Annotated in this window: 50 protein-coding genes and 1 pseudogene (2 of these 51 only partly in view); 23 read left to right on the top strand and 28 right to left on the bottom strand. The window is 73.7% G+C overall.

What is annotated here, in order from left to right:
- Both CNQ36_RS32315 and CNQ36_RS32320 read right to left on the bottom strand, forming a co-directional pair.
- Positions 1-1,213, bottom strand: the 5' portion of a protein-coding gene (locus CNQ36_RS32315) for a SpoIIE family protein phosphatase (protein WP_121549197.1). It extends 1,202 nt beyond the left edge of the window; 1,213 of the gene's 2,415 nt are visible here — the first part of the coding sequence; its start codon is at positions 1,211-1,213; the stop codon falls past the left edge of the window.
- A complete protein-coding gene (locus CNQ36_RS32320; protein WP_121549199.1) occupies positions 1,210-5,214 on the bottom strand; it encodes a HAMP domain-containing protein in 4,005 nt (1,334 codons plus the stop codon). Before CNQ36_RS32320 ends, CNQ36_RS32315 begins: the two co-directional genes overlap by 4 nt.
- 318 nt (positions 5,215-5,532) lie before the next feature.
- On the opposite strand from CNQ36_RS32320, the gene CNQ36_RS32325 reads away from it, so the two are divergent.
- Positions 5,533-5,904 (top strand): hypothetical protein, encoded by a 372-nt coding sequence (locus CNQ36_RS32325; protein WP_004921837.1) that lies wholly within the window; start codon positions 5,533-5,535, stop codon positions 5,902-5,904.
- Positions 5,901-6,332: an ATP-binding protein gene (locus tag CNQ36_RS32330; protein ID WP_121549201.1), complete on the top strand. Its 432-nt coding sequence runs from the start codon at positions 5,901-5,903 to the stop codon at positions 6,330-6,332. Before CNQ36_RS32325 ends, CNQ36_RS32330 begins: the two co-directional genes overlap by 4 nt.
- Positions 6,333-6,334: 2 nt before the next feature.
- On the opposite strand, the gene CNQ36_RS32335 is transcribed toward CNQ36_RS32330, so the two are convergent.
- Together CNQ36_RS32335 and CNQ36_RS32340 are read right to left on the bottom strand one after the other, a co-directional pair.
- Positions 6,335-6,769: an ATP-binding protein gene (locus CNQ36_RS32335; protein ID WP_121549203.1), complete on the bottom strand. Its 435-nt coding sequence runs from the start codon at positions 6,767-6,769 to the stop codon at positions 6,335-6,337.
- A gap of 174 nt (positions 6,770-6,943) precedes the next feature.
- Positions 6,944-8,848 (bottom strand): AMP-dependent synthetase/ligase, encoded by a 1,905-nt coding sequence (locus CNQ36_RS32340; RefSeq protein WP_121549204.1) that lies wholly within the window; start codon positions 8,846-8,848, stop codon positions 6,944-6,946.
- A gap of 154 nt (positions 8,849-9,002) precedes the next feature.
- On the opposite strand from CNQ36_RS32340, the gene CNQ36_RS32345 reads away from it, so the two are divergent.
- On the top strand, positions 9,003-9,236 hold the full coding sequence (locus CNQ36_RS32345) for a DUF6480 family protein (protein ID WP_121549643.1): 234 nt from the start codon (positions 9,003-9,005) through the stop codon (positions 9,234-9,236).
- 27 nt (positions 9,237-9,263) lie between these two features.
- On the opposite strand, the gene CNQ36_RS32350 is transcribed toward CNQ36_RS32345, so the two are convergent.
- The 6 genes from CNQ36_RS32350 to CNQ36_RS32375 all read right to left on the bottom strand — a co-directional run bounded on the left by CNQ36_RS32350 (position 9,264) and on the right by CNQ36_RS32375 (position 18,167).
- Positions 9,264-10,352, bottom strand: a complete 1,089-nt coding sequence (locus CNQ36_RS32350; protein ID WP_004921826.1) for a glutamate--cysteine ligase 2 — start codon at positions 10,350-10,352, stop codon at positions 9,264-9,266.
- A gap of 108 nt (positions 10,353-10,460) precedes the next feature.
- Entirely contained in the window at positions 10,461-12,686 is a 2,226-nt protein-coding gene (gene glgB / locus CNQ36_RS32355; protein ID WP_121549206.1) for a 1,4-alpha-glucan branching enzyme, read from the bottom strand.
- Positions 12,687-12,688: 2 nt separating this feature from the next.
- Complete coding sequence (locus tag CNQ36_RS32360) at positions 12,689-14,047, bottom strand: maltokinase N-terminal cap-like domain-containing protein (protein WP_121549208.1); 1,359 nt, start codon at positions 14,045-14,047, stop codon at positions 12,689-12,691.
- A gap of 28 nt (positions 14,048-14,075) precedes the next feature.
- Positions 14,076-15,794 (bottom strand): maltose alpha-D-glucosyltransferase, encoded by a 1,719-nt coding sequence (gene treS / locus CNQ36_RS32365; protein ID WP_121549210.1) that lies wholly within the window; start codon positions 15,792-15,794, stop codon positions 14,076-14,078.
- A complete protein-coding gene (locus CNQ36_RS32370; protein ID WP_121549212.1) occupies positions 15,791-17,791 on the bottom strand; it encodes an alpha-1,4-glucan--maltose-1-phosphate maltosyltransferase in 2,001 nt (666 codons plus the stop codon). Before CNQ36_RS32370 ends, treS begins: the two co-directional genes overlap by 4 nt.
- Before the next feature lie 73 nt (positions 17,792-17,864).
- The gene (locus tag CNQ36_RS32375; RefSeq protein WP_121549644.1) at positions 17,865-18,167 is read right to left on the bottom strand and encodes a DUF5133 domain-containing protein; all 303 of its coding nucleotides are present in this window, start codon (positions 18,165-18,167) and stop codon (positions 17,865-17,867) included.
- A gap of 355 nt (positions 18,168-18,522) precedes the next feature.
- On the opposite strand from CNQ36_RS32375, the gene CNQ36_RS32380 reads away from it, so the two are divergent.
- Both CNQ36_RS32380 and glgX read left to right on the top strand, forming a co-directional pair.
- Positions 18,523-19,035 (top strand): pep a2, encoded by a 513-nt coding sequence (locus CNQ36_RS32380; RefSeq protein ID WP_121549214.1) that lies wholly within the window; start codon positions 18,523-18,525, stop codon positions 19,033-19,035.
- The gene (gene glgX / locus CNQ36_RS32385) at positions 19,032-21,176 is read left to right on the top strand and encodes a glycogen debranching protein GlgX (protein ID WP_121549216.1); all 2,145 of its coding nucleotides are present in this window, start codon (positions 19,032-19,034) and stop codon (positions 21,174-21,176) included. Before CNQ36_RS32380 ends, glgX begins: the two co-directional genes overlap by 4 nt.
- 20 nt (positions 21,177-21,196) lie before the next feature.
- Here glgX and CNQ36_RS32390 read toward each other — a convergent pair whose 3' ends face one another.
- Positions 21,197-21,988, bottom strand: coding sequence for a VOC family protein (locus CNQ36_RS32390; protein WP_121549645.1), 792 nt, complete (start codon positions 21,986-21,988; stop codon positions 21,197-21,199).
- A 258-nt stretch (positions 21,989-22,246) separates the two neighbouring features.
- On the opposite strand from CNQ36_RS32390, the gene CNQ36_RS32395 reads away from it, so the two are divergent.
- Positions 22,247-22,579, top strand: coding sequence for an ANTAR domain-containing protein (locus tag CNQ36_RS32395; RefSeq protein ID WP_121549218.1), 333 nt, complete (start codon positions 22,247-22,249; stop codon positions 22,577-22,579).
- A 24-nt stretch (positions 22,580-22,603) separates the two neighbouring features.
- Here the strand turns inward: CNQ36_RS32395 and CNQ36_RS32400 are convergent, their stop codons facing one another.
- The gene (locus tag CNQ36_RS32400) at positions 22,604-23,395 is read right to left on the bottom strand and encodes an RNA polymerase sigma factor SigF (RefSeq protein WP_004921802.1); all 792 of its coding nucleotides are present in this window, start codon (positions 23,393-23,395) and stop codon (positions 22,604-22,606) included.
- Positions 23,396-23,894: 499 nt separating this feature from the next.
- Here CNQ36_RS32400 and CNQ36_RS32405 point away from each other — a divergent pair, with 499 nt between their 5' ends.
- Positions 23,895-24,416, top strand: a complete 522-nt coding sequence (locus CNQ36_RS32405) for a hypothetical protein (RefSeq protein ID WP_004921800.1) — start codon at positions 23,895-23,897, stop codon at positions 24,414-24,416.
- Positions 24,417-24,425: 9 nt separating this feature from the next.
- Here CNQ36_RS32405 and hemC read toward each other — a convergent pair whose 3' ends face one another.
- The 3 genes from hemC to CNQ36_RS32420 form a co-directional block, all read right to left on the bottom strand.
- Positions 24,426-25,361 (bottom strand): hydroxymethylbilane synthase, encoded by a 936-nt coding sequence (gene hemC / locus CNQ36_RS32410; RefSeq protein ID WP_121549220.1) that lies wholly within the window; start codon positions 25,359-25,361, stop codon positions 24,426-24,428.
- An 80-nt stretch (positions 25,362-25,441) separates the two neighbouring features.
- On the bottom strand, positions 25,442-26,218 hold the full coding sequence (locus CNQ36_RS32415) for an NPP1 family protein (RefSeq protein WP_004921793.1): 777 nt from the start codon (positions 26,216-26,218) through the stop codon (positions 25,442-25,444).
- A 142-nt stretch (positions 26,219-26,360) separates the two neighbouring features.
- Complete coding sequence (locus CNQ36_RS32420; RefSeq protein WP_121549646.1) at positions 26,361-27,341, bottom strand: ATP-dependent DNA ligase; 981 nt, start codon at positions 27,339-27,341, stop codon at positions 26,361-26,363.
- Positions 27,342-27,459: 118 nt separating this feature from the next.
- On the opposite strand from CNQ36_RS32420, the gene CNQ36_RS32425 reads away from it, so the two are divergent.
- From CNQ36_RS32425 to CNQ36_RS32440, 4 genes are all read left to right on the top strand, one after another.
- Positions 27,460-27,966 (top strand): MarR family winged helix-turn-helix transcriptional regulator, encoded by a 507-nt coding sequence (locus CNQ36_RS32425; protein WP_004921788.1) that lies wholly within the window; start codon positions 27,460-27,462, stop codon positions 27,964-27,966.
- A gap of 122 nt (positions 27,967-28,088) precedes the next feature.
- Positions 28,089-28,469 carry a DoxX family protein gene (locus CNQ36_RS32430; RefSeq protein WP_004921784.1) on the top strand — a complete coding sequence of 127 codons (381 nt, stop codon included), beginning with the start codon at positions 28,089-28,091 and terminating at the stop codon, positions 28,467-28,469.
- Positions 28,466-28,933, top strand: coding sequence for a peroxiredoxin (locus CNQ36_RS32435; RefSeq protein ID WP_121549222.1), 468 nt, complete (start codon positions 28,466-28,468; stop codon positions 28,931-28,933). The genes CNQ36_RS32430 and CNQ36_RS32435 overlap by 4 nt, the downstream gene beginning before the upstream one ends.
- A gap of 58 nt (positions 28,934-28,991) precedes the next feature.
- A complete protein-coding gene (locus CNQ36_RS32440) occupies positions 28,992-31,331 on the top strand; it encodes a SpoIIE family protein phosphatase (RefSeq protein ID WP_121549224.1) in 2,340 nt (779 codons plus the stop codon).
- 6 nt (positions 31,332-31,337) lie between these two features.
- Here CNQ36_RS32440 and CNQ36_RS32445 read toward each other — a convergent pair whose 3' ends face one another.
- A complete protein-coding gene (locus CNQ36_RS32445; RefSeq protein ID WP_121549226.1) occupies positions 31,338-31,946 on the bottom strand; it encodes a DNA polymerase ligase N-terminal domain-containing protein in 609 nt (202 codons plus the stop codon).
- Positions 31,947-31,998: 52 nt separating this feature from the next.
- Positions 31,999-32,829 carry an aldo/keto reductase gene (locus tag CNQ36_RS32450; RefSeq protein WP_121549228.1) on the bottom strand — a complete coding sequence of 277 codons (831 nt, stop codon included), beginning with the start codon at positions 32,827-32,829 and terminating at the stop codon, positions 31,999-32,001.
- A 111-nt stretch (positions 32,830-32,940) separates the two neighbouring features.
- On the opposite strand from CNQ36_RS32450, the gene CNQ36_RS32455 reads away from it, so the two are divergent.
- Entirely contained in the window at positions 32,941-33,906 is a 966-nt protein-coding gene (locus tag CNQ36_RS32455) for a TauD/TfdA dioxygenase family protein (RefSeq protein ID WP_004921772.1), read from the top strand.
- Between the two features lie 11 nt (positions 33,907-33,917).
- On the opposite strand, the gene CNQ36_RS32460 is transcribed toward CNQ36_RS32455, so the two are convergent.
- The 3 genes from CNQ36_RS32460 to CNQ36_RS32470 all read right to left on the bottom strand — a co-directional run bounded on the left by CNQ36_RS32460 (position 33,918) and on the right by CNQ36_RS32470 (position 36,960).
- The gene (locus CNQ36_RS32460; protein WP_121549230.1) at positions 33,918-35,423 is read right to left on the bottom strand and encodes a metallophosphoesterase family protein; all 1,506 of its coding nucleotides are present in this window, start codon (positions 35,421-35,423) and stop codon (positions 33,918-33,920) included.
- A 79-nt stretch (positions 35,424-35,502) separates the two neighbouring features.
- The gene (locus CNQ36_RS32465) at positions 35,503-36,261 is read right to left on the bottom strand and encodes a dienelactone hydrolase family protein (protein WP_121549232.1); all 759 of its coding nucleotides are present in this window, start codon (positions 36,259-36,261) and stop codon (positions 35,503-35,505) included.
- A gap of 78 nt (positions 36,262-36,339) precedes the next feature.
- A complete protein-coding gene (locus tag CNQ36_RS32470; protein ID WP_040905376.1) occupies positions 36,340-36,960 on the bottom strand; it encodes an L-threonylcarbamoyladenylate synthase in 621 nt (206 codons plus the stop codon).
- A gap of 147 nt (positions 36,961-37,107) precedes the next feature.
- Between CNQ36_RS32470 and CNQ36_RS32475 the strand changes: the two genes are divergently transcribed.
- The 3 genes from CNQ36_RS32475 (at position 37,108) to CNQ36_RS32485 (ending at position 41,373) form a co-directional block, all read left to right on the top strand.
- Positions 37,108-38,598, top strand: a complete 1,491-nt coding sequence (locus tag CNQ36_RS32475) for a helix-turn-helix domain-containing protein (RefSeq protein WP_121549234.1) — start codon at positions 37,108-37,110, stop codon at positions 38,596-38,598.
- A gap of 232 nt (positions 38,599-38,830) precedes the next feature.
- Positions 38,831-39,619, top strand: a complete 789-nt coding sequence (locus CNQ36_RS32480) for an alpha/beta fold hydrolase (protein ID WP_121549235.1) — start codon at positions 38,831-38,833, stop codon at positions 39,617-39,619.
- A gap of 98 nt (positions 39,620-39,717) precedes the next feature.
- Positions 39,718-41,373, top strand: a complete 1,656-nt coding sequence (locus CNQ36_RS32485) for a catalase (protein ID WP_121549237.1) — start codon at positions 39,718-39,720, stop codon at positions 41,371-41,373.
- Position 41,374: 1 nt separating this feature from the next.
- On the opposite strand, the gene CNQ36_RS32490 is transcribed toward CNQ36_RS32485, so the two are convergent.
- The gene (locus CNQ36_RS32490; RefSeq protein WP_121549239.1) at positions 41,375-42,256 is read right to left on the bottom strand and encodes a fructosamine kinase family protein; all 882 of its coding nucleotides are present in this window, start codon (positions 42,254-42,256) and stop codon (positions 41,375-41,377) included.
- A 164-nt stretch (positions 42,257-42,420) separates the two neighbouring features.
- Between CNQ36_RS32490 and CNQ36_RS32495 the strand changes: the two genes are divergently transcribed.
- From CNQ36_RS32495 to CNQ36_RS32505, 3 genes are all read left to right on the top strand, one after another.
- Positions 42,421-42,744 carry a hypothetical protein gene (locus tag CNQ36_RS32495; protein ID WP_121549241.1) on the top strand — a complete coding sequence of 108 codons (324 nt, stop codon included), beginning with the start codon at positions 42,421-42,423 and terminating at the stop codon, positions 42,742-42,744.
- 73 nt (positions 42,745-42,817) lie between these two features.
- Positions 42,818-43,351 (top strand): DoxX family protein, encoded by a 534-nt coding sequence (locus CNQ36_RS32500; RefSeq protein WP_121549243.1) that lies wholly within the window; start codon positions 42,818-42,820, stop codon positions 43,349-43,351.
- Between the two features lie 367 nt (positions 43,352-43,718).
- A complete protein-coding gene (locus tag CNQ36_RS32505) occupies positions 43,719-44,954 on the top strand; it encodes an MFS transporter (RefSeq protein ID WP_240659574.1) in 1,236 nt (411 codons plus the stop codon).
- 18 nt (positions 44,955-44,972) lie between these two features.
- Here the strand turns inward: CNQ36_RS32505 and rfaE2 are convergent, their stop codons facing one another.
- The 7 genes and pseudogenes from rfaE2 to CNQ36_RS35890 all read right to left on the bottom strand — a co-directional run.
- On the bottom strand, positions 44,973-46,397 hold the full coding sequence (rfaE2, locus tag CNQ36_RS32510; RefSeq protein ID WP_121549245.1) for a D-glycero-beta-D-manno-heptose 1-phosphate adenylyltransferase: 1,425 nt from the start codon (positions 46,395-46,397) through the stop codon (positions 44,973-44,975).
- Positions 46,394-47,029: a D-sedoheptulose-7-phosphate isomerase gene (locus CNQ36_RS32515; protein ID WP_121549247.1), complete on the bottom strand. Its 636-nt coding sequence runs from the start codon at positions 47,027-47,029 to the stop codon at positions 46,394-46,396. Before CNQ36_RS32515 ends, rfaE2 begins: the two co-directional genes overlap by 4 nt.
- 91 nt (positions 47,030-47,120) lie before the next feature.
- Complete coding sequence (locus CNQ36_RS32520; RefSeq protein ID WP_121549249.1) at positions 47,121-48,368, bottom strand: glycosyltransferase; 1,248 nt, start codon at positions 48,366-48,368, stop codon at positions 47,121-47,123.
- An 82-nt stretch (positions 48,369-48,450) separates the two neighbouring features.
- Entirely contained in the window at positions 48,451-49,515 is a 1,065-nt protein-coding gene (locus CNQ36_RS32525; RefSeq protein ID WP_121549251.1) for a glycosyltransferase family 2 protein, read from the bottom strand.
- The gene (locus tag CNQ36_RS32530; RefSeq protein ID WP_121549253.1) at positions 49,512-51,179 is read right to left on the bottom strand and encodes a carbamoyltransferase family protein; all 1,668 of its coding nucleotides are present in this window, start codon (positions 51,177-51,179) and stop codon (positions 49,512-49,514) included. The genes CNQ36_RS32525 and CNQ36_RS32530 overlap by 4 nt, the downstream gene beginning before the upstream one ends.
- A 19-nt stretch (positions 51,180-51,198) precedes the next feature.
- Positions 51,199-52,161: an NAD-dependent epimerase/dehydratase family protein gene (locus tag CNQ36_RS32535; protein ID WP_121549648.1), complete on the bottom strand. Its 963-nt coding sequence runs from the start codon at positions 52,159-52,161 to the stop codon at positions 51,199-51,201.
- A gap of 86 nt (positions 52,162-52,247) precedes the next feature.
- Positions 52,248-52,439, bottom strand: a pseudogene (locus CNQ36_RS35890) (hypothetical protein); the annotation flags it as partial.
- Positions 52,440-52,612: 173 nt separating this feature from the next.
- Between CNQ36_RS35890 and CNQ36_RS32545 the strand changes: the two are divergent.
- From CNQ36_RS32545 to CNQ36_RS32565, 5 genes are all read left to right on the top strand, one after another.
- Entirely contained in the window at positions 52,613-53,872 is a 1,260-nt protein-coding gene (locus tag CNQ36_RS32545) for a cytochrome P450 (protein ID WP_121549257.1), read from the top strand.
- A 122-nt stretch (positions 53,873-53,994) separates the two neighbouring features.
- Positions 53,995-54,183: a hypothetical protein gene (locus tag CNQ36_RS32550; protein WP_040905375.1), complete on the top strand. Its 189-nt coding sequence runs from the start codon at positions 53,995-53,997 to the stop codon at positions 54,181-54,183.
- Between the two features lie 4 nt (positions 54,184-54,187).
- Entirely contained in the window at positions 54,188-54,883 is a 696-nt protein-coding gene (locus CNQ36_RS32555; protein ID WP_121549259.1) for a hypothetical protein, read from the top strand.
- A complete protein-coding gene (locus CNQ36_RS32560) occupies positions 54,880-55,851 on the top strand; it encodes a DUF6895 family protein (protein WP_121549261.1) in 972 nt (323 codons plus the stop codon). Before CNQ36_RS32555 ends, CNQ36_RS32560 begins: the two co-directional genes overlap by 4 nt.
- Positions 55,848-56,277, top strand: the 5' portion of a protein-coding gene (locus CNQ36_RS32565; RefSeq protein ID WP_121549263.1) for a DUF6895 family protein. The gene runs 488 nt beyond the window's last position; the window shows 430 of its 918 coding nt (coding positions 1-430); the start codon lies at positions 55,848-55,850; its stop codon lies off the right edge, out of view. Before CNQ36_RS32560 ends, CNQ36_RS32565 begins: the two co-directional genes overlap by 4 nt.

Genomic DNA, 56,277 nt, shown 5'->3' on the forward strand with positions numbered 1-56,277 from the left:
CGACCGACGACAGCGGCACCTGGTCGACCAGGGCGGTCAGGTTCATCCGCCGGGCCCGGAACGGCTCACCCGTGGCGTACACCCGCTCGATCCGCTGGAACAGCTCGCTGTCCCCGGCGGCCATCGGGTAGGCCTCCAGCAGCAGCGCACCGCTGACCATGGCACGCGGCCGGCCCGCCGGGTCGAGGAAGCGGCCGTTGACGTGCTGGATGCGGAAGTCCAGCAGGTTCCCGTGGGCGTCCAGATGGGGCACCAGGACGAGGGCCGGGTCGTACAGCCCGTCGGCCAGGTCCATCAGCTCCGCGGCGTCCGCCGGCTCCTGCTGCCGCCCGGCCGGGCCGTCCGGCACCGCACCGGTCTCCAGGGTGTGGGCGCACAGCTCGGCCAGGGCCTCCACCTGGCGGACTATCTGCGGTGGCTGCGGGGGCAGCGGATCGGGCCAGACGATCTCCAGCACGCCGTGCACACGGCCCCCGGTGCCGGCGGGCACCGCCGCCCTGCCGCCGTCCGGGTGATGGTGCCGGCCGACGCTGGGCAGGCCCCGCTCGGCGAGCGACGTGATCCACAGGCCGTCGGGCTCCGCGAGGCCGCACCGGGCGACCGTCGCCACGTCCGGCGGCACGTAGCACCAGCGCGCCGCCTCGGCGGGGGAGAACCCGGCGCTGCCCGCCAGGGTCAGCGACCCGTCGGCGCCGGCCGCCCAGATCGCCACGGCCACCGCGCCCAGCGGGCGCAGCGCCTGCGCGAGCAGGGACTCGGCCACGGCCTGGGTGTCGTCCGCCGCCAGCGCCGCGCTCTCGGCCGCGCGCAACCGTACGGCGGCCGGCTCCGGACCCGCCTCCTCGGCGGCCCGGGTGGCGGCCAGGAAGGCGTCCGTCACCTCCGACATGCGGTCCCGGGCGGCCTGGTTGATGACCTCGACCGCGAACTCCAGCTGAGTCGTCCCGGCCTGCTCGGTCAGCTCGGCGAGCTGGCGGGCGGCCTGCGAGGGGCCGCATCCCAGACGCTCGACCAGGATGCCCTTGGCGAGCTCGATCAGCGCCCGCCCCTCCGCCTCGGCCTGCGCCGCGCGAACCTCCCGGCTGAGCCGGTCCACGGTCGCCGCGAGCCTGCCCGCGGGCGAGTCCGCGGACACCCCGCCGGGTCCGGCCGGCGGCGGCTCGAGCCGGGTCTCGCCACCGTGCGGCCCCTCCGGCCGCTCCCCGGCGCTCATGCGGGCAGCCAGCGGCGGACGCAGGCGATCAGGTCCTGGGTGTCGACCGGTTTGGTGACGTAGTCGCTGGCCCCGGAGGCGATGCTCTTCTCCCGGTCCCCGGGCATCGCCTTGGCCGTGACGGCGACGATGGGCAGGTCGGCGTACTGCGGCATGGAGCGGATCTCGGCCGTGGCGGCGTAGCCGTCCAGCTCGGGCATCATCACGTCCATCAGGACGAGCGCCACCTCGGGGTTGTCCACCAGTCTCTCGATGCCCTTGCGGCCGTTCTCCGCGTGCAGCACCCGGAAGCCGTGCAGCTCCAGGATCCCGCTGAGCGCGAAGAGGTTGCGCGCGTCGTCGTCCACGACGAGGACGGTACGGCCGGAGAACGAGCCGTCCACCACGGTCTGCGGCGCCGGGCGCTGCTGCTCGTCGGGCCTGACCAGCGACAGCACGTCGCCGGGCTCCTCGGCGGAGAGGTGCAGGGCGATGCGTTCACGCAGCTCGTCGAGGCTGGAGAGGAACTCCAGCGCCGTCCCCCGGGCACGGGACCGCAGGTCCTCCTCCACCGCCGTGTCCGCCCGGTGGCCGCTGTGCACCAGCACCGGCACGCTCGCCAGCGCGGAGTCGCCCCGCAGGGCCTCCAGGAACCGGGCGACCTCCTCCTCGGCCATGCCCAGCTCCAGCACCACGCAGTGGCACGACTCGGTGGCCAGCGCACCGGCCGCCTCCTGCGCGCCGACCGCGGTGATGATGTCGACCGAGGGCCGCGGGGCGGCGTCGCCCCGGCCCTGCGCGACGTCCTGGACCACGCTCTCCGCGACCAGGGTGAGCAGGCCCCGCGGCCGCTCCTCGACCACGAGCAGCCGCCGGGGACGCCGGCCGGACGCCGGTCCCGTCTCGAGCGCCGGCAGCTGACGTGCGGGCGCCTCCGGCAGGGCCTCGCCCCGCTCCCCGTCCGTGACCGCGGGGGGCCGCAGCAGCTCCTCGAAGTCCGGCCGGGCCACCGGCAGGAACAGGGTGAACGTGCTGCCCTGGCCCGCGACGCTGTCCACCGTCACCGCGCCGCCCAGCAGATGGGCGATCTCGCGGGTGATGGACAGACCGAGCCCCGTGCCGCCGTACTTGCGGCTCGTGGTCCCGTCGGCCTGCTGGAAGGCGCCGAAGATCGCCTCCAGGTGCTGCTCGGGGATGCCGACGCCGGTGTCCTGCACCCGGAAGGCCACCACGGGCCCGCCCCGCAGCACACCGCTGGGCACCTCGTCGTCCGGCGCGGGTTCGATCCGCAGCCGCACTTCGCCCCGTTCGGTGAACTTGACCGCGTTGGACAGCAGATTGCGCAGCACCTGCCGCAGCCGGGAGTCGTCGGTGAGCAGGTCGGCCGGCGCGCCCGGGGCCGTCGTCACGGTGAAGTCCAGGCTCTTCTGCATCGTCATGGGCCGGAAGGTGGCCTCGACGTACTCGATGAGCCGGCGCAGCTCCACCCGCTCGGGGCTGACGTCCATCTTCCCGGCCTCGACCTTCGACAGGTCGAGGATGTCGTTGATCAGCTGGAGCAGGTCGGAGCCGGCCGAGTGGATGATCTGCGCGTACTCGACCTGCTTCGGGCTGAGGTTGCGCGAGGGGTTCTGGGCGAGCAACTGGGCCAGGATCAGCAGGCTGTTGAGCGGGGTGCGCAGCTCGTGGCTCATGTTCGCCAGGAACTCCGACTTGTACTTCGAGGCCAGCGACAGCTGCTGCGCCCGCGCCTCCAGCTCCTGGCGGGCCTGCTCGATCTGCAGGTTCTTCGCCTCGATGTCCCGGTTCTGCGCCGCCAGCAGCGCGGCCTTGTCCTCCAGCTCCGCGTTGGAGTGCTGGAGTTCCTCCTGCTGGGTCTGCAACTCCGCCGAGCGCTCCTGCAGTTCGACGGTGAGCCGCTGCGACTCGACCAGCAGCTCGTCGGTGCGGGCGTTGGCGACGATGGTGTTGACGTTGACGCCGATGGTCTCCATCAGCTGGGCCAGGAAGTCCTGGTGGATCTGGGTGAACGGGGTCACCGACGCCAGCTCGATCACGCCGAGCACCTGGCCCTCCACCACGATGGGCAGCAGTACCAGCGCGGTCGGCACCACGTGGCCGAGCCCGGAGGAGATGGTGACGTAGTCCGGCGGCAGCTCGTCCACCGTGATGGTGCGCCGGCTGCGGGCGGCCTGGCCCACGAGCGTGCGGCCGAAGGCGATCCGGGTGGGCCGGACGTCGTCGTCGGGGTAGCCGTAGGAGCCGACCAGCCGCAGCTCGGGGCCGCCGTCGCCGTCCTCGGCGAGGTAGAAGGCGCCGTACTGGGCCGACACCAGCGGCACCAGCTCGTCCATGATCAGCTCGGCGACCACGGGCAGGTCGCGGTGCCCCTGCATCAGGCCCGACACCCGGGCGAGGTTGGTCTTGAGCCAGTCCTGCTCCTGGTTGGCCCGGGTGGTCTCGCGCAGGGACTCCACCATCGCGTTGATGTTGTCCTTGAGCTCGGCGACCTCGCCGGACGCCTCCACGTTCACGGAGCGGGTCAGATCGCCCTCGGCGACCGCGCTCGTCACCTCGGCGATCGCCCGGACCTGCCGGGTCAGGTTGCCCGCCAGCTCGTTGACGTTTTCCGTGAGCCGCTTCCAGGTGCCGGAGACGCCCTCGACCTCCGCCTGTCCGCCGAGCCGTCCCTCGGTGCCGACCTCGCGGGCGACGCGGGTGACCTCGTCGGCGAAGGCGGAGAGCTGGTCGACCATCGTGTTGATGGTCGTCTTCAGCTCCAGGATCTCGCCCCGCGCGTCGACGTCGATCTTCTTCGACAGGTCGCCCCGGGCCACCGCGGTCGTCACCAGCGCGATGTTGCGCACCTGGCCGGTGAGGTTGTTGGCCATGGAGTTGACGTTGTCGGTGAGGTCCTTCCAGGTGCCCGCGACATGCGGCACGTGCGCCTGTCCGCCGAGGCGTCCCTCGGTGCCGACCTCGCGGGCGACGCGGGTGACCTCGTCGGCGAAGGCGGACAGCGTGTCCACCATCGTGTTGATGACGTCGGCCAGCGCCCCGACCTCGCCGGCCGCCTCGACCCTGATCCGCTGCGACAGGTCGCCCCGGCCCACCGCGGAGGCGACCTGGGCGATGGAGCGGACCTGGCCGGTCAGGTTGGACGCCATCACGTTGACGTTGTCCGTGAGGTCCTTCCAGGTGCCCGAGACTCCCCGCACCTGGGCCTGTCCGCCGAGGCGTCCCTCGGTGCCGACCTCGCGGGCGACGCGGGTGACCTCGTCGGCGAAGGCGGAGAGTTGGTCGACCATGGTGTTGATGGTGTTCTTGAGTTCGAGGATCTCGCCGCGGGCGTCCACGGTGATCTTCTGCGAGAGGTCGCCCTTGGCGACCGCCGTCGCCACCAGGGCGATGTTGCGGACCTGGCCGGTCAGGTTGCCGGCCATGAAGTTCACCGAGTGGGTGAGGTCGCGCCAGGTGCCCTTGACTCCCTGCACATCGGCCTGTCCGCCGAGGCGTCCCTCGGTGCCGACCTCGCGGGCGACGCGGGTGACCTCGTCGGCGAAGGCGGAGAGTTGGTCGACCATGGTGTTGATGGTGTTCTTGAGTTCGAGGATCTCGCCGCGGGCGTCCACGGTGATCTTCTGCGAGAGGTCGCCCTTGGCGACCGCCGTCGTCACCTGGGCGACGTTGCGGACCTGCGCGGTGAGATTGCCCGCCATGGCGTTCACCGAGTCCGTCAGGTCCGCCCAGGTGCCCGAGACCCCCGGCACCTGCGCCTGGCCGCCCAGCGCCCCCTCGGTGCCGACCTCGCGGGCCACCCGGGTGACCTCGGAGGTGAACACCGACAGCTGGTCCACCATCCCGTTGAAGACCTTGGCGATGTCCCCCATGAGACCGTCGGCGTCGTCCGGCAGCCGGGTGCCGAAGTCCCCGTCCCGTACCGCCGTCAGCCCCGCCAGGAGCCGCGTCAGCTCCTGGTCCCCCGGCACCGTGTCGGTCCCCTCGGTGCTCTTGCTGGTCATGCACAGCCTCGTTCCGGCAGAGTCAGAGTGCATTTCCGCAGTTCACGGATTTGCGCGATGAGAAAATACGCCGAAGGCTAACCCACGTCGCGGGTGTGGAACAAAGCGTGCCGCCCCCCTGTGAAAACCGCGCCCCGCGTGCATACTCCGGCGCCGGGCGGGTACTCGGCCGCGTTTTCTCCGGGCGCGTGACTTCTGGTCACCGGCGCGCGGTTTTGGTACGCGCCGCTCGAATGCGCGCGTCCCTGACGGGTATTGGCTGCTGTGGAGCCGGACGTCGCCAGTCCGGCCGATCCATGAACCGGGGAGGCAGGGGCAGTGCCCATCGAAAGCATCTGGTCGTACGCGCCGGACCTGGGAGACGTGCAGGGCCGGGACCTCACGGGCTACACCGTCGTCGCGAGTGACGGGACCATCGGCCATGTGGACCGGCAGGCCGACCACCACGGCATGCGGCACCTCGTCGTCGACACGGGGGTGTGGGTGTTCGGCCGCAGCCTCCTGGTGCCGGTCGGCGTCGTCGCGGCGCTCGAGGCGGGGGAGCGGAGGCTGACGGTGTCCTGCACCAGGGCCGAGGTGAAGGCGGCGCCCAGGTTCCGCACCGACAGCGAGACCATGGACCCCGACTACCTGACCGCGGTCGGTGACTACTACTACCGGCTGCCGCCGCACGAGAGTCCCACCGGGTGAGCGCCGCACCGGAGACGCGCGCGGCCGACGGCTCGGGGGTGGCGAGCGCGGCGGGCGCGCGGTCGCACGCCGAGGCGGCCGTGCGCGCCCACTGGGAGGCCCAGGGCCGCACCCCGCACCACCAGGACATGATCGACCTCTCGCTCGTGGTGTCGGAGCTGGTCACCAACGCCATCCGGCACGGCGCCGGACTGGCCGGCTTCGACGCCCTGACGACGGCGGACGGCGTACGGATCTCCGTCCACGACCACAGCGACGTCGTCCCCGAGGCCGCCGGCGGCACCGGCGAGCTGCCCGCCGGGCACCGGGCGAGCGGCTACGGCTGGCCGCTGGTGATCCGGCTGGCGCGGGAGATCGAGATACGCAGGCGCCCCGGCGGCGGAAAGACCGTCAGCGTGCTGGTCCCCCTGCGCGACGCCCCGCAGTAGCCTCACCAGGGCAGGAAGACGTGGATGTCCTTGCCCCGGGTGTCGCTCACGACGCTGACCTGATCGCACAGCGTGTGTATCAGGTGCCAGCCGATCCCGCCCCCGCCGCTGCGTGGATGGAAGGGCCGCGGGGCCGGCTCCGTGGAGCTTGTGTCGTGCATCACCACGTGCACCCCGTCGAACGTCCGGCGCAGCCGTAGCTGGAAGGGGCCCGGTGCGTACTGGACCGCGTTGGCGGCCAGTTCCGTGACCACCAGGAGTATGTCGTCCCAGTGCTCGGGAGCCGACGGAGCCGCCACACGTGCCAGGTCGAAGAGGAACTCCTCCGCGACCAGGCGTGCGTCGGTCACATCGTGCAGCTCCCCCGGGAAGCTGGCGATGCGGCTCGTGATGTCCTCGGCAGCCAGTGTCCTGTCCCTATGCGGCTCGCGTGCCATCTCGCCTTCCAGGCCCCGGCGTCGCGGGGCGGTCGCTTGTTCCTGTGCGCCCCCTCGAACTGTGGGTTCCCGTGCCGGCGGAGCCTACGCGCCCGCATGCCCGTGCCCGGTGGGTGACAAACCCGTCACCTACCGGCAGCGTCTCCCCGGGCCGGTGCCGGCCCTCCCGGACGGTCAGCGGAACACGTTGTCGGCGTCGTCCCAGCCGGACGGCTCGTCCGCGGCCGGGGCGCGCTCCGGACGGCTGCGCGACTGGTACATCGCGTCGATCTCCAGCGCGTAGTGCCGCACGATCGCGTCCCGGCGCAGCTTCATCGACGGCGTGAGCAGCCCGTTGGCCACGTCGAACGGCTGGGGCAGCACCCGGAACACCCGGATCGACTCCGACCGCGACACGCTGCTGTTGGCGGCGGCGACCGCCCGCGCGATCTCCTCCCGGAGCGCGTTCTCCTCCCGCGCCTCCCGGGCCGTCGCGTCGCCCGGCAGGGACAGCGCGGCCCGCCAGTCGGTCAGGAAGTCCGGGTCCAGCGTGATCAAGGCCCCCACGCACGGCCGGTTGTCGCCCACGACGACGGCCTGGTGGACGAGCGGGTGCATCCGCAGCCGCTGCTCCAGGGCGGCCGGAGCGACGCTCTTGCCGCTGGAGGTGATGATGATGTCCTTCTTGCGGCCGGTGATCGTGAGATAGCCCTCGGAGTCCAGCCGTCCGAGATCCCCGGTGGCCAGCCAGCCGTCGCGCAGCACGGCCCGCGTGGCGGCCGCGTCGCCCACGTACCCCTGGAACACCGACGGCCCGCGCACCAGGATCTCCCCGTCGGCCGCCACCTGGATCTCGGTGCCCGGCAGCGCCTGTCCCACGGTCCCGGACTTCTCGCGGCCGAGCGGCTGCATCGTCGTGCCGCCGCTGGTCTCGGTGAGCCCGTAGCCGTCGTGGACGTAGACGCCGATGCCTTCGTAGAACAGACAGAGTTCGCGGCTGAGCGGCGAACCCCCCGAGGTGGCCCGCAGCACCCGGCCGCCCAGCGCGGCCCGCAGCCTGCGGTAGACCGTGCGCTCGTACAGGGCGTGCTGCAGTCGCAGGTCGAAGCCCGGCCCGGAGCCCCGGCCCAGCCGCTGCCGCTCCAGCGCGGCGGCGAAGTCCCGTGCCGTGCCCGCGGCCCGCTCGAAGACGGCGCCGCGGCCCGACTGCTGCGCCGCGTGCAGGAAGTTCTTGTAGATCTTCTCCAGCAGCGACGGGACGGCGTACAGATAGGTGGGCCGGAAGCCGCGCAGGGCCGACGACAGGGAGTCCCCGCCGAAGTCGGGCTCGTGCCCCATCAGCAGCCCGCCGCGCACGCACAGGACCTGGATCATCAGGCCGTAGACGTGGGAGAAGGGGAGGAACGCCAGAACGGAGGCCTGCTCGCCGGCCGGCGCGGCGGTGTGGCCCCAGCCCGCCAGCAGGGTGTCGCACATGAAGGCCAGGCCGCGGTGGCTCAGCGCACAGCCCATGGCGTGGCCGGACGTGCCGGAGGTGTAGGCGACGACGGCCGTGGAGTCCGGCAGGACGATGCGGCGCATGGAGTCGACCGTGGCCTGCGGGATGTACTCGCCCCGCGCCGCCAGCTGGTCGAGCGCGCCCGCGTCCAGCTGCCACACGTGCCGCAGCCGCGGCAGCGCGGCGCACACCGGCCCGACGGTCATCACGCCCTGCTCGTCCTCCACCAGCACGGCCACACAGGCGGCGTCCCTGAGGATCCACTCCACCTGCTCGCGGGAGGAGGTCGGGTAGACCGGCACGACCTCGGCGCCCACCGTCCACAGCGCGTGGCCCAGGAGGGTCCACTCGTGGCGGGTGCGCGCCATGATCGCCACACGGTTGCCCGGCGAGATCCCGGACGCGACCAGGCCCTTGGCCAGGGCGACGACCCGGTCCCGGAAACCGACGGCGGTGATCTCCTCCCAGGTCGCGGAGGCCGGGCCGGTCCGGTGCGCGAGCATCGGCAGGGTGGGGCTCGCGGCCGCCCTCTCGAACAGACTGTCGGCGAGGCCGCCGGTCATCGGCGGGGTGGACGGGGGAGCGAGAGCGAGGTCGCGCATGCGCTGCTCCTGACATGTACGGGGTGTGACCCGGCCGACGGGCACCCTCATCGGCGGTGCCTGGAATGTAGCCGAGCCGGAGCACCCCCGCGCCGCGATCGCGACAAGTGTGTCCGCACTGATGACCTCGCCGGTTTCGGGGGACCCGGACCGCATGACCTACGTCAATCCAGATCCCGAACCGGAACGCAGCACCGGCCTCGAACCGGGCGGCGGCGTCCCTCCGGGCGAGACCCCGCCCGCGGAGAGCAGCATGCCCGAGGCGGGTCCCCGGGAGACGCACAACCCGGCCAAGGGCTGGGCCAAGGGACCCCTGGCCGCGATCCTCCTCGTCGTGGTGCTGGTCGCGGCGTTCTTCCTGGTCTACGCCATCATCCTGATCCTCTGACCCCATCCGCCCGCGAGGCGGGAACCGCTACTCCTGGGTGTGCCGCACGCACCGCGTGACGACGTCCCGCAGGCTCCCCGTGCGCGCCAGCAGGGCGCGCTGCACCTGTGCCCCGTTGCCGTCGCGCAGCAGCCGGGCGCAGCCTTCGCGGGCCCGCTCCAGGTCTCCGGTGTCCTCCAGGGCCCCGGCGACATGGTCGAGCAGGGCCCGTACGACCGTCTCGGCCGGCATGCGGCGCAGGGTCTCCGGGTGGAGCAGTTCACCGGTCAGCCCGGACCGGGCCGCCTGCCAGGCGGCCAGCCGGAGCAGGCTGACACCGGGGTCGCGGGTCTCCCGCCCCTCCCGCCACTCGCGTGCCGCGGTCTCCACCAGCCCGCGGGCCAGGGTGGCGATCAGCCCCGCCGTCTCCGCGTGCAGGCACACGTCCGAGACGCGGATCTCCACCGTCGGATACCGCTGGGACAGTCGCGCGTCGAAGTAGACCATCCCCTCGTCGAGGACGGTGCCGGTCGCCACCATGTCGGCGACCAGCCGGTGGTACCGCTCGGCCGAACCGAACGGCTCGGCCGGACCGGCCGACGGCCAGCGCTGCCAGACCCGGCTGCGATAGCTGCTGTACCCGGTGTCCCCGCCCTGCCAGAACGGCGAGTTCGTGCTCAGCGCGGCCAGCACCGGCAGCCAGGGCCGCAGCCGGTCCAGGACCCCGACGCCCTCCTCGTCGGACTCCACGGACACATGGACGTGGCAGCCCATGACGAGCTGTTCCCGGGTGGCGATGCCGTACTGCTCCTCCATCCACCGGTACCGCCGGTTCATGCTGATGGACGGGCTCACCGGCAGCGGTGAGGTGGCGAGGGCGGCGACGGCGCAGCCCATCTTCCCGGCGTGCCCGGCGGCCTCCTCCCGGCAGCGGACGATCTCCGCGTGCAGGCGCTCCATCGAGGACTGCGGATGCGTGGCGAACTCCAGCATCTCCTCGTGCAGTTCCTTCTCGAAGACGTCCTGTTCCGCGTCGTCCCGGGCGGCACGGGCGAGTACGGCCGCGGACATCGCCCGTGGTTCGCCGGTCTCCGGATCGACCAGGAGGAGTTCCTCCTCCACCCCGACGGTACGCACCTGCTGCCGCCCTTCCGTTCCCTGCCGCGACGACGCCGAGCAGTCCTCGGCCGTACGCTCCCGGATGCCCCGGCGGGGGCGCGGGACACCTGACGGCGTCGCCGGGCCTCAGGGAGCGACAGGTGTCAGCCAGACCGTCGCGAGCGGGGGCAGGGTGAGCCGGAGGCTGCCGTCCTCGGGTTTGACCGGATCCGGGTGGGTGACGCCGCTGCCGCCGTAGCGCGCGGCGTCGGTGTTGAGGATCTCCTGCCAGGCGATCACCTCGTCGCCGACGCCGAGCGGGTAGTCGTGCCGGACCACGGGGGAGAAGTTCGACACCGCGAGCAGCGGCCGGCCCCCGGTGTCGTACCGCAGGAACGCGAAGACGTTGTCGTCGGCGGCGTCGACCGCGACCCAGCGGAAGCCGGACGGATCCGTGTCGCGCTGCCACAGTGCCCCGGTCGCCCGGTAGCGGGCGTTGAGGTCGCGGACCAGGTCCCGCACCCCGCGGTGGTCGCCCGCGGAGTGATAGTCGTCGTCGAGCAGCCACCACTCCGGCCCGGTCTTCTCGGACCACTCGGCGCCCTGGGCGAACTCCTGCCCCATGAAGAGCAGTTGCTTGCCGGGATGGGCCCACATGAAGCCGAGGTAGGCGCGGACGTTGGCGCGCCGCTGCCACCAGTCGCCCGGCATCTTCGACACCAGCGCCTGCTTGCCGTGCACCACCTCGTCGTGCGAGATCGGCAGACAGTAGTTCTCGCTGTAGGCGTACACCATCGCGAACGTCATCTCGTGGTGGTGGTACTTGCGGTGCACCGGTTCGTGGGAGACGTACTCCAGCGAGTCGTGCATCCAGCCCATGTTCCACTTCAGCCCGAACCCGAGGCCGCCGGTGTCGGTGGGCCGGGTGACGCCGCCCCACGCCGTGGACTCCTCCGCGATGGTCACCACGCCGGGGCAGCGCCGGTAGACGGTGGCGTTCATCTCCTGCAGGAACGCCATCGCCGCCAGGTCTTCCCGGCCGCCGTACGCGTTCGGCTCCCAGCCGCCGTCCTCGCGCGAGTAGTCCAGGTAGAGCATGGAGGCGACCGCGTCCACCCGCAGTCCGTCGATGTGGAACTCCTGGCACCAGTACACCGCGTTCGCGACCAGGAAGTTGCGCACCTCGGTGCGGGCGAAGTCGAAGGTGTACGTGCCCCAGTCGGGGTGCTCGGCGCGCCGGGAGTCCCCGGGCTCGTAGAGCGGGTCCCCGTCGAACCGGGCCAGTGCCCAGTCGTCCTTCGGGAAGTGGGCCGGCACCCAGTCCATGATCACGCCGACACCGGCCCGGTGCAGGGCGTCGACCAGGTACCGGAAGTCGTCGGGGGTGCCCAGCCGTGCGGTCGGCGCGTAGAACCCGGTGACCTGGTAGCCCCAGGACGGCCCGAAGGGGTGCTCGGCGACCGGCATCAGCTCGACGTGGGTGAAGCCGAGGTCCTTGACGTACGCCGGGAGGTGGTCGGCGAGCTCGCGGTAGGTCAGGCCGGGCCGCCAGGACGGGAGGTGCACCTCGTACACCGAGAACGGGGCCTCGTGCACGGGCACCTCGGCCCGGCGCGCGAACCAGTCGGCGTCGCCCCACTCGTAGTGCGAGGCCGTCACCACGGACGCCGTGTGGGGCGGGGCCTCCGTGCGGCGGGCCATGGGGTCGGCCTTGAGGAACCGGTGGCCGTACCGCGAGTGGATCTCGAACTTGTAGCAGGTGCCCTCGCCGACGCCCGGCAGGAACAGCTCCCACACCCCGGACGAGCCGAGCGAGCGCATCGGGAACGCCGTGCCGTCCCAGTGGGTGAAGTCCGCGGCGACCCTGACCCCCTGCGCGTTCGGCGCCCACACCGTGAAGCGGGTGCCGGTGACGCCCTGGTGGGTCATGGGGTGCGCGCCGAGCGCCGTCCACAGCTCCTCGTGCCGGCCCTCGGCGATCAGATGCAGGTCGAACTCGCCGAGCGCGGGCAGGAAGCGGTACGGATCGTGCGTCTCGGCGGCCTCGTCGTCGCCGTAGGCCACCGCCAGCGTGTACGCGGGGATCGCGTCCAGCGGCAGTACGGCGGAGAACAGGCCGTCGCCCTCCGGGACGAGCGGGGTGCGCTCGCCGCCGACGAGCACGCTCACCTCACGGGCGAAGGGCCGCAGCGCCCGGAAGGCGATCCCGCCGGGCACCGGATGGGCGCCGAGCAGCGCGTGCGGGTCGTGGTGGGCGCCCGCCAGCAGGCGCCCCCGGTCGGCCGGGTCGAGGGCGGGTGCCGTTCCGTACGCCGCGGGGGCGGACGGAACGGGTCCGGCCGACTCGGGCAGCGGAGTGTCTCGCAGGGCCACGTTCAGTCTCCTCTCACGGCGAGGCGCTCGATCGCCGCCATGGGTACGGGCAGCCAGTCGGGTCGGTGCCGGGCCTCGTACAGCACCTCGTACACGGCACGGTCCGTCTCGTAGGCGCGGAGCAGACCGTGCTTCTTGCGCGGGTCCCAGCCGGCGCGGGCCGCGTAGCCCGCGCAGTAGGCCTCGCGGCAGCGGCGCGCCCACTCCGGCCGCCAGGGGCGGCGCTGGCGGGCTGCGTAGTCGAAGGAGCGGAGCATCCCGGCGATGTCCCGCACCGGGGAGTGGGCGCTGCGCCGTTCGGAGAGCGGCCGGGACGGCTCGCCCTCGAAGTCGATGACGAACCACTCGCGCCCCGCCCGCAGCACCTGTCCCAGGTGCAGGTCGCCGTGGATGCGCTGGGCGGGCGGCCCGGCGTCGCAGGTGGCGAGGGCGGCGAAGGCGGCCCGCAGCCCCGGCACGAACGGCTGGAGCGCGGGAACGGCGTGCGCGGCGGCGGTCAGCCGCTCGGTCATCGCCGCCGCCGTCCGCCCGTTCTCCCCGGGCGCGCCGATGGGGAAGGCCGAGGACAGCGCCAGGTGCACGTCCGCCGTGGCGCGGCCCAGGGCGTGCGACTGGGCGGTGAAGTCGTCACCGGCGGCGAGCGCGTCCAGGGCCAGGGTCCAGCCGTCGGAGGCGTTGCGCAGATACGGCTGCAGCACGCCGAGGGTCGCCCTGAACGGATGCGTGGTGCGGAACCAGGCCACCGGGGCGGGGACGCGGTCGCAGCCCTGCCGGGCCAGCGCGCCCGGCACCTCCAGATCCGGGTTGACGCCGGGCTGGACGCGGCGGAACAGCTTGAGGATGTACTCGTCGCCGTACACCAGCGAGGAGTTGGACTGCTCGGCGGTCATCAGGCGCGGCACCAGACCGGCGGGCACCTGCTGGGACCCGTCGCACTCGAACCGCAGCGGGCCCGCCGTGCCGGGGCGGCGCAGCCGCTCCAGGAGCAGCTGGGCGGCGCGCGGGTCGTGGAGGGCGTCGTAGACGGTCAGTCCGGCCAGCCGCCCGTCCGGCACCCGGCCGATGAGCGCCTTGCCGAGCCGCGGCGAGGGGTGCTCCCGCACACCGAGCAGTAGCTGGTAGCAGTCGCCGGCCGGAGTGGCGCCCCCGGGGGCGGGCACACCGCCGTGGGCCGCGTGCACCAGGACGTGCAGACAGCCCGGGAACAGCTCCGTCGTCGACAGCACGGCGAGGTCGGTGACGGGCCGGTCCTTGCCGGCGAACCAGCGCTGCAGCGGCAGCCAGTCGCGCAGCAGCCCGGTGAGCGGCTCCATGGGCTCTGCGGGTGCGCTCCGCGGGCGCAGGAATGCGGTCTTCGTCATGGTGACGCCTCCTCTCGCCGGCACGCGCTCACAGTCGTCGGCCGGTGCGGGATGCGACTCGGGTGAGCCGGAACCAGTAGAAGCCGTGGCCCCCGAGGGTCAGCAGATACGGCAGCTCGCCGATGGCGGGGAAGCGCACTCCGCCGAACAGCTCGACGGGATGGCGTCCGTCGAACTCGCGCAGGTCCAGTTCGGTGGGCTGTGCGAAGCGTGAGAAGTTGTTGACGCAGAGCACCAGGTCGTCCTCGTACTCGCGGAGGAAGGCGAGGACCGCGGGGTTGGAGGAGGGCAGTTCGGTGTAGGTGCCGAGGCCGAACGCCGGGTTCTGCTTGCGGATCTCGATCATCCGGCGGGTCCAGTGCAGCAGGGAGGACGGGGAGGCCATGGACGCCTCGACGTTGGTGACCTGGTAGCCGTAGACCGGGTCCATGATGGTGGGCAGGAAGAGCCGGCCGGGGTCGGAGGAGGAGAAGCCGGCGTTGCGGTCGGGGGTCCACTGCATGGGGGTGCGGACGGCGTCGCGGTCGCCGAGCCAGATGTTGTCGCCCATGCCGATCTCGTCGCCGTAGTACATGACCGGAGAACCGGGCAGGGCGAGGAGCAGGGCGGTGAAGAGCTCGATCTGGTTGCGGTCGTTGTCGAGCAGGGGGGCGAGGCGGCGGCGGATGCCGATGTTGGCGCGCATGCGGGGGTCCTTGGCGTACTCCGCCCACATGTAGTCGCGTTCCTCGTCGGTGACCATCTCCAGGGTGAGCTCGTCGTGGTTGCGCAGGAAGATGCCCCACTGGCAGCCGGACGGGATGGCGGGGGTCTTGGCGAGGATCTCGGAGACGGGGTAGCGGGACTCGCGGCGGACCGCCATGAAGATGCGGGGCATGACGGGGAAGTGGAAGGCCATGTGGCATTCGTCGCCGCCGGCGGCGTAGTCGCCGAAGTAGTCGACGACGTCCTCCGGCCACTGGTTCGCCTCCGCCAGCAGCACCGTGTCCGGGTACTGGGTGTCGATCTCCTTGCGGACCCGCTTCAGGAACGCGTGCGAGGCGGGCAGGTTCTCGCAGTTGGTGCCCTCCGCCGCGTACAGGTACGGCACCGCGTCCAGCCGGAACCCGTCGATGCCCAGGTCCAGCCAGAACTTCAGCGCGGCCAGGATCTCCTCCTGCACCCGCGGGTTCTCGTAGTTGAGGTCCGGCTGGTGGGAGAAGAAGCGGTGGAAGTAGTACTGCCCCCGCACCGGGTCGTACGTCCAGTTGGAGGCCTCGGTGTCGACGAAGATGATCCGGGCGTCCTGGAACTGCTTGTCGTCGTCGGCCCAGACGTAGTAGTCGCCGTAGGGCCCGTCGGGGTCCTTGCGGGACTCCTGGAACCACGGGTGTTCGTCGCTGGTGTGGTTCATGACGAAGTCGATGATCACGCGCATGCCGCGCTGGTGCGCCGCGTCCGCGAACTCGACGAAGTCGGCGAGGTCGCCGAAGTCGGGCAGCACGGCGGTGTAGTCGGCGACGTCGTAACCGCCGTCGCGCAGGGGGGACTTGAAGAAGGGCGGCAGCCAGAGGCAGTCGACGCCCAGCCATTGCAGATAGTCGAGTTTGGCGGTCAGACCCTTCAGGTCGCCGATGCCGTCACCGTTGCTGTCCTGGAAGGAGCGGACGAGCACCTCGTAGAAGACGGCTCGCTTGAACCACTCCGGGTCCCGGTCCCTGGCCGGTGTGTCCTCGAAGGTGTCCGGCACTGGCTCGTTCACGGTCATGACGCTTCTGGCCCTCCGTGTCGCGGTGCGGCGGGCGGTCGCTGGACGTGCAGGACGTGCGCGGGAGCCCGGCCCGGCTCCAGCCGCACGTAGTTGACGCCGCCCCAGTGGTAGGTCTCGCCGGTGAGCTCGTCGCGCACCGGCACCGACTCGTGCGGGTGCAGGCCGAGTTGCTCCATGTCCAGGGAGACGGTGGCCTCCTGGGCGTGGTGGGGGTCGAGGTTGGCGACCACGAGCACGGCGTCGGAGCCGCTGCGCTTGCTGTACGCGATGACGGAGGCGTTGTCCGTCCGGTGGAAGCGGAGGTTCCTGAGCCGGTGGAGCGCGGGGTGTGCGCGCCGGATGGTGTTGAGGCGGGTGATGAGGGGGGCGAGGGTGCGGCCCTCGCGGGTGGCGGTGTCCCAGTCGCGGTGTCTGAGCTGGTATTTCTCGCTGTCGAGGTATTCCTCGCTGCCGTCGCGCAGGGGGGTGTTCTCGCAGAGTTCGTAGCCGCTGTAGATGCCCCAGGTGGGGGAGAGGGTGGCGGCGAGGACGGCGCGGACCTCGAAGGCGGGCCGGCCGCCGTGCTGGAGGTAGGCGTGCAGGATGTCGGGGGTGTTGGCGAAGAAGTTGGGCCGCATGTAGGAGGCGGCGTCCCCGGAGAGTTCGGTGAGGTACTCCGTCAGTTCCCGCTTGGTGTTGCGCCAGGTGAAGTAGGTGTAGGACTGCTGGAAGCCGATCTGGGCCAGGGTGTGCATCATCGCGGGGCGGGTGAACGCCTCGGCGAGGAAGATCACGTCGGGGTCGGTGCGGTTGACCTCGCCGATCACGCGTTCCCAGAAGAGCACGGGTTTGGTGTGGGGGTTGTCGACGCGGAAGATCCGCACGCCGGCGCCCATCCAGTGCCGCAGGACCCGGACGGTCTCGGCGACCAGGCCGTCGAGGTCGGCGTCGAAGGCGACGGGGTAGATGTCCTGGTACTTCTTGGGCGGGTTCTCGGCGTGGGCGATGGAGCCGTCGGGGCGGTGGTGGAACCACTCGGGGTGCTTGTGCACCCAGGGGTGGTCCGGGGAGCACTGCAGGGCGAAGTCCAGGGCCACCTCCAGGCCGAGTTCGCCGGCCCGGCGCACGAAGCGGGTGAAGTCCTCCAGGGTGCCCAGCCGGGGGTGGACGGCGTCGTGGCCGCCCTCGGGGGAGCCGATCGCCCAGGGCACGCCGACGTCGTCGGGGCCGGCGTCGAGGGTGTTGTTGGGTCCCTTGCGGAAGGTGGTGCCGATGGGGTGGATCGGCGGGAGGTAGACCACGTCGAAGCCCATCGCGGCGATCGCGGGCAGGCGGCGGGCGGCGGTGTCGAAGGTGCCGTGGGGCTGGGTGGGGGTGCCCTCGGAGCGGGGGAAGAACTCGTACCAGGCGCCGTACAGGGCGCGCTCGCGTTCCACCAGCAGCGGCAGCGGGTCACTGCTGGTGACCAGCTCCCGCAGCGGATGCCGGGCCAGCACCGCGTCCACCTCCGGCGTCAACGCCCCCGCCAGCCGGGTGGCGCAGGGCAGGGAGTCGTCCCGCAGGGTCCCGGCCGCGGCGAGCAGCACGGCCTTGCCGTCGCCCCGCGGGACCCCGGCGGCCGCACGCTCGTAGAGGTCGGCGCCCTCCTCCAGCACCAGCCCCGTGTCGATGCCCGCCGGCACCTTGACGGTGGCGACACCGCGCCAGGTGGCCACGGGGTCGCCCCAGGCCTCGACGCGGAACGTCCACCGCCCCGGGCCGCCGGCCGCCACCACCTCCGCGCCCCACCGGTCCGTGCCCGGCGCCAGTTCCCGCATCGGGGTGTACGGACCCGGGCGTCCCTCCGGATCCTTCAGCACCACATTGGCGGCCACCGCGTCGTGCCCCTCCCGGAAGAGGGTGGCCGTGACCTCGAAGGCCTCGCCCACGACGGCCTTCGCTGGCCGCCTGCCGCAGTCGACGGACGGCCGGACGTCCCGTACCGGGATACGACCGATGGTCCGGGTCGTCTTCATGGGGCTGTGCACCTCCGCCGTGCTCGACGCCCGGGCGGACGCCCGGGCGTGGGACCAGACAACGGCGGGAAGGTCATTGCCTTCCCGCCGGGTAGCGCCGCTCGACGGCCGGCGGACCGCGCCTGACCGCGGCGGCCGGACGCGGCCTGTCGTTCTGCTCCTGCAGGTAGTCGAGGTGAGTGGTGCGCAGATACCGTTCGGCGGCGTCCGCCGCCTCCCGTGCGCAGCGCTTGCCCATCAGGACACAGAGGGTGTAGCCGGAGTCCTCGAAGGTGGACCGCACCGTGAGATCGGTGGGAACCGCCAGCATCACGCGTTCCCAGGCCCGGTACCGACGCAACTGCCGGGCAACTTCAGCTTTGGCGGGTAGCAGCATGGCGCCGTTCACCTTTCCGGGGCTCGATGGGGGCGCGTTGTCCCGGCGGTCGGGCGGCGGCCGTGCGCGCTGGTGCACGGACCCGTAACGGCGATCGAGGTCTTCACACATGGTGCACGGGTGATGACTCAACGTCTTGTTGGGTTTTCAACCGATATGTCCGCTCAAGCGGGACGGGTGGCGCTCAGTTGTCGCCCCATGCGCCTCGGCCGTGCGCTCGTGTTGCACGAACGGACCAACCCGGTCACTCTGAATGTGACTCAGAAGCGACATTCGCTCACATTCCGTGTTCGGGGGCTTGCCCCGCAGGGGTGAGGCGGGACGAGAGCCGGCCTCGCGTGAGGAGCCAACGACGATGAAGACCGCAGTGCCCTGCTACTACCACCTCGACGTGGAAGTCTGCCCCGAGAGGGTGGGACAGGTCAGCCGCATACTGGCCGCCCACCTCCGGTTCTGGGACCTGGAGAACCTGATGGAGCCCGTCTGCGGCGGCGCCGAGATGCTGCTGCGCGCCATCGACGAGCACGCCACCGACAAGAACACGTCGATCGAGATGTGGTGGAACGGCCAGCACCTCATCACGGCCATCGGGGACAACGACCGCGCCCTCCGCCCCGACCAGCACCTGCGCGGCTGCCTCGAGCGCATCGCGGCGAGCAGCGACGGCTGGGGGTGCTGCGCCACCGGGAACGGCAGCAAGGTCATCTGGTTCTCGCAGCGCGCCCGCGCCGGTGAACGCGTCCCGCTCGTGCCCACCGCGCCCGACCCGCGGGAGAGCGAGGGGCTCGACCTGCCCCGCGAGCTCAGCGTCACCACGGTCACCGGCCGGGTCCGAACACCGGGCGGCCTCCTGGAGGAGGTCCGGTGACCCGGCGACAGAGCCGGAAAGGGGCGCCCGCCTGGAGCGGGCGCCCCTACCCGCTGGGTGCCTCCTACGACGGCGAGGGCACCAACTTCGCCCTCTTCAGCGAGGTCGCCGAACGCGTCGACCTGGTCCTGGCCGACGACGACGGACGGCACCGCACCGTGCCGCTCACCGAGGCCGACGGATTCGTCCGGCACGCCTACCTTCCCGGCGTCGGCCCCGGACAGCGCTACGGTTACCGGGTCCACGGCCCCTGGGCCCCGGCCGCCGGCGACCGCTGCAACCCGGCGAAACTGCTCCTCGACCCCTACGCCACCGCGGTGGACGGGCAGATCGACAACCACCCCTCGCTCTACGAGCGCGACCCGCACGGCCCCGACCGCGCCGACAGCGCCGGACACACCATGCTCGGCGTGGTCACCGACCCGGCCTTCGACTGGGGCGACGACACCCGCCCCTGCCGCCCCTACTCCGACACCGTGATCTACGAAGCCCACGTCAAGGGCCTGACCCGCACCCACCCGGACGTCCCCGCGGAACTCCGGGGCACCTACGCAGGGCTGGCGCACCCCTCCGTGATCGGGCACCTGACCTCGCTGGGCGTCACCGCCGTCGAGCTGATGCCGGTCCACCAGTTCGTCCAGGACGGCGTGCTGCAGGGCCGCGGCCTGGCCAACTACTGGGGTTACAACACCATCGGCTTCTTCGCCCCGCACAACGCCTACGCCGCCCACGGAACCCGGGGCCAACAGGTCACCGAGTTCAAGGAGATGGTGAAGGCCCTGCACGCGGCGGGGCTCGAGGTGATCCTCGACGTCGTCTACAACCACACCGCCGAGGGCAACGAGAAGGGGCCCACGCTCTCCTTCCGGGGCCTCGACAACTCCTCGTACTACCGCCTGGTGGACGGCGACTGGCGCCACTACTACGACACCACCGGCACCGGCAACAGCCTGCTGATGCGCCACCCCTACGTGCTCCAGCTGATCATGGACTCGCTGCGGTACTGGGTCACCGAGATGCACGTCGACGGCTTCCGCTTCGACCTCGCGGCCACCCTGGCCCGGCAGTTCCACGAGGTGGACCGGCTGTCGGCGTTCTTCGACCTGATCCAGCAGGACCCGGTGATCAGCCGGGTCAAACTCATCGCCGAGCCCTGGGACCTCGGCGAGGGCGGCTACCAGGTGGGCAACTTCCCGCAGCTGTGGTCGGAGTGGAACGGCCTGTACCGGGACGCCGTACGGGACTTCTGGCGCGGCGAGGACCACACCCTCGGCGACTTCGCCTCCCGCCTCACCGGCTCCTCCGACCTGTACGCGCACAGCAGACGCCACCCCCGCGCCAGCGTCAACTTCGTCACCGCGCACGACGGTTTCACCCTGCGCGACCTCGTCTCGTACAACGACAAGCACAACGAGGCCAACGGCGAGGGCAACCGGGACGGCGAGAGCGCCAACCGGTCCTGGAACTGCGGCGCGGAGGGCGCCACCCGCGACCCGGCCGTGCTCGAACTGCGCGCCCGCCAGCAGCGCAACTTCCTCGCCACCCTGCTGCTGTCGCAGGGCATCCCGATGCTCTCCCACGGCGACGAACTGGGCCGCACCCAGCACGGCAACAACAACGCCTACTGCCAGGACAACGAGATCAGCTGGATGGACTGGCGGCTCACCGGCGAGCAGCGCGAGCTGCTGGACTTCACGCGCGCACTCGTCTCCCTGCGCCTCGCCCACCCGGTGCTGCGCCGCCGCCGCTTCTTCCGCGGCCAGACCGTGCGCCACCCCGGCCAGCCGCTGCCCGACCTGGTGTGGCTGCTGCCCGACGCCCATGAGATGACCGACGAGGACTGGCGGCGCTCCGACGCCCACTCGGTGGGGGTGTTCCTCAACGGCGACGCCATCGCCGAACCCGGCCCGCGCGGCCGGCGCCTCGTCGACGACTCCTTCCTGCTGCTGCTCAACAGCCACTGGGAGCCGGTCGACTTCCGCCTCCCGCACGCGGCCTACGGCGAGCGCTGGACGGCCCTCATCGACACCACCGACCCGGAGGGCACCCCCGACGAGGCCGAGCACAAGGCCGGCACCACGCGCACCGTGGGTCCCCGCAGCCTGGTCCTGCTGTCCCGTCCGTCCCGCACGCCGTCATGACCGGCGGCACACCGCCCGGGTCAGCGCTCGCGGCGTGACGTCACCGTGAACTGGGCGCCCTCGTTGTCGCGGAGCACGGCCTCGTCGGCGCCCAGGGACAGCACACTGCCGCCGTGCTGCTCGGCGGCGCGGGCGCAGGCGGCCACGTCCTTCACCGCGAAGTGGACCTGCCAGTGCGGCCGGACAGTCGGGTCGGGCGCCGACTCCGCCGCCCCCGACTCGATCCGCGCCACCACGTCCCCGCCGCTGCGCAGCACCACTTCCTCGCCCTCGTACTGCACCTCGACGCAACCGGGCCGGCCGGACGCCCAGTCGAAGACCCCGCCGTAGAAGATCGCCGCGTCGAAGGCGTCACGGGTGTGCAGCCGGATGAACGCGAGCTGCGCGCGGCGCCAGGTGCGCCAGTCGGTGAACAGCTCGCCCTCCCAGACCCCGAACGTCGCCCCGTCCCGGTCGGCCAGCAGCGCCGCGCGGCCGGGCGGCAGGGAGATCGGGCCGACCGCCGTGGTGCCGCCCCGCTCCTGCACCCGCCCCGCCGCCTCGTCGGCGCTGCGCACCGCGAAGTACGGCGTCCACGCCACCGCCATCTGCCACATGCCGGCGACCGCGGCGATCCCGGCCACCGGCAGGCCCTCGGCCAGGGCGATGCGGAACCGGTCGCCGAGACGCACCGGACGCCACTCCCAGCCCAGCACGGCCCCGTAGAACTCCTCGGTGGTCTTCACGTCACGGCTGGTGAGGCTCACCCAGCAGGGAGCCCCGAACACGGAGTGCGTCGAGAAGACGTCCGTCGCGCCGGCGGGGGAGGTCATGTCGTGGTTCTTCACAGTCGCGTCCTGATCTCGTCGGCCTGGCAGCCACCCGGTGGCACCAGTGTCCGCCCGGCCCCCCTCCGGGCGCCTGCCGAGTACCCCGGCCGGGGCGCCGAAACGGTGACCGGACGCCCCGGACCACCCCGGTGGCGCAAGGGAGTCCGAGTGGCGACGATGGAGGAGCCGCACACCGGACGAAGGCACTCGAGCACTGTGCGAAGGCACCGCCACGGCGGCGCACCGGACCCGGAGGTGACCATGACCACCGACACGGACACGGACGGGGGCGCGGACCGCATCCTCCGGCTGGAGGAGGAGGTCCAGCAGCTGAAGGACGCGGTCGTCTCGCACGCGGTGGTGGACCAGGCGATCGGCATGGTCGTCGCGCTCGGCCGGGTCTCGCCCGACCAGGGCTGGACGGTGCTGAGGGAGGTCTCCCAGCGCACCAACATCAAGCTCCGCAGCGTGGCCGACATGATCCTGGTCTGGGGTCGCACCGGGCGGCTGCCCGCGGAGGTGCGGACGGTGCTGGAGGAGGTCCTGGACCGGCTCGGCCCCACCCAGATCCCGGGCGCGCCCCCGCAGGGCTGACGCCCCGCCGCCGCGCGGGCCCGCTCAGCCGGCCTCCGCCAGCAGCTCCTCGCGCAGCCGGGCGAAACAGCCGCTGAGCAGCCGGGAGACATGCATCTGGGAGATGCCGAGCTGCTCGGCGATGCCGCTCTGCGTCATCCCCCGGAAGAAGCGCAGATAGAGGATGAGCCGCTCGCGCTCCGGCAGCGCCTCCAGACAGGGCCGCACCGCCACCCGGTCCACGACGGTGTCGTACCCCGGGTCCGGACCGCCGAGCGCGTCCCCGAGGGCGTAGCCGTCGGTGCCCGGCATCTCCGCGTCCAGCGACAGCGCGGTGAAGCACTCCAGCGCCTCCATGCCGGTGCGCACCTCGTCCTCGGTCAGCCGGGCGTGCGCGGCGATCTCGGCGACGGTGGGGGCCCGGCCCGGGGTGGTCTGCGCCAGCTCCTTCGCCGACTGGCGTACGCGGTTGCGCAGATCCTGCACCCGGCGGGGCACGTGCAGCGTCCACATGTGGTCGCGGAAGTGGCGCTTGATCTCGCCCGTGACGGTCGGCACGGCGTACGCCTCGAAGGCGTTGCCGCGCGCCGGGTCGTAGTGGTCGACGGCCTTGACCAGGCCGAGGGCCGCCACCTGGTACAGATCCTCGAGGGCCTCGCCGCGGCCGCGGAAGCGGACGGCGATGCGCTCGGCCATGGGCAGCCAGGCGGTGACCAGCTCGTCGCGCAGCATCCTGCGTTCGGGCCCTTCGGGCAGCCGGGCCAGACGCGCGAAATTCCCGGCCGAGTCGGGGGCGTCGTCGTGGGAGTGCTGCTTCCTGGGACTGACGGTACGCATCACGCGCACCTCCCTGAGGGGTGCCGGATGGACTGACCCCGCGGGAAACGGCGGCTCGGACCAGAACGGGCCCGGGACCGGCCGACCGGTTCCCACGGACGTGCCTCCTGGTCCGAAGCACTGCGAATTCATTCCCCGTCGTCCGGCATTTCAAAACGGTTCCCGGATATTCAATGGGCGCACATTTCCGAAAGGCTCACGATCTGAAATCGGGGGAATTCATGGAGTGAAATGCGGCGCTCGCGGTCGGCCGTCCGCGCCCGCCCCCGGCCCCGGTCGCGCCGACCGCGCCCGGGGAGCGGCGGTGATCACCGCGCCGGACGTGATGTGCGGCACGCCGCCGGCGCGGGCCGGACGGCCGGCCGGGAGATTCCTCCAGCGCAGCGCTTGATCACCGACCGGAGGGTGCGAACAGCCCGAGCACCGCGCATTCCGCTCATTTGACAGTGCGCAGAGGCCACAGATAGGAAACAGCGGACAGAAGTCGAGAGGGTGCACTGTGTACGAGCCGAACGTGGTCGGGGACTGGCAGGAGTACGACGAGCATGCCGGTCTGCGGGTCCGCGTCCACCGTCTGGAGCGGGGCGAGCCGCCGCGCGGACGGGACGACGCAGCCGAGGGGCTGACGTACTTCAGTGTCCGCGTGACCGTCGAGAATCGCGGGGAGCGGCCGTTCTGCGTTCATCTCGAGGACGGCCAGATCGACGTGCGGACCGGACCCGACGGCGAGAGCGCGTTCATCGACTGGCGCAACTCGCAGTTCATCGAGGGATTCGACGTCTATCCGCTGCGCCGCGCCACCGCCGTGATCCACGCGGCCGGTCCCGAGGCGTCCCTGAGCCATGTCGACGTCCAGGTCCAGCTGCGCGCCGACGAGGAGTGGGCCGGGCGCCGGCTGTGGGCGGGCGGTGTCGGGGTGCACGAAGGGGCCTCCGGGGCGCCCGCGGGCGCCTGCCGGGACGGTCTCGCCCAGCAGGTGAGCGTCTTCCTGCAGGAACAGGCGGAGGAAGGCACCGCCTGAGGCCCCGCGTCAGTGCGGGATGCCGTCGATGATCTCGCGGGCGCCCTGACGCAGCAGGGCCACGGCGACCGAGGTGCCGAGCGTCGCCGGATCGAGCCGCCCCGCCCACTCGTGCGCGTTCAGCCGGGTCTTGCCGTCCGCGGTGAAGACACAGGCCCGCAGGGACAGTTCACCGCTCCGGTCGACTTGCGCGTACCCGGCGATCGGGCTGTTGCAGTGCCCCTGCAGCACATGCAGGAACATGCGCTCGGCGGTGGCCTCGCGGTGGGTGTCCGGATGGCCGAGGGCGCTGACCGCCTCGATGAGGGCGGTGTCGCCCTCGCGGCACTGCAGGGCCAGGATGCCCGCGCCGATGGGCGGCATCATGGCCTCGGGGGAGAGCACCTCGCTGATCACGTCCGCGCGGCCGATGCGTTCCAGGCCGGAGACCGCGAGCAGCAGTGCGTCCGCCTCACCGGCGGCGAGCTTCTCCATCCGCAGGTTGGCGTTGCCGCGCAGCGGCACGCACGTCAGATGCGGGTGGCTGACGGCCAGTTGGGCGACCCGGCGCACCGACGAGGTGCCGATCCGGCTGCCGGGCGCGAGCTCGTCCAGGGTGAGTCCGTCCGGGTGCACGAGGGCGTCGCGGACGTCGTCCCGCTTCAGGAACGCGGCGAACACCGTGCCGGCCGGGAGCGGCCGGTCGGCGGGCACGTCCTTGACGCAGTGCACGGCGACGTCCGCCCGGCCGGCCAGCAGCGCGGCGTCCACCTCCTTGGTGAAGGCGCCCTTGCCCTCCACCGCCGACAGATCGCCGAGCCACTTGTCCCCGGTCGTCTTCACCGGTACGACCTCGGTGCGCACACCGGGCCTGGCGGCGGCCAGCTCGGCCCGGACGCGCTCCACCTGGGCGAGCGCCATGGGCGAGTCGCGGGAGACGATACGGATCAGTTCGGGAACCGACATGCCGACACCTTAGACCCTGGGGACGTCCCCTCCGTGCCGGGACGCCGAACGGCGCCCCGGCGCCAATGGCGCGGTCCCGCTCAGGCGTTCGGGTCGAACGGGATGCCGGACGGCTTGGCCGACGCGAGGTGGGAGGCGAAGCTCCCGTCCTTCAGCCCGAAGTGCGCGCTGCCGAAGTCGTACGCGCTGAGCCTGTCGCGCAGCCCCGCCGGATAGCCGTTCCAGCCGACCAGCGCCGGGTACTGCCAGCTGCCCCGGTGGTTCTCCGGCGGCTCGTCGCCCGAGCCCGCCAGCCGGAAGCAGTGGGTGCCGATGCCGTCCTTGTGGTAGACGACCTTCGGATGCGTCCCGTCGAATCGGACCGCCGAGCGGGCGTGCACCGTGAACGAGCCGTGGTTGGACGTCGAGACGTACTGGACGGTGTCGTTCTGCACCCACACCACGACGTGCTCCCAGTCGTGGCGGTGCCCCCCGAGACTGGTGCCCGGCAACGCCTGGTCCTTCTCGAAGTACAGGCCGTAGACGACGGCGCACCAGCCGTTGTTGCACTTGGCCCGGGAGTAGCTGTTGGTGTTCTCCAGGTCCGAGGCGTCACGGCAGTTGCCGTTGAGGGCGCCGGTCGGGTTGAGGCCGGTGTTGACGGCCCCGTCCGGGCCGATGGCCGGGGAGGGGTAGCAGCCGTCGGTGTCGTAGTCGAAGGCGGGCTGGTACGTCCGGTCCAGCGCGTCCGCGCCGGCCGGCAGGGCGGGAGGCGGTGCGGCGAAGGCGGTGGCGGGGAAGGCGATCACCAGGGCGGCCGCGCCGGCCAGACCGGTCAGCCATCTCCTGCGGTGCGTGCGGAACGTGCTCGACGACACTGCGTCCTCCTCTTGGTACGGGCGCAGCCCAACGGGTGTGGGGGGCTGGGGAGTTCAGCATCCCGGCTGGGCGTATACATGCCAAGAGGGTGCAGGCGTACCGCTGGTGAAGCGCGGCCCAACACCCGCCGCCGGTCGTGGATCACACGGGGTCGTCCGGGAGGTCGGCCGCCGACTCCTCCGGCGCCAGGTCGGGCCTCAGGCGCAGCCAGGACGGCTGGCGCAGCATCCCCTCCCGGGTGCGGGTGCTGTACCGGACCTCGCCGACCAGCCGGGGCACCACCCAGCGCGCCTCCGGCAGCGCCGGCGCGGGGTCGAAGGGGCACACGTCGGTGGCCGCCGCCCGCAACAGCGCGGCCAGCTCCGCGCGTTCGGTCTCGCTCCAGCCGGTGCCGACGCCGCCGACGTAGCGCAGCCGGCCCGCCGCGCGCTGCCCGACCAGTACGGCGCCCGGCAGCCCGGTCAGCCGTCCCCTGCCGGGGAGCCAGCCGCCGACGAGGACGTCCTCGCTGCGCATGTTGCGGATCTTGATCCAGTTGCGGGAGCGGACCCCCGGTTCGTACACCGAGTCCAGCCGCTTGCAGACCAGGCCCTCGAGGCCGTGCTCCCGGGTGGCGCGCAGCGCCTCGCGGCCGTGGCCGACGATCGCGGCGGGGGTGGACCAGGCCGGCCCGTCCAGCGCGAGGCCGAGCAGCGCCTCGCGGCGTCCGGAGTAGGGCACCCGGACCAGTGACCGTCCGTCGAGATGCATGACGTCGAACAGCACCAGCCGGACGGGGACGGCCGCCGCCCGCCGGGCCGCCCTGCCGGGGGAGCCGGCCAGTCCCATCCGGGACTGCAGCAGCTGGAAGCTGGCCCGGCCCTCCTCGTCGAGGGCGAGCACCTCGCCGTCCAGTACCGCGGGCCTCGCGCCGAGGGCGGTGGCCAGCGGCCCGAGCTCGGGGTACGCGCCGGTGATCTCCTGCCCGGACCGGGCGCGCAGCACGAGGGTGCCGTCACCGGGGAGGTAGACCACCGCCCGCTGGCCGTCCTGCTTGGTCTCGTAGGCCCAGCGGGCGTCCGCCGCCGGGGGCGGCAGGGAGCCCGGCGTGGCGAGCATGGGCGGGATCAGCGGCAGGGTCACGGGTGAGGTGTGGACGCCCCCGGGGCCCGTCACGCGCCCGCCCGCGCCGTTTCCCCCGGACGGCCGCGGCGCCCGCGCGGTTGATTGAGTTACGCAATGAGATGGTAAAGTCGCTGCCATGTCCACACCCCCGGTCCCCGACGCTCCAGCCGCCGCGGAAGTGGCCGAGATCGAGCGCGCGCTCCACCGCATCACGTACCTGAGCACGCGCGCACGTCAGCACGAGCGGCTGATGGCCCTGGCGGGTGTGCCCCTGGACCGGGCCGCCGTGGCCCTGATGCGGAAGATGGCCGACGCCGAGCCGATGCGGCCGGGGGAGCTGGCCGCCCGGATGGGTGTGGAGGCCTCGCACGTCACCCGCACGGTGCAGCAGCTGCAGAAGTCCGGTCATGTGACCCGGGTCCCGGACCCGGACGACCGCCGCGCCCAGCGCATCGAGCTCACCGACGCCGGCCGGGAGGCCATCGTCCGGGTCCGGGAGGCCGGGGTACGGGGCATGCAGGTGGCCCTGGCCGACTGGTCGCCCGACGACCTGCGGCAGCTCGCCACCCTCTTCCACCGCATGGTCGACGACTTCTTCGCCCACTCTTCCGACGAGGAACCGGAACCCACCCGAACCCCCTGACACCCATCGCCCGGCGCCCGGCGCGGGCCGGCCGGCGGGGCGGTGGAGCGGTGGGAAGCCCGGCGGGGTTCAGGCACTTACCGTCCGGTAATATCGCGCGGCAGGTCATCAGAGGAGGAACCGTGTCACGGTCCGAACGCTCGCCCCTGCTGCTCGCCGGCCTGCTGGCCGCCGCGGGCACCGCGCACTTCGCCGTCCCCCGCCAGTTCGACCACATCGTGCCGCGCTCCCTGCCCGGCTCGCCCCGCACCTGGACCTACGCGAGCGGCGCCGTCGAACTGGCGCTGGCCGCCGGGGTGGCCCTGCCCCGTACCCGCAGGGCCGCCGCCCTCGCGACGGCGGCCTTCTTCGTCGGCGTGTTCCCCGCCAACGTGAAGATGGCCGCCGACTGGCGGCGCCGCCCCGCCCCGCAGCGGGCCGCGGCGCTCGGCCGGCTGCCCCTGCAGGTGCCGCTGGTGCTGTGGGCGCGCGGCGTCGCCAAGGGCGCGGAGGGCCGGTCGTGAGCGGGCGGCCGGAGAAGGGCGACACGGTCGAGGACTTCGCGCTGCCGGACGAGACGGGCACCGTCCGCCGGCTGTCGGAGCTGCTCGCCGACGGTCCGGTGGTGCTGTTCTTCTACCCCGCCGCGCTGAGCCCCGGCTGCACCGCCCAGGCCTGCCACTTCCGCGACCTCGCCGCCGAGTTCGCCGCCGTGGGCGCGCGGCCGGTGGGCATCAGCGCGGACGCCGTGGAACGGCAGGCGGAGTTCGCCGGCCGGCACTCCCTCGGCATGCCGCTGCTCTCCGACGCCGACGGCACGGTCCGCGAGCGGTTCGGCGTGAAACGCGGCGTCGCCCTGGCGCCGACGAAGCGCGCCACCTTCGTCATCGGCCGGGACCGCACCGTCCTGGAGGTCGTCCGCAGCGAACTGCGGATGAACGTCCACGCCGACCGGGCGCTCGCCGCGCTCCGCGACCGGGGCGCGTGACCGCCCGCACCGACGGCCCGCGGTTGATAGTGCACGGCAACGGGATGATCCTGGACAAATGGATGACGCGTCCGCCGCGGTGGTCGTGGATGCCCGCGGCGTCGTCACGGCGTGGAGCGAGGGCGCCCGGCGGCTGACCGGACACCGGGCCGAGGAAGCCGTGGGAGGGCCCGTACGCGCGCTGCTCGTCCAGGACCCGCCGCTCGCCGGTACGTCCTTGCCCTCCGGCCCGGTCGTGCTGCGCCACCGCGACGGCCACCCCGTGCCGGCCAGGCTGACCGTCCGGCCCCTGCTGGGGGCCGGCGGCGCTCCGGCCGGATACGTGATAACCGTCGAGCCGGCCGGCCCGGAGGAGGAGACCTCGATGGCCGCGCGGGCGTTCCAGCAGGCGTCCATGGCGATGTCGGTCTTCGACACCCGGCAGCGCTACCTGCGGCTCAATGACACCGCCGGTGGACTGATGGGCCGCCCCGAGGCGGGCCTGACCGGGCGGGCCTACCTCGACACCGTGGAGGACGCCGAATACACCCGGGGCCTGGACCGGTACCTGCGCCGGGTCGCCGAGACCGGCGAGCCCCTGCGCTACGAGAGCTTCACCCGCGCCCCCTCCGGACCCCGGGCACAGGCCTGGAACATCGAGGTGTGGCCGGTCCGCGAGACCTCCGGCGACATCGTGGGCACCGCCGTCGCGGCCTTCGACAGCACCGACCAGCACCGGGCCCGCAGACGGCTGGCGCTGCTGAACGAGGCCGCGACCGCCATCGGCACCACCCTGGACGTCGTGCGCACCGCCGAGGAACTCGTGGAACTCCTGGTACCCGCGGTGGGCGACTTCGCCGCCGTCGACCTGCACGAGTGGGTCCTCGGCGCCGGCGAGCCCCCGGCCCGGCCGGACACCGGGGTCGTGCTGCGCCGGGTGGCGCACGGATCCGCCGCCGACGGCGCCCCCGAGACGGCCGTCGGCCTCGGCCAGACGGACGTCTATCCGCCCTACTCCCCGCCCGCGCGGGCGCTGCGGGAGGCCGGCGCGGTGCTGGCCCACGCGGGCGAGCCGGACTTCGACCGGTGGATGGCCGAACGCGGCCTGCCCGCGGTGTCCGGCCGCCCCCGCATCGCCGGCGTCCACTCGCTGCTGGCCGTACCGCTGCGCGCCCGCGGCACCACGCTCGGCGTCGTGGTCGTCGTCCGCAACGTCCAGCCCGACGGGTACGCCGCCGACGACGCAGCGCTCGGCGAGGAACTCGCCAGCCGCGCCGCCGTCTGCGTCGACAACGCCCGCCGCTTCGCCCGCGAGCGCAGCACCGCGCTGACGCTCCAGCACAGCCTGCTGCCGAAGGGACTGCCCGGCCAGGCGGCCGTAGAGGTCGCCCACCGCTATCTGCCGTCCGGGTCGGCGGCCGGTATCGGCGGCGACTGGTTCGACGTCATCCCGCTCTCCGGCAGCCGGGTCGCCCTGGTCGTGGGCGACGTCGTCGGCCACGGCATCCCGTCCACCGCCACCATGGGCCGGCTGTGCACGGCGGTGCGCACCCTCGCCGACGTGGACCTGCGGCCCGACGAACTCCTCACCCACCTCGACGACCTGGTCATCCATCTCGCCGCCGGGGAGCGGGGCGAGGTCGCCGAGCTGGGCGCCACCTGCCTCTACGCCGTCTACGACCCCGTCTCCCGCTCGCTGACCGCCGCCGCCGCCGGGCATCCCGCGCCCGCCGTGGTCCTGCCGGACGGCACCTGCCGGATCGTCCCCGTGAGCGCGGGCCCGCCGCTGGGGGTGGGAGGGTTGCCGTTCGAGGCGACGGAGGTCCGGCTGCCCGAGGGCTCCCTGGTCGCCCTCTACACCGACGGTCTCATCGAGCACCGCGGCCGCGACATCGACAGCGTGACCGACGAGCTGTGCCGCGCCCTGGAGGTCTCCGCCGACTCCCTGGAGGCGCTGGCCGACGCCGTGCTGAGGGACGTGCTGCCGGACGACCCCGTCGACGACGTGGCCCTGCTGCTGGCCCGCACCCGCGCGCTCAGCCCCGACCAGGTCGTCACGAAGGACGTCCAGCCGGACCCCGAGGAGGTGGCCGCCGTCCGGGTGTGGGCCGGAGAGCGGCTGGCCGCGTGGGGGCTGGACGAGGTCGCCTTCATCACCGAGCTCGTCGTCAGCGAACTGGTCACCAACGCCATCCGCTACGGGGTGCCTCCCGTGCATCTGCGGCTGATCCGCGACCGCACCCTGATCTGCGAGGTCGCCGACGCCAGCGCCACCTCGCCGCATCTGCGCCGCGCCCACGTCTACGACGAGGGCGGCCGGGGACTGCTGCTGGTGGCCCAGCTGACCCAGCGCTGGGGCAGCCGCCAGACGGACGGCGGCAAGACGATCTGGGCGGAGCAGCCCCTCCCGCAGGGCTGACCCCGGTCAGCCGCCGTCCGCCGCGGCCACCTGGGCGAGGGTGCGCCCCGACCGCGCCGACCTGGCCCGCCGCGGATCGGGGGCGCCACGGCCGCCGGCCCCTCCCTTGGCCGCCCGGACCAGCAGCCACGCCTCCTCACCGCCGTCCGTGCCGTCGCGGAAGCGGGTGAGGGCGTACTCGCCGCGCAGCTTCCCGCCGTGCAGCCGGAACGTGGCGTGCCCGCGCTCCAGCGCCTCCTCGAAGCCGACGGGACGGCCCCGGCGGTCGTGGCCGAGCGGCTCGTACGTGCCCCGGTCCCAGACGATCACCGTGCCGCCGCCGTACTCGCCGCGCGGGATCACGCCCTCGAAGTCCTCGTACTCCAGCGGATGGTCCTCCGTGGGCACGGCGAGCCGCCTGTCCCGCGGATCGGCCGAGGGGCCCTTCGGCACCGACCAGGACCTGAGCACGTCGCCCACCTGCAGCCGGAAGTCGAAGTGCATCCTGCGCGCGTCGTGGATCTGCACGACGAAGCGGGGCTCCGCGCCCGGCGCCGTCCCGCTGCCCCGGGGCTCGCCGGTCCGCCCGAAGTCCCGTTTGCCGTGGTAGTCCCGCAGCCGGTCCCGTTCACCCACCGTGCCGCTCCTTCCCGCAGGCCACCGCTCGGGCGCGGACCCGGGTACCCGGTCAGAACTCCTCGTGCACCTCCGGATCCCCGCCGATCCGCCGGTGGGCCCGGTCGCCGATCGTCCGCATCTGGGCCTCGTCCAGCGCGAAGCCGAACACGTCCAGGTTGGCGCGCTGCCGCTGAGGGTCGGACGACTTGGGGACGGGCAGGGCGCCCAGCTGGAGGTGCCAGCGCAGCACCGCCTGGGCCGGGGTGACCCCGTGCGCCTCGGCGACGGCGCGCACGGCCAGGTCCTCCAGGAGCGTCGAGCCGCGGCCCAGCGGGCTCCAGCTCTCGGTGAGCACTCCCTTGTCCGCGTGGTAGGCGCGCAGCTCCTCCTGCGGGAAGAAGGGGTGCAGCTCGACCTGGTTGACCGAGGGCAGCACCCCGGTCTCCCGCTCCAGCCGCTCGATGTGGTCCGGCGTGAAGTTGGAGACGCCGATCGACCGGACCAGTCCGTCCTCGCGCAGCTTGACCATGGCCTTCCAGGAGCCGACGTACTTGTCGACGCGGGGGAGCGGCCAGTGGATCAGATAGAGGTCGACGTACTCCAGGCCGAGCCGGGCGCGGGACTCCTCGAAGGAGGCGAGGGTCTCCTCGTAGCCGTGGTGCCGGCCCGGGAGCTTCGTCGTCACGACGATCTCCTCGCGGGGGACGCCGGCCCGGGCCACGGCGCGGCCGACACCGGTCTCGTTGCGGTAGTTGGCCGCCGTGTCGACGAGCCGGTAGCCGGCCTCCAGGGCCCCGGCCACCGCGCGCTCCGCCTCGGCGTCGTCCATCGGCCAGGTCCCCAGGCCCAGGGCGGGGATCGTCGTGCCGTCGTTGAGGGTGTGGCTCGGGATGCTGCTCACCAGGATGCCTTCCGGTCGGCGGTGTCGTCCTCCCAGCGTCGGGGACGAGGGGGTCGGTGATCAACCGGAGGGGTACGCAACGGTGGGGAGGACCGACGGAGTGGGGAGCGCATGACGACGGACAGGGACGGCACGGGCGGCGGCACGGCACTGGAGGTGCGTCCGGCGGCCGGGCACATCGGGGCCGAGATCACCGGGGTGGACCTCGCCGGTGACCTCGACGGGACGGTGATCGCCGGGATCAGGGCGGCGGTGCTGCGCTGGAAGGTGGTGTTCTTCCGCGGCCAGCGCCTCGACCACGCCGCCCATGTGGCGCTGGCCCGCCGGTTCGGCGAACCGGTCGTGCTGCCGCGGCGCGGGAAGGCCTCGCCGCCGGACTTCCCCGAGGTGGAGACGACCGCCGACCGGCTGGAGCTCGGCGGGCGGTTCGGCATGGAGCACGACGAGTGGCTGCGCCGCCGCCGGCACACCCTGCTGCGCGGCTGGCACTGCGACCACGGCGCGCGCGTCGACCCGCCGGCCGCGACGATCCTGCGCGCCGAGACCGTCCCGCCCTACGGCGGCGACACCACCTGGGCCAATCTGGCCGCCGCCTACGCCGGACTGTCCGCCCCGGTGCGGGAGTTCGCGGACGGGCTGCGCGCCGAGCACCGGCTGGGAGTCGGATACCAGCCCCGGCCCGGCGACGACGCCTATCTGCGCCATCTGCTGGACCACCAGACCGCCTCCGAGCATCCGCTGGTGCGTGTCCACCCGGAGACCGGGGAACGGGTGCTCTTCGTCAACGGCTACTACGTCGAGCAGATCAGCGGCCTGTCCCGCCCGGAGAGCGCGGCCGTCCTGGAGATGCTGCTCGAGCAGGCCACCCGGCCCGAGTACACGGTGCGGTTCCGCTGGGAGCCGGGCAGCGTCGCCTTCTGGGACAACCGGGCCACCATCCACCTGGCCCCCGGCGACACCGCCCACCTCGGCCGGCCGCGGATCATGCACCGGGTGATGCTCGCCGGTGAGGTCCCGGTGGGCGTGGACGGCCGGCCCTCGCGGCCCCTCACCGGCACCGCGCCGGGCCGCTGGTAGCCGGGCCGCGCTCAGGTCAGCGGGATGACCACCTCGTCCTCGACCGGCGGGTCGGTCTCCTGCGCCCGCAGCCCGGTCGCCGCGTGACAGCGCAGCCGGATCGCCTCGGGGCTCACGTCGAGACGGAGGAAGGACTTGAAGAACGGCGGGCTGTAGGTGGCCGAGCCCGGTGAGAGCACCGAGGTGTACATCTTGCGCACTGGCAGCCGGAACCGCTTGGCCCGGTCCGGCCGCCGGCCGGTGCCGAGCAGCCCGGCGACCAGCCGCATCCGGCGGGTGACCCGGGGCGGCGCGCCCGGCACGCGGGTGGGCCCGATGCCGAGGCGTTCGGCGATCACGGCCATCGCCTCGGCATCGGTGAGGGCGAAGAAGCGGCGCAGCCGCAGCCGGCGCCCGTAGAGCGCGCTGTAGAAGGCGAGGGAGTCGCCGCGCAGCGGGTAGCAGCGGAAGTCCCGCTCGGTGACACCGGCGACGTCCACCCGGGGGATGGTGTGGGTGGCGTGCGTGAAGGCCCCGCCGCCGCCCGCCACCACGTACTGCAGGGTGCGTCCGTCGTCCAGCCGCACCGGGTAGCGCTGGTAGTTGTGGATGTCGCCGCCTATCGCGGCCACGTAGTGGTGCGCGGGATCGCGGACGATGTCGTCGACGGTGCCGCCGCCCTCGACGGGGCACGGGTGGTGCTTGCCGTCCACGTACAGGGGCGAGCCGGTGACCAATATCTTCGGGCGCGGTCCGCGCGAGACCTCGCGCAGCCAGGCGCCCTGCCCGGCGTCGACGGTGCCCAGCAGCCCCGTGTCGATGCCGACGATCCGCACCGGCCCGGCGTCGATCGCCCAGTACGGTCCCGGCTGCGCCGCCCGTTGGCCCGGCGCCGACCGCAGCTTCCGCGCCTCGTCGAGGTGCCGGCCGTCCCCGGCGCGCGGCCGGTGCCACAGCAGGGAGCGCAGCCAGGCCCGGCCGAGGGGGCGCGGCGCGGGCGCGGGCGGCAGCGGCGGGGCGTCGTCGCAGAAGACCCGCATGAAGCCGGCCAGGTCCTCGTACCAGTCGTGGTTGCCCGGTATCGCGTAGATCGGGGCGGGGTAGTCCCGGTACGGGCGGAAGAACTTGGGGCCGTAGCCGTCCGCGCTGCCCACCGGGTAGATCACGTCGCTGGCCAGCACCGCGAACGCGGTGTCCCGGCCCTCCCGCAACAGCCCCGGCACCACCGCGTACTGGGGGTCGCCGCCCTCGCCGGTGTCGCCGATCACCAGGAACGAGAACCGGTCCGGGTCGTCGCGCCGGATCACCCTGTCGGCGGGCGCGCCGGCCGCGGCGCGCTGCGCCGCCCAGCGCGCCCGGGTCTCTCCCGTGGGATCGCCGAGCCAGGAGGCCAGGACGCCGTTGCGGGCGGCCCACAGCATTCTCGGGTCGAGCCAGGAGATCTTCTCGGCCTGGTTCGGCATCAGCCGCCGGTACGCACCGCGTTCAGCGGTGCCCCAGCCGGCGCCTTCGGCGGTATCGCGTGAGGAGTCGGACACCGGTGCACCGTAACAACGGTGTTCCGGCGGACCGTTGGTCGGGGCCCGGCCAACCGTGCGGAGAAGGCACGGAGTTGGGTCAGAAGGCGCGCTCCAGCAGGCCGAGCAGCGCCGCCCAGTGACGCTCGTCCGCCGTCTTGTCGTACGCGGCCGTGTCGGACTGGGTGTATCCGTGCGCGGCCCCGGTGTACACCTCGCAGCGGTGCCGCACCCCGGCGTCCGTCAGCGCCCGCTCCAGCCGCTCGATCTGCTCCCCGGGCAGCGAGTGGTCCTGGTCGGCGTGGCCGAAGTACACCTCGGCGGTGATCCGGCCGGCCACCAGATGCGGGCTGTCCGGGGCGTCCGTCGCCAGCCGGCCGCCGTGGAACCCGGCCGCGGCGGCCACCCGTTCGGGATGGGTCCCCGCGGTGCGCAGGGCCAGCGCCGCCCCCATGCAGTAGCCGGTCACCGCCACCGGGCCGCCGTCCGCCACCGCCGGACACGCGGCGAGCCACCGCAGATACGCGTCGGCGTCCCGCATCGCCCGCTCGGGCGTCAGCTCCCGCATGGCCGGCCCGAGGCGCGCGAAGAGCTCCGGGCGCGCCCCCGGGTCGATGAACGCGGGCAACTCCACCACGGGGGCGCGCCCGCGCCGGTAGAACAGGTTGGGCACCAGCACGGTGTGACCGGCCGCCGCCAGCCGGTCGGCCATCTCCCGCAGCCGCGGGCGCACACCGAAGGCGTCCATGTAGAGGAGCACCCCCGGCCGGGGACCGCCGTCCGCCGGACGCGTCAGATACGCGTCGGCGGTGCCGTCCCCGGTGGTGATGCCGACGGTCGTTCCCTGCACGGCGGTCATGGTCCGCTGCCTCCCACGGTGGCGCTGGTCACGGCCATCGTGACACGCCGGCCGGGGGCGCCGGGCGGCGCGGTGGCCTCACTCGAACCGGGTGACGTCACCGGCGCCCCTGCGCACGATCTCCGCCTCGCCGCCCGAGAAGTCGATCACCGTGGTCGGCTCGGTGCCGCAGTCGCCGGAGTCCAGCACCGCGTCCACCTGGTGGTCGAGCCGGTCCTTGATCTCCCAGCCCTGGGTCATCGGCTCGTCCTCCCCGGGCAGCAGCAGGGTGCTGGACAGCAGCGGCTCGCCGAGCTCCTCCAGCAGGGCCTGGGTGACGACGTGGTCCGGGATGCGCACGCCGACCGTCTTCTTCTTGGGGTGCATCAGCATGCGCGGCACCTCCTTCGTCGCGGGCAGGATGAACGTGTAGCTGCCCGGGGTGGACGCCTTCACCGCGCGGAACACGTCGTTGTCGATCCGCACGAACTGGCCGAGCTGCGCGAAGTCCCGGCACATCAGGGTGAAGTGGTGCCGGTCGTCCAGCTTGCGGATCGTGCGGATCCGGTCGATGCCGGACCGGCTGCCCAGGCGGCAGCCGAGTGCGTAGCAGGAGTCCGTGGGGTATGCGATCAGGGAGTCGGAGCGAATGCTCTCGGCGACCTGGGAGATGGTGCGCGGCTGGGGGTTGTCGGGGTGCACGTCGAAGTACTTCGCCATTCACCGAGCTTATGCCGCCCGTGCGCACGGACCGCGCACGCCGTCCCGGGGGCCGGGGGCCCGACGCGCCGGGACGGTCCGCGCGCACGGGTGGGGTAACGTCCCTGACCTGGGCCGGGACGGCTACGAGACGAGGGGAAGGCCGGGGTGGCAGGCCGTAGGGACGGAATCCGGCGGACGCCGCCGGCGGCCGGGGAACGCGCCGAGTGGGCGCGGGAACTGCTGGACCATCTGCGTCCGGCCGGGCGCGACGTCCGCGGGGTCGTCGACTGGCTGGCCGCCACCGTGGACGCGGAGGTGTCCCTGCGGGACGCCGCCGGAGCGCTGCTGGCCGGGACCCGGCTGCCGCTGGACGAGTCCCTCGTCGCCGGTCTCGCCGGCGGCCGGATCGCCTCCGCCGCCTGGGAGGGGGAAGGGCGCCACGTACGCCTGGCGGCCATCGGCCACCCCGCGCGGACCTGTGTGCTGGCGGTCTCCCGCGAGTCACCCTTCGACCGGCACGCCTCCGACGTCGTCACGCACACCGCCCAGGTGATCGAACTCCTGCTGACCGCGGACGAGACCGCCGCCGCCGGACACCTGCTCCGGCGGGCCACCGCCGATCTGCGCCTGGCGATCCTGCAGCTGCTGATGGTCGAGGACACCGTCGCCGCCCGCCGGGTCGCCGCCGGCCTCTGGCCCGGCCTGCTGGACGCCGACACGGCCTGCGTCTACGTCGTCGAGTCCGCGCCCGCGCTGCGCGACCGGCTCGCGGCCGAGTGCCTGGACTCCACGCGGGAGGAGGCGCTGGTCGTGCGCTGTCCGGCGATGGACGGCCATGTGATCGTCGTCAGCCCCCGCGAGGCCACCGCCGGCGCGCTGCGGTCGCTGGTCGAACGGCACCCGGGCACCTTCCTCGGCGGCAGTGTGTGGCAGAGCCTCGCCCGTACCGCCACCGCCTACGGACAGGCCGTCAGCGCCCTGGCGGTGGCGCGCTTCCGGGCCGACAAGACGGCCGTGTACGCCGAACGCACCCATCCCGAGCGGCTGATGGACCCGGCCGCGCTGCGCGGCTGGGCGGCCCGGGTGCTGAGTCCGCTCGACGTGCTGCCGCACCACACCCGCGCCGAGCTCCTCGCCACCACCCGCCTCGGCCTGGAGTTCACCGCCGTCAACACCGCCAAGATCCTCGGCGTCAGCCGCAACACCGTACGCGCCCGCATGGAACGCGTGGAGTCCCTGCTCGGCGCCGACTTCGACGACGTCACCGCCCGTGCCGTGGTCCACCTGGCGCTGCACACCCAGATCAACCTCCTGGACGGGCGGACGGCCGCCGGTCCCGCCGCGCACGCGCAGGGTCTCGCCGGTCTGCTGGACGGCCCCGCCGTCGGCGCCTGGGCACGGGACCTGCTGGGGCGGCTGGACCGGGACACCCGCAACCTGCGCCGCACCCTGTGCACCTGGATCGCCGCCGGCGGCAACGCCGAACGGACCGCGCAGACCCTGGGAGTGCACGCCCAGACCGTCCGCGAGCACGTGCGCAGCGCCGAACCGGTCCTGGAACGCCAGCTGCTGGCCGCCGGGACCGACCTGTACGAGGTCGTCCTCGCCCATCTCGCGGCGGGCGACCTGGAGCAGCCCGTGCTCACGGGCGGGTGAACCGGGCCTTTCGGACTCAGTTGTGCACGGATGAGCCCTCCGGCGGCCACAGCGGGCACCGGTGCGATACACAGCCCTTCCTCCGGCGCGTAGTTTCGGGATGCGGCGAGGGCACGACCGGAACGGGGGACCGGTCGCGCCCCGCCCCTTCGCCGTGCGCGTCCGCCGCGGCCCGGCGGCCGCTACGCTACCGGTCGGTAATCGAAGGTGGGCACCGACCAGGAGGCGACGTATGCCGCAGCTCGCTGTCGACGGCGCGGAACTGACCTACGACGACGAGGGGCCCCGCGACGCCGGGACCGCGCCCCTGGTGTTCCTGCACGGGTGGACCGCCGACCGGCACCGCTGGGACCATCAGATGGCCCACTTCGCCCCCCACCGCCGGGTGATCCGCCTCGACCTGCGCGGGCACGGCGAGAGCAGCGGCACGGGGGCGCGCACCATCGAGGACCTCGCCCGGGACGTCATCGCGCTCCTCGACCACCTGGGCGTCGGCCGGTTCGTGCCCGTCGGTCACTCGATGGGCGGCATGACCGCGCAGACCCTCGCCCTCGCCCACCCCGGCCGGGTGGAGCGGCTGGTGCTGGTGAACTCCCTCGGCCGGATGACCTACAGCCGGGCGCGGGGACTGCTGATGGCGGCGTCCACCCGGGTGCCGTTCAAGCTGTTCGTCGCCGCCAACATCCGGCGCGCCTTCGCCCCCGGTCATCCGCGCCACGAGGTCCGGGAGTACATCCGCGCCTCCGCGGCCACGCCCCGCGAGGTCGTCATGACCCTCTACTCCGCGATGCGCGCCTTCGACGTCCTCGACCGGGCCGGCGAGATCCGCGTGCCCACCCTGATGGTGCACGGCTACCACGACATCCAGCTCCCGGTGCGGCAGATGCTGCGGCTGGCCAAGGACTACGAGGACGCGGAGGTCCGCGTCCTGGACGCGGGCCACGAACTGCCGGTGGAGAAGCCGGCCGAACTCACCGCCGTCCTGGACCGCTTCCTCGACCGGCCGCCGGCCCGCGCCTGACCGGCCCGCTCCGGGTCGCCGCCCGCGGGGATGCGCGGCAGCATGACCCTCGTACGCGCCACCGGCGGGGGGTCGAGCAGCGCAAGGAGCCCACGATCATGACGGACCCGACCCGGAGCCCCGCTACCGGCGACGACCGCGAGGTACTCACCAACCGGCAGGGCCATCCGGTCTACGACAACCAGAACCAGCGCACCGTCGGCTCCCGCGGCCCGGCCACGCTGGAGAACTACCAGTTCCTCGAGAAGATCAGCCACTTCGACCGGGAACGCATCCCCGAGCGGGTCGTGCACGCCCGCGGCGTCACCGCCTACGGCTACTTCGAGGCGTACGGGAAGTGGGGCGACGAGCCCGTCTCCCGCTACACCCGCGCCAAACTCTTCCAGGAGCAGGGCAGGCGCACCGACCTGGCCATCCGCTTCTCCACCGTCATCGGCGGGCGCGACTCCTCCGAGGCCGCCCGCGACCCGCGCGGCTTCGCGGTGAAGTTCTACACCGAGGACGGCAACTGGGACCTCGTCGGCAACAACCTCGGCGTCTTCTTCATCCGGGACGCCATCAAGTTCCCGGACGTCATCCACGCCCTCAAGCCCGACCCGGTCACCTTCGAGCAGCAGCCGCGCCGCATCTTCGACTTCATGTCGCAGACGCCCGAGTGCATGCACATGCTGGTCAACCTGTTCAGCCCGCGCGGCATCCCGGCCGACTACCGCCATATGCAGGGCTTCGGCGTGAACACCTACAAGTGGGTCAACGGCGAGGGCGAGACCAAGCTGGTCAAGTACCACTGGATGCCGAAACAGGGCGTGCGCAGCATGACCGAGGAAGACGCGGCCAACGTGCAGGCCGACGGGCTCGGCCACGCCACCAAGGACCTGTACGAGGCGGTGGCGCGCGGCGACCACCCGGAGTGGGAACTGCTGGTCCAGATGATGGACGACCACGACCACCCGGAACTGGACTTCGACCCGCTGGACGACACCAAGACCTGGCCCGAGCAGGACTTCCCGCCGAAGCCGGTGGGCCGCATGGTGCTGAACCGGATGCCGGACAACTTCTTCGCGGAGAACGAGCAGATCTCCTTCGGCACCGGCGTCCTCGTCGACGGGCTGGACTTCTCCGACGACAAGATGCTCGTCGGCCGCACCTTCTCCTACAGCGACACCCAGCGCTACCGGGTCGGCCCCAACTACCTCCAGCTGCCGGTCAACCAGGCCAAGCACGCGGAGGTGCGCACCAACCAGCGCGACGGCCAGATGACGTACCACATCGACGGCGGCGGCGGGAACCCGCTGGTGAACTACGAGCCCTCGATCACCGGCGGGCTGCGCGAGGGCCACTACCCGACGCACGACGAACAGGGCCCGGAGATCCGGGGCCGGCTCACCCGCAAGCGCATCCCCCGCGCCAACGACTACCTCCAGGCGGGCCAGCGGTACCTGCTCCTGGAGGAGTGGGAGCGCGACGACCTGGTGAAGAACTTCACCGACCTGATCTCCCAGTGCGACCGGGCGGTACAGGAGCGCATGGTGTGGCACTTCCTGCTGGTGGAGAACGACCTCGGCCGCAGGGTCGGCGAGGGCCTCGGCATCATGCCGGAGGACGTCGCCCACCTCGACCCGCTGCCCGACCAGGACCTCACGGAGGAGGACCGCAAGCGTCTCGCCAGCCTGGGCGACAACCCGCCGCGTGACGTGTCGGGGCTCGTCATGACCCACTGCGTGCCCGACGAGCGGCATGTGACGACCCGGTGAGTCACCCGGCCGCCCGCGCCACCGCGAGCGCCTGCTCGGCGTAGCCGCGGCCGAACAGCACGGCGTGCACCAGCAGCGGGAACAGCTGGTGCACGCCGACGCGTGTCTCCCAGCCGCCGGCGAGCGGCGCCGCCTCCTGGTAGCCGTCCAGCACCGCGTCCAGATGGGGACAGCCGAACAGGGCGAGCATCGCGAGGTCGGTCTCCCGGTGCCCGCCGTGCGCAGCCGGGTCGATCAGCCGGACATGCCCGTCCGCGCCCCAGAGGACATTGCCGTTCCACAGGTCGCCGTGCAGCCGCGCGGGCGGTTCGGCAGGACCGGCGAGCTCCGGCAGCCGCGCGCAGACCCGCTCCACGAGGTCCGCCTCGGCGGGGCTGACGGTGCCGTCGTCGACCGCCCGCCGCAGATACGGCAGCACCCGGTGCCGGGCGTACCAGCCGGGCCACTCGTCGCCGGTGACGTTGCGCATCGGGGCGCGTCCGACGAACGCCTCCACCGGGCCGCCGGGCGGCGGCGCACCGAAGGCCGGCGCGCCCGCGGCGTGCAGCGCGGCCAGCTCCCGGCCGAAGCGCACCGCCGCCTCCCGGTCCGGCCGGCCCGGCGCCACCCGGTCCACGACCAGCCGGAACGCGTCGTGACCGTGCACCACCGGCGTACGCACCGCCCCGGCCGCGGCCAGCCAGCGCAGACCCGCGGCCTCGGCGCGCGCGGCCTCCGCGCCGCCCGCGTCCTTGACGACCACCACCCGGCCGTCGTCGAGCACGGCCTCGGCGAGTGAGCCGGACAGCGTACGCACACCGGTGACCGTCCGGCCGGTGAACCGGGCCGCCACCTCCGCGGGCCCGTCACCGTCGGGGACGGCGGAACGGGGAGCCTTGGTCATCGGCGGGACTCCTCATCTGCGCGGGCGCACCGTGGGACCCACGGGGTCGTCCCCAGCGTAGGAGCACCGGCCGCCGCCGCGTGCGCCGCCGGCCGGTCACGCGGGACGGTGAAATCCCGCCGTCCGCCGAGCCGGGGACACCCTGCCGGGGGAGCAGTGGAGACATGACGAGTCCTTCGTTCCAGCGCACCCTCACCCTCCCCGCCTCGCTGTGCGAACAGGCCGCGCAGCACCTGGAGCAGGCCGCCCGGCGGACGGTCGACGGAGCCGGGATCCCGCTGAAGGCGTTCCGCTCCGCCGCCGACAGCGACTACACCCTCCCGGTGTCCGTGGTGGAACAGGCGGCCGGCTGCCTGCTGGTCCTGGCCACGGAGACCGCCCAGACGGTACGTCCCTCGGCCCTGCGCGCCACCATCGGCGTCGCCCTGCGTCTGCGGGACGCCGTCCAGGCGGTCCACCAGCCCGCGCTCACCACCCGTTTCTGGTGAGGGCGCGCCGAATGGTCCCCGCCCCCAGGGGAACCCGCCGAACGTCCACCACTCACACTCCCAGGAGAAGGCCATGAGCCTCTTGCGTGTCCTCGGCCGTCCGATGCTGGCGTCGATGTTCCTCGCGGGCGGGCTGGACGCCGTCCGCAACCCGCAGAACGTGGCACCGCTCGCCGAGTCCGTCGTCCGCCCCGTCACGGACCGGGTCCCGGCGCTGCCGGACAGCACCGAGGACTGCGTGAGGCTCAACGGCGCCGTCCAGGTCGTGGGCGGGCTGCTGCTGGCCACCGGCAGGATGTCACGCCCGGCCGCGCTCGCCCTCGCCGTCTCGCTCATTCCGACGACGCTCGCCGCCCACCGCTTCTGGGAGGAGGAGGACCCCGCGCAGCGCGCCCAGCAGCGCATCCACTTCCTGAAGAACCTGTCCATGCTGGGCGGCCTGCTGATCGCCGCCGACGACACCGGCGCCGCCCCCTCGCTGCTCTGGCGGAGCCGGCACACCGCCCGCGAACTGCGCCGCGACGCCCATCTCGTCCGCCGCTCCGTCCGGGCCGGAGCCGCCCCCGCGGCGGCGGCCGGCCGGATCCGGGCCAAGCTGTCCTGCTGACGCGCGGCGCGCTGCCTTCCGGCGGCGGTGGAGCGAGGGCAGGGCCCGTCACCGGTGTGACGGGCCCTGCCCTCGCCCTTGTGAGCAACCACACTCATTGCCCAAGTCCCGGCCCCCTCGCACCTTTTGGCTCCGATGCCCGGCCGGCCGCCCGCTGCCCGGAACGGACTCGGCGTTCCCTTCTGCCACGATGGTCGGCGCCCAGTCCGGTGACGGGAGCCGCCGCGCGGCGCAGCCGGCGCTCAGCTCCCGCGCCCCCTCCGCTGAGTCCTGGACTCGTCTGCCGAGTAGCGCACCTGTGTCTTCCCCGCCCGTCTCCGCCCAGCCCGGGTCACGTTCGCCCTGGCGCTCGCTGCGGCACCGCAGCATGCGCTGGTGGTCCGTGGCGAACTTCGTCTCCAACGCCGGCACGTGGATGCAGCTCACGGTGCAGAACCTGCTGGTCCTCCAGATCACCGGGTCCGCGGCCGCCACCGGTCTCTCCATGTCCGTGCAGGCCGCACCGGCCCTGCTGATGAGCGTCCTCGGCGGCGCGGCCGTGGACCGCTGGCCGCGGAAGCTGACGGCCGCCGTCAGCCAGGCGACGCTGTCCGCCGTCGCGTTCACCACGGCCGTCCTGGTGGCGCTGGACCGGCTCGACATGACGTCCCTGATGGTGCTGGCCGCCGTCACCGGCGTCGTCGCCACCGTCGACAACCCGGCGTGCGCCCTGCTGGGCAACGACCTCGTCCCCGCCGAGGACGTCCCCTCCGCCATCGGGGTGGGCGCGCTGGTGTTCAACGCGGGCCGGCTCGCCGGCGCCGCGCTGGCCGGCGTGACGGTCGGGTTCCTCGGCACCGCCGCCGCCTACTTCGCCAACGGCTTCTCCTTCCTCTTCGTGACCGCGGTCATCCCGTTCCTGCGTCCGGCGGCGGGCGCGGTCCGTCAGGTGGCCGCGAGCGGCAAGCGCGCGCAGCCGCCGGGCATGACCGTCCGGGAGGGGCTGGCCTTCTTCGCCCGCCGGCCACGGCTGCTCGCCCTCGCCGGGGTCACCGGCGTCAGCGCGGTCTTCGGCCGCAACTACGGGCTGACGCTCGCCGTCCTGGTCACCGGGCCGCTCGCGGGCGACGCCGGGGCGTTCGGCACGGTGTCCACCGTGCTCGCCGTGGGCGGCATCGTCGGCGCGGTGCTCGGCGCGCGGCTGCGCCGGCCGTCCGTGCGGCTGGTCGGAGCCCTGGCGGCGGCCGGCGCGCTGCTGCAGGTGGTGGCGGGGATGTCGCCGTCGCTGGCCGTCCTGCTGGTGCTGGTCCTGCCCATGGCCGTCGTCGAGTCCGTCTCCGACACCGCCGGAACGGCCGTCCTGCAGACCGACCCGCCCGCCCGTCTGCGCGGGCGCGTGCTCGGCGTCTGGGGCAGCGTCGGCACCGTGTGGAGCCTGGGCGGCCCGCCCGCCCTCGGCCTCCTCATGGAACTGGCCGGCCCGCGCGGCGCCCTGATCACCGGCGGCCTGGTCATCGCCACGTCGATCGCGACAGGCCACCTCCTGCACACCCGCCGCACCCCGCCCCCGGTCCTCGTCCCCGCCCCCGCGGCCACTCCGTCACCCCTGAAGACAGCCGCCTGAGGACATCCCGGGCAGCGCTCACCCCGGCGGCGGCCGCACAGCGGCCGCCGCCGCCCTGGCCGCCCGCCGCGCCAGCCGCGTGGTGGACCGCCCGTCCAGGTAGGGCAGCACCACCGCCTGCCCACCCCACGTACGCAGCACCTCCGCCTCCGGCAGCTCCTGCACGGAGTAGTCCCCGCCCTTCACCCACACGTCCGGCCGCAGCCGCTCCAGCACCGCCTCCGGCGTGTCCTCCTCGAAGACCACCACCGCGTCCACGCTCCCCAGCGCCGCCAGCACCCTCGCCCGGTCCGCCGCCGGAGTGAGCGGCCGCCCCGCCCCCTTGCGTCGCGTCACCGACGCGTCGGAGTTGAGACACACGATCAGACAGTCACCGATCCGCCGGGCACTCTCCAGCAGTCCCACATGACCGGCGTGCACCAGGTCGAAGCAGCCGCCCGTGGCGACCACCGTCCCCCCGCGCGCCCGCACGGCCTCCGCCAGCCCGAACGCGTCGGCGGCCGGATCGGGCGCGGGCCCGGGGACGGCCGGCGCGTGCCACAGGCCGGGGTTCCCCGCCCCGCCCGCCGCGACGAACGCGGCCGCCTCGGCGACCGCCCGCTGCAGCGCCTCCTCCGGGAGCAGCCCGTCCGCCAGCGCCGCGACGGTCGTAGCGGCGAAGCAGTCGCCCGCGCCGCACGGATCCCCGTCCGCCCGGAACGGCGCCGGGATCAACATCGGCGTACCGCCTCCGGGCCGGGTCAGCAGCACCCCCCGGTCGCCCAGCGTCACGGCGACCCCCGCCGCCCGCCAGTGCTCCGCCAGCCGTGCCCCGCGCTCCGCGAAGGCACCCAGCGACATCCCCGAAATCTCCGGCGTCCCCGCGGAACCCGGGCACAGGGCGACCGCCTCCGCCGCGCTCGGCGTGACGACCCGCGCCCCCGGCACCGGCGGCTCGCCCCGGGGATGCGGATCCCACACCACGGGCGTGTGCCGCGACACGTCCTCCAGCAACGCGCGCACCGCCCCGGCGGTGTGCCGTCCGTAGTCCGCCACGAGGACGGCGTGGGCGCCCGCGAGCGCCCCGCGCACCGCGTCGTCCGGCTCGCCGGGCGTCCCGCCTCCCCGGTCGATGCGCACCACCGGCCGGCCGCCCGCCAGCACCCGGGTCTTCACCGGCAGCGTGCCGTGCAGCGGCAGCTCCAGCAGCCCGACCCGGCCGCTGAGCGCACGGCGCACGGCCTCGCTGGCCGGGTCGTCGCCGAGCGCCGTCACCAGCACCACGTCCCGGCCGCCGCGGGCCGCGAGCGCGGCGGCCAGCCCGGCCCCGCCCGGATGCCGGCGGTCACCGGTGACGTCGACGACCGGGGCCGGCGCGTCCGGGGCCAGCCGGGTGGCTACGCCCTCGATGTCCTCGTCGAGCAGGACGTCCCCCACCACCACCAGCGGTTTCGGACCCGTCATGACACCCTCCCGGGAACGGCCGCCGCGGCCGGCGCGAGAGGCGCGGCCACGGCGGCGTCGAAGCACTCGCAGAGCAGGTGCACGGCGACCAGATGCGTCTCCTGGACGGTCGCCGTGCTGCCGGCCTCCACGCACAGCGCCTCGTCGGCGGCCTCCACCAGCGGGTTCGGGCCGGGCCCGGTGAGCGCCCAGACCCGCAGTCCGGCCCGCCGGGCCGTCACCGCCGCCGCGATCAGATTGGCGCTGCGCCCCGAGGTGGACAGCAGCATCAGGACGTCGCCGGGCCGGCCGTGCGCGGTCACCTGACGGGCGTAGACGTGGTCGAAGCCGTAGTCGTTGCCGATGGCCGTGACGCTGGAGGTCTCCGCGTGCAGGGCGAGCGCGGAATAGGCGCGCCGCTCCCGGCGGTAGCGGCCGACCAGCTCGGCGGTCAGATGCTGGGCCTGCGCGGCGCTGCCGCCGTTGCCGGCGGCCAGCAGCCGTCCGCCGTCGGTCAGGACGGCGGCGAGCCGTCCGCCCCAGTCGGCGATCCGGGGCAGACCGTGCCGGCGGAAGCCGTCCAGGGCCTCCTGGAGCGACCGGCAGTGCAGACGGGCGGCTTCGAGGGCTTCGGGAGCGGAGTCTTCGGTCATGGCGTGTCGGGCGCGCCCCCTCGGGGGGACGGCGGCGCGCCCGCACCTCCTTCCAGCGTCGGACGTCGGCGGACCGGCCCGGCCCGGCGGTTCAGCCGGTTCCGGTCGCGGCGGGTTCGGCGTCGAGGACCTCGCAGTACGCCGTCTCGGTGGCCGCGGCGATCCGCGCCCAGCCGTAGCGGCTGAGCACCCTGCGGCGGCCGGCCGCCCCGCACGCCTCCCGGACCTCCGGGCGGGCCAGCAGCCCGGCGACGGCCCGCGCCAGCGCCTCGGGGTCGCCCGGCGGCACCAGCCGGCCGGTGGCCGGATCGGCGACCGTGTCGAGCTGGCCGCCGACCGCGCTGGCCACCACCGGACGGCCGCAGGCCATGGCCTCCAGCGGGACGATCCCGAAGGGCTCGTAGTCGGCGGGGCACAGCACCACGTCGGCGGAGCGCAGCAGCGCCGGCACCCGGGCCGCGTCCACCCCGCCGGTGAACCGGACCCGGTCGGCGACGCCCGCGTCCCGCGCCAGGCCGCGCAGCCGGCGCACCTCCGGGTCGTCGTCGAGGCGGTCCGCGCGGGGCCCGCCGACCACCACCAGCTCCGTGCCGGGGAGCCGGGCCAGCGCGGCCACCGACACCGCCGCACCCTTGCGCGCCACCAGCCGTCCCAGCTGCATCAGCCGGTACCGGTACGGGCCGCGCGGCGCGGAGGGGCCCAGCGGCGAGAAACGGTCCGGGTCCACGCCGCACGGCACGACCCCGATCCGGTCCGCCGGCACGCCCATGCGGATCAGCTCCGCGACCTCGTCCCGGCAGGTGGCGATCACCCGGTCGCAGCCGAGCCCCACCTCGACCTCGCAGCCGATCCGTTCCGGCGGACTGGTGTCGGCGAGCCGCTGGTGCCGGCGCTTCACCGCGCCCAGCGCGTGGTACGTGTGCAGCAGCGGCAGCCCCAGCTCCCGTGCCGCCCCCAGTGAGGCGAGACCCGACATCCAGTAGTGCGAGTGCGCCAGGTCCGGGGTGCGCGCCCGCCACTCCCGGACCAGCCGGCGTTCGAACTCCTCCATGTACGGCAGCAGCCGGTCCTTGGGGACCGGTTCCGCGGGACCCGCCGGGACGTGGTGCACCTCGACGCCCTCGCGCAGCGGCACCCGGTCGGGCAGACCGGGCGCGTCGCGGCGGGTGTGCACGGTGACGCGGTGCCCGCGGTCGGCGAGCGCGCCGGCCAGCGCGGCGACATGGACGTTCTGCCCGCCCGCGTCCACCCCGCCGAGGGTGGCGAGCGGGCTCGCGTGCTCCGAGACCAGCGCGACGGACAGCACGCCGGGGGAGAGGGGGCCGGAAACCGGGATCATGCGGGCACCTCCCTGGTCGCACGCCGTGACAGCGTCTTCATACGGCCGCTCCCGAGTCCGTCGGTCCCGTCCGTCGTGCCCGTCATGAGGTCAGCCGTTCGACGGCCGGCGCACGGTGCGCGGGCGTGGGGTCCGCGGCCCGGTGCGGGCGGTACCGCGCCCCGCGGTGGAGGACGTGGCCGCGCAGCCAGTGCCAGGTCGCGGCGGGCGGGACGAGGGCGCTGGTGACCGCCATGGTGACGATCTCCGCACGGGTGCGCGGTCCCGGCAGGATCCGGGCGAGGGCGAACTCGGCGGTCCCCGCCAGCCATCCGGCGGCGCACACCGCCGCCGCGGGCCGGCGGCCGGACAGCGCGCACACCGCGGCCGCCAGCCCCGCGCCGGTCACCGCCAGATGCAGCGGCAGACGGCCCCGGGGCGCCTCGGCCCGCCGCCACCAGCCGCGGCCGTGCAGCCGGGTCATCAGCACGTCGTCGGCGTTGCCCGCCTGGAGCCGTACCGAGATCCAGCGCCCGGCGGGCCGTACCGGATGCGTCGTCAGACGGCGGCCCGTGGACAGCGACCAGCCGGCGTCGAGCACCCGCAGCGCCAGGTCCGCGTCCTCCCGGAACGCCCTGCGGAACCGCTCGTCGAAACCGCCCACGGCCTCCAGCGCCCGCCGCCGGTACGCCATGTCGGCGGTTATCCAGCGGGCCCCGGCGAGACCGGCGGTGCCCCGCTCCCAGTCGGTGGGCGCCCGGTCCGGCGGCAGGGGCACCTCGATCCGGGCGGTGATCCCGGCGGTCGCGACGCTCGCCCCGGCGAGGTCGAGGGCGAGATCGTCGGCCCAGGTGGGGCCGGGCACCACGTCGTCGTCGAGGAAGACGATCCACGGGGTGTCCCCGGCCACCCGCCACCCGGTGTTGCGGGCGGCGGCCGGACCCCTCGCCCCGCCCGGCACCACGACGGTGCGCGAGCGCAGCGAGGGCGGGACGGCGGCCGTCAGGGGCGGGCCGGCCGGGTCCGGCCGGTCGTCGACCAGCACGACCCGCACCGGTCCGGGCCCGTCCGCCTCGGCCAGCGCCCGCAGGCACCGGCCCAGTTCGGGCCTGCCCAGCGTGGGCACCACCACCGCGTACTCCCCGTTCGGGGCCGCCGGGCCGGTCATCGGGTCACCTCGTCCTCGTCGCGGGAACGGAACAGATCGCCGCGCCGGACCGCGTACGGGCCGATCGCCAGAAGGTCGACGGGGGAGGAGCCGAAGCACTCCAGGGCGTCGCGGGGATCGTCCACCATCGGCCGGCCCGCCGTGTTCAGGCTCGTGTTGACGACCACCGGCAGCCCGGTCAGCCGCTCGAACTCACCCAGCATCCGGGCCACCAGCGGCTCGCGCGCCGCGTCGACCGTCTGGACGCGGGCGGTGCCGTCGACGTGCACCACGGCGGGCACGCGGTCCCGCCAGGCGGGGGCCACGTCGTGCACGAACAGCATGTACGGGCTGGGCAGCGGCCCGTCGAAGATCTCGGCGGCGCGGTCGGCGAGCACCATCGGCGCGACCGGCCGGAACTGCTCCCGCCCCTTCACGTCGTTGAGGCGCTCCAGATTTCCGGCGTGCCCGGGGTGGGCCAGCAGCGACCGGTGGCCGAGTGCCCGGGGACCGTACTCGCCGCGCCCCTGGAACCAGGCGACGACGCCGTTGTCCGCCAGCGTCCGGGCCACGGTGGCGGCGATGTCCGCCGGCCGTTCGAAGGGGACGGCGGCCGTCTTCAGCCACGCCCCCAGCTCCGCGTCGGACCAGTCCCTGCCCAGGTCGGCCCCGGTCATCGGCTCGGGCTCGTCACCGGCGCCGGCGGACAGCAGCAGGGCGCCGCCGAGGGCGGTCCCGGCGTCGCCCGCCGCGGGCTGCACCCACACCCGGGAGAACGGTCCCTCGCGGGCGACGCGGGAGTTGGCGACGCAGTTCAGCGCCACGCCCCCGGCGAGGGTGAGCACCCGGTCGTGGGTCCGGCCGTGCAGCCAGCGCACCAGGTCCAGCAGGGTCTCCTCCAGCACGGCCTGGGCGCTCGCCGCGACATCGGCGTGGTCCCGGCTCCACGGTTCGTCCGGGCGGCGCGGCGCGCACAGCTCGTGCCAGGGCACGCCGGTGGCGTGGAAGCCGCCGTCACCTGTCGGATACACGTGACGGCGCAGTTCGGGCAGCATGCGCGGGGTGCCGTGGGAGGCGAGGGCCATCACCTTGAACTCGTCGGAGGAGCGCAGGAATCCGAGGTGCTCGGTCAGTTCCTCGTAGACCAGGCCGAGCGAGTGCGGGAGGTCCTGCGCGTGCAGGGGCTCGAGCCGGTCGCCCACGCGGCGTGCGGCGAGGTGCGAGGCGCGTTCGCCGCGGCCGTCCAGCACGAGGACGGAGCAGTCGCCGGCGTCCGGCGCGGCGAAGGCGCCGGAGGCGGCGTGCGCCATGTGGTGCGGTACGAAGCGGACGGCGCCCGGGTCGAGTCCGGGCAGTGCGGTCCGCAGGAAGCCGGGGGCTTCCCGCGCGTAGGTGAGCCGCAGGTGGTCCCACGGGTCGTCGAGCCCCATGGCGTCGGCGGGGCGGGCGAGCGCCGGGTCGAAGGAGTAGGCGACCGCGTCGACGTCCTGGGGACGCAGCCCGGCCCGCTTCAGGCACCAGGCGGCGGCCAGCTCGGGCAGTTCCCAGGCGGAGAAGGGCAGGGGGCGCTTGCCGTGCTTGCGCCGGGAGAACCGTTCCTCCTCCGCGGCGGCGACGGTCCGTCCGTCGATCACCAGGGCGGCTGCGGGATCGTGGAAGAGGGCGTTGATGCCGAGGATGCGCATGGGCGGACGGGCCTTTCGCTCAGCGGCCGGCTTCGGACCGGAACCAGTCGATCGTGCGGCGCAGCCCCTCCTCGGCGGCCACATGGGGTTCCCAGCCGAGCTTGTCGCGGGCCAGCGTGATGTCCGGACAGCGCACGGCCGGGTCGTCCACCGGGCGCTCGATGTGGCGGACCTCCGAACGGGAACCGGCCAGCGCGATGACGAGGCGTGCCAGGCCCAGCATGGTGAGCTCACCGGGGTTGCCGATGTTGACGGGGCCGCGCATGCCGTGGGCGGCCGCCGCGAGGACGCCGGACACCGTGTCGTGGACGTAGCACAGCGAGCGGGTCTGCCGGCCGTCCCCGGTGACGGTGAGGGGCTCGCCGGCCAGGGCCTGCCGCACGAAGGTCGGCACGGCGCGCCCGTCGTGGCCGCGCATCCGCGGTCCGTAGGTGTTGAACAGCCGCACGATGCAGGTGTCGGTGCCGTGGGCCTCCGCGTGGGCGGTGGTCAGCGCCTCGCCGAAGCGCTTGGCCTCGTCGTAGACGCTGCGCGGGCCGACGGGGTTGACGTTGCCCCAGTACCGCTCGTCCTGAGGGTTCTGCTGGGGGTCGCCGTAGACCTCCGAGGTGGAGGCGAGGACGAAGCGGGCCCCGGCCCGCCGGGCGAGTTCGAGGGCGTTGCGGGTGCCGAGGCTGCCCGTCTCCATCGTGTGCAGCGGCAGCCGCAGATAGTCGGCGGGGGAGGCGGGCGAGGCGAAGTGCAGGACGAGGTCGGGCGACCTGCTCACCGGCAGCTCCTCCGCCACGTTGGCCTGGACGAGCGTGAACCCGGGCCGTTCGAGCAGGGGGGAGACGTTCTCCGGCCGGCCGGTGCTGAAGTCGTCCACGCAGGTGACGGCGGCGCCCGCGTCGAGCAGGGCGGCGCACAGATGGGAGCCCACGAATCCCGCGCCGCCGGTGACGACGGCGTGCTCCCAGTTCCTGGATATGGCGCTGGTCATGCCCCACACCCTGACCCCGCCCACCACCCCCCGGCACGACCGCCTACTGCATTCCGGTGAATGACGGAACGTGACCACCCACCCCAACCGCCCCCTCCGCGCCCACCCGCACCAGGGGCACGACTGCCCGCGGCACACCGCAGCCGGGCCGCGACGGTGACCGCCTGCCGGGCCTGCGCCTCGCAGAGCGCGACGGCCGGCGTCCCGCCGGGCGTGGGAAAGGAACGTGTCAGCCATCGCGCTGTCGCCGCGATGACCGGGGAAAGATCTGCCCGCACTGCCGGGCCGCCCGAGTCGCTGGGGTGAAAGGGACCGCGCGGCACGCTGGTAGCCGCCCCGCCCACCCGGACATGACCCCGGCCTCCTCCGGCACGTAACCTCGGCCACGCCCGAACGGGTGCCCCGCTCGCGCCCCGAGTGTCCCCGCGGACCCGCGGGGCACCCGGCGGCCATGGACGTACTCAGCCGCCCCCTGATCGACCGCACCCTGCCGCTGCTGGCCGAGGGCTACGCCTGGCTGCCCAACCGGATGCGCGACACGCCCGGCCCGGTCGTCCGCACCCGGATCCTCGGCCGGCCCGCGCTCGCCCTGCGCGGCCCCGAAGCGGTGCGGTTCTTCTACGACGAGGGGAACGTGCACCGCCACCGGGCCATCCCCGAGCCCGTGCTCGCCACCCTGTTCGGCCACGGGGCGGTGCACACCCTCGACGGCGCCGCCCACCGGGCCCGCAAGTCCCTGTTCCTGCCGCTGCTGGAGCCCGGCCGGATCGCCGGCCTCGTCGAACACACCACCGCGGCCTGGGACGACGCCGTGCCCGAGTGGAGCCGGCGCGGCTCCGTCGTGCTGTTCGACGAGGCGAGCAGGGTGCTCTGCGCGGGTGTCCACCGCTGGGCGGGCATACCCCTGGACGACTCCGGCTCCGACGCCGGGGCGACCGCCCGCGACATGATCGCCATGGTCGACGGCTTCGCCACCGCCGGCCCCCGCCATCTGCGGGCCCGCCGCGCCCGGGCCCGGCAGGAGGAGCGGCTGGGTCGGCTCGTGCGCGACGTGCGGACCGGCACCGTCACCGCTCCCGCGGACTCGGTCCTGGAACTGGTGTGCCGTCACCGTGACGCGGGCGGCGAGCCGCTCGACGAGAAGACCGCCGCGGTGGAACTGCTCAACGTCGTCCGCCCGACGACGGCCGTCCCCTGGTTCGTCGCCTTCACCGCGCACGCCCTGCACACCTGGCCGGAACACCGCGCGCCGCTCGCGGAAGGGGATCCCCCGTTCACCGCCGCGTTCGCCCACGAGGTGCGCCGCTTCTACCCGTTCGTGCCGTTCCTCGGCGGCCTGGCAGCCCGGGACCTGTACTGGAGGGGCGAGTGGATCCCGGCCGGGGGACTGGTGGTGCTCGACGTCTACGGCCAGAACCACGACGAGTCGCTGTGGGGCGACCCCTACGCCTTCCGGCCGCGGCGCTTCCTCGAACGGCCCGTGCAGCGCGACGAGCTGATACCGCAGGGCGGCGGCGACCCGGCCACCGGACACCGCTGCCCCGGCGAGGGCGTCACCGTCGGCGTGCTGGAGGCGCTCGCGGTGCGGCTCGCCCGGATGGAGTACACGGTGCCGGAACAGAATCTGGCGATCCCGCTGCACCGCGTACCGACCCGCCCGCAGAGCGGAGTTCTGCTGTCCGGCGTCCGCCCGCCCGCCGTCTCCCCGTGATGCCGCGAACTGTCGGCACGTTGAAGAAGTGACGAAAGTAAGTTCAGGAAAAGTGGAGTGATTTGTCCGATATGGGTGATTCGATTGGGGACAGGAATCCTCCACTTCAGGGAGATGGTGTCATGCGTTCCGACCAGAAGGTCCTCGAGGAACTCACCGCGATCCAGGCCGCCGACATCGAGGCGGCACTGGACCCGGCCGAGACGGACGGCGTGTACCGCGACAGCCGTGAGTGCGCCGCCCTGGCCCTGGCCGGCGGATCGGGCGGGCTCCTCCTGTCGCCGCCGGCCCCCCGCCCGAAGAAGGGCTGAACGAATGGAGCAGTCTGGCACTTCCGCCCTTCTCCAGGGCGCGGTGCAGGACCTCGCTTCCGGTGTGGTCTCCGCCCTTCGGGGCGGGGGCCACCCCCGCGTCGTCCTCCCGGCGGACACCGGCGGAGCGGCCGGAGAGCTCGCCCTCGCCGCCGTGCGGGTACTGGGCGCGGACGCGATGCTGCCGAGCGTGCTGCTGCGCATCCCGCCCGACCCGGCGGGAGCGGCCGTGTTCCGCAAGGCGGTCGAGGCCCACCCGCCCCGCGCGGACGCCGCCCCCTCCGTCCGCTGGAGCCACTGGGGCATGGCGCGCACCCTGCGGCGGATCGATCCCTCCTCTCCCGCCGGACCGCCGGACGAGCCCGGAACCGGAGCGCTCGACGAGGCGGACTGGCAGTCCCTCACCCGTCAGCTCGCCGTACTTGCCCCGCTCGCCCTGCCCGGCGAGGACTGCGCGGTGAGCCGCGCGGCAGTGCGCCGCCCCGTGGACGTCGCCCGCGGCTTCGTCCGGGCGGTGCGCCGCAGGGACTGGCGGCAGGCCGCCGGGGCCGGCCGCTGGCTGACGCTGCTGCCCGGCGTCCCGGACACCCTCGGCCTCGTATCCGGTCTGGACTTCGTGGAACTGATGGGCGGACAGGACCCGCTCGTCGCCCTCCACGTCCAGGCGGCGCGGCTGATGCGGACCGGGGCGCCCGTGTGACCGCGCCCGACGGAGCCGGGGACGTCCGGGGAGTCGCCGAGGACGCGCTCGCCTGGGTGGACGCGCGGCGCGCCGGCTTCGCCCTGGGCGAGGACGCGCTGTCCGCCGACGGAGAGGTCGACAGGAGCTGGAAGCCGCTCGGCGAACTCGCCCAGGTCTGCGCCACCGTCACCCGCCGCACCGCCCGCTCCGATCCGCTGAACGCCCGGGCCCGCGCCCTGCTGGACTTCGCCTGGCGGGAGACGGAGGAGGGCGAACTGCTGCTGCGGCTGCAGCGACTGGAACCCTTCGCGACGTACCCGCTGGAGGTGTACGCCTCCCTGGCCGCGGCCGGTTTCCGCCACCCCGCGTTCGAGGCGGCGGCCGCGGTGGTGGCGGGCACCCGGGGATGGCGGCTCACCGAACAGGACCCCACCCGGCGGCTCGGCGTCCGGTGCGCCGAGGAACGCTGCGGCATCCGCCCGCGCGGGCAGGCGCCGCCCGCGCCGCGGGGCACCTGGCTCGGCGGACTGCCCGAACCCTGGACCTTCGAACGCGCCGCCGGATACGCCCTCACCCACGTCGTCTTCCACCTCACCGACTGGGGACGCGCCGACGATGCCCTGCCGCCTGACCTGGCCCGCTACCTGGCCGACTGGCTGCCGCCCTGGCTGGACACCTGCCTGGACGCCGGGATGTGGGATCTGGCCGCCGAGCTGCTGGCCGTGGCCGCGACCCTGCCCCGCCCCACGGACGACACCGTCCCACCGGACGCCTGGCGGCGCCTCGGCGCGGCGCGGGATCCCTCGGGCGCGATCCGGGAGGTGGGCCGCGAGGACGGGGACGGCGAAGCGGGCGACCCCGCACGGTACTTCGCCCACCACTACCACTCCACCCTGCTGGCCGCCTTCGCGGCCGTACTGACCACCGCACGCCCGGCCGGCCGACCCGCCGGCCCGCGGCACGGCGGACAAGGAGCGCCGGCATGACCGACACCCGCCTGATCCACCGCGTCGGGGCCGACGCCATGGAGTGGCTGTGGGCCCACCGCGACGGCTTCCGCCTGGACCCCGACGCGGACCCGGAGGTGGGATTCCTCGAACGCTTCAAACCCATCGGCGAACTCGCCCTGATCTGCGGCGTGCTGTTCCGTGAGGGCGTCGCCGGATCCCGCCAGGCCGAACTGGCCCGCCGGCTGCTCGACCACGCCTGGCGCGAGACCCTGGACGGCGGCCGCATGCTCGTGCGCGGACAGCGGACCGAGCCGATCTCCCCCATCCCCTTCGAGGTGTACCTGCCGTTCCGGGAACTCGGCCACCGGCAGCCCGAGATGGAACGCGCCGTCCTGCTCCATCACGGCCTCGAGAGCCGGCAGGCGTTCGAGGCGCCTCCCACCCGGCGGCTCGCGCTCTCCG

The organism is Streptomyces fungicidicus, from assembly GCF_003665435.1.
GTDB lineage: Bacteria > Actinomycetota > Actinomycetes > Streptomycetales > Streptomycetaceae > Streptomyces > Streptomyces fungicidicus.

What these genes read in the sequence shown, in the direction of transcription:
- CNQ36_RS32320 (WP_121549199.1), bottom strand. Translation starts at nt 5,214, where the DNA reads ATGACCAGCAAGAGCACCGAGGGGACCGACACGGTGCCGGGGGACCAG.
- CNQ36_RS32335 (WP_121549203.1), bottom strand. Translation starts at nt 6,769, where the DNA reads ATGGCACGCGAGCCGCATAGGGACAGGACACTGGCTGCCGAGGACATC.
- CNQ36_RS32340 (WP_121549204.1), bottom strand. Translation starts at nt 8,848, where the DNA reads ATGCGCGACCTCGCTCTCGCTCCCCCGTCCACCCCGCCGATGACCGGC.
- CNQ36_RS32345 (WP_121549643.1), top strand. Translation starts at nt 9,003, where the DNA reads ATGACCTACGTCAATCCAGATCCCGAACCGGAACGCAGCACCGGCCTC.
- CNQ36_RS32360 (WP_121549208.1), bottom strand. Translation starts at nt 14,047, where the DNA reads ATGACGAAGACCGCATTCCTGCGCCCGCGGAGCGCACCCGCAGAGCCC.
- treS (WP_121549210.1), bottom strand. Translation starts at nt 15,794, where the DNA reads ATGACCGTGAACGAGCCAGTGCCGGACACCTTCGAGGACACACCGGCC.
- CNQ36_RS32370 (WP_121549212.1), bottom strand. Translation starts at nt 17,791, where the DNA reads ATGAAGACGACCCGGACCATCGGTCGTATCCCGGTACGGGACGTCCGG.
- CNQ36_RS32375 (WP_121549644.1), bottom strand. Translation starts at nt 18,167, where the DNA reads ATGCTGCTACCCGCCAAAGCTGAAGTTGCCCGGCAGTTGCGTCGGTAC.
- CNQ36_RS32380 (WP_121549214.1), top strand. Translation starts at nt 18,523, where the DNA reads ATGAAGACCGCAGTGCCCTGCTACTACCACCTCGACGTGGAAGTCTGC.
- CNQ36_RS32390 (WP_121549645.1), bottom strand. Translation starts at nt 21,988, where the DNA reads ATGACCTCCCCCGCCGGCGCGACGGACGTCTTCTCGACGCACTCCGTG.
- CNQ36_RS32395 (WP_121549218.1), top strand. Translation starts at nt 22,247, where the DNA reads ATGACCACCGACACGGACACGGACGGGGGCGCGGACCGCATCCTCCGG.
- CNQ36_RS32400 (WP_004921802.1), bottom strand. Translation starts at nt 23,395, where the DNA reads ATGCGTACCGTCAGTCCCAGGAAGCAGCACTCCCACGACGACGCCCCC.
- hemC (WP_121549220.1), bottom strand. Translation starts at nt 25,361, where the DNA reads ATGTCGGTTCCCGAACTGATCCGTATCGTCTCCCGCGACTCGCCCATG.
- CNQ36_RS32425 (WP_004921788.1), top strand. Translation starts at nt 27,460, where the DNA reads ATGTCCACACCCCCGGTCCCCGACGCTCCAGCCGCCGCGGAAGTGGCC.
- CNQ36_RS32440 (WP_121549224.1), top strand. Translation starts at nt 28,992, where the DNA reads ATGGATGACGCGTCCGCCGCGGTGGTCGTGGATGCCCGCGGCGTCGTC.
- CNQ36_RS32455 (WP_004921772.1), top strand. Translation starts at nt 32,941, where the DNA reads ATGACGACGGACAGGGACGGCACGGGCGGCGGCACGGCACTGGAGGTG.
- CNQ36_RS32465 (WP_121549232.1), bottom strand. Translation starts at nt 36,261, where the DNA reads ATGACCGCCGTGCAGGGAACGACCGTCGGCATCACCACCGGGGACGGC.
- CNQ36_RS32470 (WP_040905376.1), bottom strand. Translation starts at nt 36,960, where the DNA reads ATGGCGAAGTACTTCGACGTGCACCCCGACAACCCCCAGCCGCGCACC.
- CNQ36_RS32480 (WP_121549235.1), top strand. Translation starts at nt 38,831, where the DNA reads ATGCCGCAGCTCGCTGTCGACGGCGCGGAACTGACCTACGACGACGAG.
- CNQ36_RS32485 (WP_121549237.1), top strand. Translation starts at nt 39,718, where the DNA reads ATGACGGACCCGACCCGGAGCCCCGCTACCGGCGACGACCGCGAGGTA.
- CNQ36_RS32490 (WP_121549239.1), bottom strand. Translation starts at nt 42,256, where the DNA reads ATGACCAAGGCTCCCCGTTCCGCCGTCCCCGACGGTGACGGGCCCGCG.
- CNQ36_RS32495 (WP_121549241.1), top strand. Translation starts at nt 42,421, where the DNA reads ATGACGAGTCCTTCGTTCCAGCGCACCCTCACCCTCCCCGCCTCGCTG.
- CNQ36_RS32500 (WP_121549243.1), top strand. Translation starts at nt 42,818, where the DNA reads ATGAGCCTCTTGCGTGTCCTCGGCCGTCCGATGCTGGCGTCGATGTTC.
- CNQ36_RS32505 (WP_240659574.1), top strand. Translation starts at nt 43,719, where the DNA reads ATGCGCTGGTGGTCCGTGGCGAACTTCGTCTCCAACGCCGGCACGTGG.
- rfaE2 (WP_121549245.1), bottom strand. Translation starts at nt 46,397, where the DNA reads ATGACGGGTCCGAAACCGCTGGTGGTGGTGGGGGACGTCCTGCTCGAC.
- CNQ36_RS32515 (WP_121549247.1), bottom strand. Translation starts at nt 47,029, where the DNA reads ATGACCGAAGACTCCGCTCCCGAAGCCCTCGAAGCCGCCCGTCTGCAC.
- CNQ36_RS32520 (WP_121549249.1), bottom strand. Translation starts at nt 48,368, where the DNA reads ATGATCCCGGTTTCCGGCCCCCTCTCCCCCGGCGTGCTGTCCGTCGCG.
- CNQ36_RS32525 (WP_121549251.1), bottom strand. Translation starts at nt 49,515, where the DNA reads ATGACCGGCCCGGCGGCCCCGAACGGGGAGTACGCGGTGGTGGTGCCC.
- CNQ36_RS32530 (WP_121549253.1), bottom strand. Translation starts at nt 51,179, where the DNA reads ATGCGCATCCTCGGCATCAACGCCCTCTTCCACGATCCCGCAGCCGCC.
- CNQ36_RS32535 (WP_121549648.1), bottom strand. Translation starts at nt 52,161, where the DNA reads ATGACCAGCGCCATATCCAGGAACTGGGAGCACGCCGTCGTCACCGGC.
- CNQ36_RS32545 (WP_121549257.1), top strand. Translation starts at nt 52,613, where the DNA reads ATGGACGTACTCAGCCGCCCCCTGATCGACCGCACCCTGCCGCTGCTG.
- CNQ36_RS32550 (WP_040905375.1), top strand. Translation starts at nt 53,995, where the DNA reads ATGCGTTCCGACCAGAAGGTCCTCGAGGAACTCACCGCGATCCAGGCC.
- CNQ36_RS32555 (WP_121549259.1), top strand. Translation starts at nt 54,188, where the DNA reads ATGGAGCAGTCTGGCACTTCCGCCCTTCTCCAGGGCGCGGTGCAGGAC.